Origin of the sequence: Yoonia ponticola (assembly GCF_014199395.1) — a bacterium.
GTDB classification, from domain to species: Bacteria; Pseudomonadota; Alphaproteobacteria; order Rhodobacterales; family Rhodobacteraceae; genus Yoonia; species Yoonia ponticola.
In genome coordinates, this window is record NZ_JACIJM010000005.1 from 168,891 (window position 1) to 226,561 (window position 57,671).

Here is a 57,671-nt window from a genome sequence, read left to right on the forward strand (position 1 = left end):
CGGGTTTGGGGAAGACGACGCTTGCGCAAATTATGGCGCGGGAATTGGGTGTGAATTTCCGGATGACATCTGGTCCGGTGCTGGCCAAGGCTGGTGATTTGGCCGCGATCCTGACCAATCTTGAAGCCCGCGATGTGTTGTTTATTGACGAAATCCACCGTCTTAATCCAGCGGTAGAAGAAGTGCTTTATCCGGCATTGGAAGACTTTGAACTGGACCTTGTGATCGGCGAGGGGCCCGCTGCGCGGACTGTTCGCATTGAACTGCAGCCATTTACGCTGGTCGGTGCGACCACACGTATGGGGCTCTTGACGACGCCGCTGCGGGATCGGTTCGGGATTCCGACGCGGCTTGAATTTTATAATGAAGATGAGCTGCATGAAATCGTGACGCGCGGGGCTCGACTGATGGGCGCACCTGCTGCCGATCTGGGCGCACGCGAAATTGCGAAACGCGCACGCGGAACGCCGCGTATAGCTGGACGATTACTGCGGCGTGTCGTCGATTTTGCAGTGGTCGATGGTGATGGCACCGTTACGCAAGAGATTGCAGATATGGCGCTGACACGGCTCGGCGTGGATGATCTGGGGCTAGATAGTGCGGATCGACGGTATTTGCGGCTGATTGGCGAAAGTTACGGAGGCGGTCCCGTTGGGATTGAAACGCTGTCCGCTGCGTTGAGCGAGAGCCGCGATAGTTTGGAAGATGTGATTGAACCATATTTGCTGCAAAAAGGGCTGATCCAACGGACACCGCGCGGACGGATGTTGGCGCAAGCCGCGTGGCGGCACTTGGGTCTGGATGCGCCCAAAGGTCAGTCGGATATGTTTGGGTGAGGTGATCGATTTTTCTCGAAAAATCGTACAAATTTTCGAGAAAATTTGGGTGCCTCCGGCGGGAGTTGTTAAGGCGAAATGAAGATGGAAGCGGATCAAGTCGCGGAGTTGTTTACGCGCGCAGACAGTACTTATCTCTGTACGCGGTGGGGGCGTCCGATTGTCCCTGTTGTTTTTGGTGTCGATGATGCGACGCTGGCCGTTTTTAAGGGCGCGATTGAGGCTGTCGTTGTCTTGGCTGGGCATAAGATGGACGAGACCGACATGGAGTTGGGCGCCAATCTGATGGTGTTTTTCTGTCGGGATTGGGAAGAGATGTTGGATTTGCCGCATCTGGATAAAATGCTGCCGGATTTAGGGCCGTTGGTAATGAAATTGAAAGCTGCGGATGCTAATCAGTATCGCATGTTCCGGTTTGACGAGGCCGGTGCGATAAAGGCGGCGTTTGTGTTTTTGCGGATGGATGATGCGTTAGCGCAGGTGTCGGCCGATACTTTGGCGCTTTCGCAGGCTGTGCAGACGATTCTTTTGTGGTCTGATACTGCATTTCGCGATGCGTCGCCGCTGGCTGTTGTGAATGAACAGACGGTGTTGCGACCGGATGTCGCCGAGGTGATCCGTGCGGTTTATGATCCGGTGATGCCTGATGTTGCGCGTGATCCATCACATGCGTTGCGGTTGGCGGCGCGATTGGGCCCGACCGGATGACACATCAGTTTCCCGTTAAGGTTTATTATGAAGACACCGACATGGGCGGCGTCGTTTATTATGCCAATTACTTGCGTTTTATTGAGCGTGCTCGCTCTGAGATTGTCGAAGAGTTGGGTGTCGATCAAAACGCGATGAAGGCGGATGGGCTGATTTTCGTCGTGACCCGAGTTGTGGCGGATTATCTTGCGCCAGCGCGGTTGGGTGACGTTTTGTTTGTGAAAACGGATCATCGCGTCACGTCGCCTTTGCGTTGGGTGTTCGATCAGGCAGTTTGGCGAGGGGATCAATGCCTGTTCAAAGCCGAAGTAACAGCGGTTTGCATGACAGTTGCAGGGCGTCCAACGCGGCTACCGGCGGAACTTCGCGCACGATTGGCGTAAAATCGAACAATTTGTGATGAATTGGGTCGTGGATTTTGTAATCGGCTTGCTTTAACACTACCTGCAACAGAGCCCGACAACGGGCCCAAGGGCAGAGCAGGTATATGGAACAAGACTTCACAATGTGGGCGCTGTTTGCGCGCGCGACGATCACCGTAAAACTCGTCATGATGATGCTGATGGCTGCATCTTTGTGGTGTTGGGCCGTGATCGTGGACAAGATCATTCAATATCGCAAGGCAAAGCGCGAGGCCGAGGTTTTTGATCGGGCATTCTGGTCAGGCGAGCCGTTAGACACTTTGTTTGACCAAATTGGTGCGAACCCGCGTGGCCAGAGCGAAAAGATTTTCGCCGCTGGTATGTTGGAATGGCGTCGGTCGCATAAGCAGGACGGTAACCTGATTGCTGGCGCGCAGGCCCGTATTGATCGATCAATGGATGTCGCGATCGCCAAGGAATCTGCGAGGCTTTTGAAGGGCTTGCCTGTTTTGGCGACCACCGGTTCTACCGCGCCGTTTGTGGGGCTTTTCGGGACGGTTTGGGGCATTATGAATGCGTTTATCGAGATTGCTGAAGCCCAAACAACCAACCTTGCGGTTGTCGCACCTGGCATTGCCGAGGCGTTGCTGGCGACTGGGCTTGGCCTGTTGGCCGCGATCCCTGCCGTGATTTTCTACAATAAACTCAGCGCCGATGCCGACCGGATCACTGCCGGTTACGAAGCGTTTGCTGACGAATTCGCCACCATCCTTAGCCGTCAGTTGGATAGCTAATATGGGGGCTGGTGTTATGAAATCAGATGCTGGCGGGGGCCGTAGGCGGCGTCGCCGGTCATCGCGCGGTCAACCGATTGCAGAAATCAACATCACGCCGTTTGTGGACGTGATGTTGGTGTTGCTGATTATCTTTATGGTTGCTGCACCGTTAATGACGGTTGGTATCCCTGTCGAACTGCCTGAAACCAGTGCAAACGCGCTGCCTTCTGACGATGAAGAGCCGTTGACGGTCACAATTACCGCTGATGGTCGCACCTTGATCCAGACCACGGAAACATCTCGTGATGAATTGGTGGTCAAGCTATCCGCGATTGCGGCTGAACGAACATCCGACCGCATATTCTTGCGCGCTGATGGTGCGAATCCGTGGAATACGGTTGCCGAAATCATGGGTGATTTGAACGCTGGCGGCTTTTCCAACATCGGTTTGGTCACGGATATCGCCCAACCGGACGCGAGCGAGTAAGCCAGAATGGCCACACCGGGCACAATTACTTCTGGGGTAGGACACGCGGGGCTCGTGATTTGGCTGGTCGCGGGATGGGGTTTCAACGCGGAGCCGCTGCCGTTTGAGGTGTCCGAAGTTTCGGTCGTCTCGGGCGAGGAATACGAACGGATCGTTGCCGCGTCGACGCCGCAGCCCGGCACGGCTGACCCAAGTGTTCCACCAGTTCCCGAAGTCGATGAGGCTGCACCTGCGCCTGACGTTCCTGCGGAAACGGCTCCGACACAGACACAACCAGAAGTGGTTGAGCCACCTGCGCCTGAGACGCCACCTGCGACACCTGAACAGCCTGCCGAACCTGCGACAGTGACGGATGCGATCCCAGATTTGCCGCCCGCGCCGGAAACGCCTGCGCCCGGTGCGCCTGATTTGGCTGTGTCGCCACGCCCGCAAGAACGGCAAGCGGACCGGATTGCACCGACGCAAGTCGCACCTCCGCCCGAGGATGTGCCTGTGGCTGAGGTCGAAACTGCCAGTGCGGCGCCTGAACAGGAAACGCCCGCAGAAGTTGTGGAAGAACAGGTTGAAGAAGCCGCACCAGAAGAGGCGGCGACTGCGATTGTGCCCGAGGATACGGCGCCTTCGGGGGCAGTAGAAGCGTCCGTGCGTCCGGCTGTCCGCCCTAATCGGCCAACGCCTGCGCCGACGCCTGCACCTGTGACGCCTGCCGAAACATCCACAGCATCAAGCGATAATGTGAATACGAACGCCGTTGATGATGCGGCTGTCGCAGCGGCGGTTGCTGCAGCGGCTGCGGCAACTCAGCCGGATGTTCCCCAAGGGCCGCCGATGTCCGGATCAGAACGCGAAGGATTTCGTGTGGCTGTAAACCGGTGTTGGAACGTTGATCCGGGGTCTGTTGCGGCTCGGGTGACTATGGTTGTTGGGTTCAGCCTTGATCAAAACGGCAAAGTGCAGGGCGACGTGCGCCAAGTTTCTGCGTCTGGTGGTGATGGATCGGCACAAAGTACCGCATTTGAAGCGGCGCGGCGCGCAATTCTGCGCTGTCAGAACCCGAATGGGTATCAGTTGCCTGCTGATAAGTATGGTCAGTGGAAAGATGTTGAAATTACGTTTGATCCATCCGGAATGCGATTAAGGTAAACGGCAAGAAATTGCGCATGGGGGTTGGAAACTTTTCCCCGTGACGCATGTTGTAGTTAATACGAGGGTGCAAGCGCACCTTGCGAAAATGAGGCGAGAGCATGAAACGACTGTTGACCATTTTGCTGGCGGCGGCATTGACCGGCCCCCTTGCGGCCCCTGTTGTGGCACAGGATGGTCCTTTGCGGTTAACCATCACGGACGGGGTTATCGAACCACTGCCGTTTGCGGTGCCGACGTTTGAGGCCGAGAACCCCGAAGCCGCGCAGGTCGCGGCTGACATTTCGCGGCTCGTCGCTGGTGATTTGACGGGCACTGGATTGTTCCGCGAAATTCCAGCCTCTGCGTTTATCGCGCAAGAGGCGTCGTTTTCGCAGCCGGTTTCTTATCCTGACTGGCGTGCGATCAATACGCAGGCGCTCATTAAGGGCTCTGTTGCGGTTAGCGGTCAAAATCTGACAGTGAAATTCCGTCTTTATGATGTGTTCTCTGGTGCGGAATTAGGTGGTGGTTTGCAGTTTGCAGGCACCGTTCCGGGCTGGCGTCGTATGGCGCACAAAGTTGCCGATGCTGCCTATTCGCGGATCACAGGCGAGGGTGGTTATTTCGATAGCCGCGTTGTTTTTGTGTCCGAAGCTGGTCCAAAAGATAACCGTGCGAAACGTCTTGCGATCATGGATTTTGACGGTGCGAACCTGCAATATTTGACGGATAGCAGTGCCATCGTGCTTGCACCGCGTTTTAGTCCGACGGGCGACCGCGTGCTTTATACGTCATATGAATCAGGCTTTCCGCGCATTAACGTGCTGGATGTTGCGAATGTCGGTCGTCGTCAGTTGACAACTGCTGAAGGCGAAATGGCGTTCTCACCCCGGTTTTCTCGTGATGGTACACAAGTGATTTACAGCCTCTCGAATGGCGGTAACACAGATTTATACCGCACTGATTTGGCAAGCGGCGCGCATACGCGGCTGACATCTGCCCCGTCAATCGAGACGGCACCGTCGTTTAGCCCAGATGGGTCACAGATTGTTTTTGAAAGCGACAGGTCAGGCTCGCCGCAACTTTACATCATGTCCGCTGGCGGTGGTGAAGCGCAGCGTATCTCGTTCGGTGAAGGTCGTTACGGGACGCCGGTTTGGTCCCCGCGCGGCGATCAGATCGCATTTACCAAGCAGAACGCAGGTCGTTTTCATATCGGTGTGATGCGTACCGATGGTAGCGAAGAACGTCTGTTAACCGCATCCCCATTGGATGAGGGCCCGACATGGTCGCCGAATGGCCGCGTGATTATGTTCTTCCGCGAGACATTGGGCGCTGGCGGCACCTCGGCGTTGTATTCAGTCGATGCGTCTGGTCGTAATTTGCAAGCGGTCCCCATCCAAGGCGGCGCGTCAGACCCGACTTGGGGTCCATTGCAGCCATAAAGCAAAGCGTGATTCACAGCATGGAAAAGACATGTTAAGATCACGCTAACAAATGAAGAATAATAGGAACGGGCATATGGTATTTTTGAAAAAAGCAGCGTTGGTGGGCCTTATTTTGGCGACTGCCGCGTGTACGAACCCTGATCGCTTTGGCGGCGCGGGTGGTGCTGGTACGGGTGCTGGCGCAAATGGTGCCGGATCAGCCGTGGCCCCAATTGCACCAACCGGTGCGAATGATCCGCGTAGCCCACAGTATTTCAGCCAAACGATCGGCGATCGGGTCCTGTTTGTCGTCGATAGTTCGACGCTTACGCCTGCAGGCCAGCAGACGTTGTCAGGTCAAGCGAACTGGTTGAAAACAAACGCTGATTACCAAGCGATCATCGAAGGTCACGCCGACGAGCAAGGCACGCGGGAATACAACCTTGCCCTTGGAAACCGTCGTGCGAATGCTGTGCGCGAATACCTTGTGTCGCAAGGCGTTCCATCGTCCAGACTGCGCGTGATTTCATACGGTAAAGAACGCCCAATCGAGGTTTGTTCCTCCGCTGAATGCTATTCCCAGAACCGCCGCGCGGTGACGGTTATTGCTGCTGGCGGCCTAAGCTAAGGACGAAATTATGCGGCGTTTTCTAACACTTGCACTGGTTCTGGCCGTCACCCCTATGACGGTGGTGGCCCAGGATACGACGCTGGCAGATATTCGCCAGCAACTGGCCGTGCTTTATAGTGATATCAATGGGTTAAAGACTGAGTTGTCCACGACTGGTGGCCTGACGACCGGTACAGCGGGCAATACGCCGCTGGATCGGTTGAACGCTATCGAATCGGAATTGCAGCGGCTGACGTCCAAAACGGAAGAGCTGGAATTCCGCGTGAACAGGATCACTGTCGATGGCACGAACCGGATTGGCGATCTCGAATTTCGTCTGTGCGAGTTGGAAGATGGCTGTGATATCGGGCAGTTAGGCGACACGCCGTCACTGGGCGGCGTGGATAATGGTGCGAATGTACCGTCCGCGACACCGGCACCTGCGACGGGTACGCCTGCGATGGCGATTGGCGAACAAGCAGACTTTGAGCGGGCGCAGGAGGCGCTCGCATCCGGTGACTTTCGCGGCGCCGCTGACCTCCTTGAGACCTTCGGCACGTCCTATCCGGGCAGCCCAGTAAGCCAGCAAGCGCAGCTTTTGCGCGGTGATGCGTTGAATGGATTGAACGAAACCGCAGCGGCTGCGCGGGCCTATCTGAATTCGTTTTCCGGCAATCCCCAAGGTCAGTTTGCGCCAGAAGCATTGGTGAAATTGGGCGTCGCGTTGGGCGCTGTCGGCCAGATCCAAGACGGGTGCATCACCTTGGCGGAAGTCGAAGTGCGGTTTCCAGGCAACGCGAACGTGCTTCAAGCGCAATCCGCGATGCGCAACTTAGGGTGCCAATGACGCCGACTGCGACATTCGCAGAGGGGCTATCGTTTCTTGATACTCACGAAAATGGCGACCGGATCGGGGTCGCCATTTCTGGTGGTAGCGATAGCACCGCCTTGCTTTTACTGGCGGTTGAGTGGGCAAAAAACGCTGGAAAACAAGTGTTTGCTGCGACCGTCGATCATGGGTTGCGACCAGAAGCGGCGGGCGAGGCCTTGCAAGTTGCAAACCTGTGTGCCCGATTTTCGGTCCCTCATGAGACGCTTGTTTGGGCTGATTGGGACGGGGCGGGGAACCTACAATCGGAAGCGAGACAGGCCCGCTACGCGCTTTTGACTGCATGGGCAGAACGTCGGGATATTAACCATGTTTTGCTCGGTCATACGATGGATGATCAGGCCGAAACGGTGCTGATGAATCTTGCGCGTGGCTCTGGTGTAGATGGTTTAGCGGCCATGTCGCGCAGGAAGAACGGGTTGTTCGCACGGCCGTTGTTGCATGCGCGCAGGGCCGACTTACGTGATTACTTACAAGGAGTTGGCGTTCCTTGGATTGATGACCCTTCCAACGATGATCTGTCATATGATCGGGTGCGAGCGCGTCAAATGATGCCGTATCTGCAGGACTTGGGTCTGACGGCGGAACGCCTCATTGCGACGTCGCACCATATGCAGCGGGCGCGGACCAGTCTTAACCAAGCGGCATCCGATTTCGCACAAAAGCATGTACGGGTTGCAGGGGCTGACCTTGTTTTGGCCCAAGGTGTGTTCGATCTAGATCACGATGACACAACCGGGCGGGTTTTCGCGGCTGGTCTCAAATGGATCAGCGGATCGAATTTTCGACCTCGTTATAAGGCCTTACGCGATGCCGCTGACGCTGTGACTGCAGGACATACGAGGACGCTTCATGGCGTAAAGCTAGTCCCTGAGGACGGCGGTGTGCGGATGATGCGCGAGGCCAGCGCATGTTCTGACGTGATAACGTCGCAAGGCGGTGAAGCGCATTTGATTTGGGATCACCGGTGGTCGATTTTTCCGACAACAGGTGGTGTTTGGCCCGCTCGTTTGCGTGTAAGTGTGTTGGGTGATAATATTAACGAAGTAAAAACGTGGCGAAATACAGGGGGTGAGCGGTCTTCTTTGATGGCAACACCGGCTGTTTTCGACGGGGCAACGTTGCTTTCGGCCCCCGCGGCAGGCTTTTTCAATGGTTTTTCGACGCAATTTGTCGCGGATTTCCATAGATCGCTGCTGACGCATTGAACTTAGGCTGTGAACGTCTATTTTACCTTTAACGCTTAGGTCCGACTCTGTCGGCACCGATTTTTCCGATTTTAAGGAGTGTCGCCTTGGGCAACGCACGTAATCTTGTCTTCTGGGTCGTACTATTCTTGCTGGTGATGGCTTTATTTAGCCTATTTTCCGGTGGGCAGGGTTCGACAGTATCGAATTCAAAGAGCTATTCAGAATTTGTAACATCCGTTGAAGCGGGTTCGATCGCGCAGGTCACGTTGGACGGCGAGCAAATTCGCTATCGTGGCACAAACGGTCAAGACTATGTCGCGATCATGCCGCGCGACGCCGAAGTTACTGACTTGTTGATTTCGAACGACATTCCGGTCGCAGCACGTGCGCAAGAACAGTCAGGTTTGCAATCATTCCTGATCGGGTTGTTGCCATTTGCACTGCTGATTGGTGTCTGGATCTACTTTATGAACCGGATGCAAGGCGGCGGCAAAGGCGGGGCGATGGGCTTTGGCAAATCCAAAGCGAAACTGCTGACCGAAAAACATGGCCGCGTGACGTTTGATGATGTCGCTGGCATTGATGAAGCGAAAGAAGAGCTTGAAGAAATCGTTGAATTCCTGCGCAATCCGCAGAAATTCTCGCGGCTTGGCGGTAAAATTCCGAAAGGCGCGCTGCTTGTTGGCCCTCCGGGTACTGGTAAAACGTTGCTGGCGCGGGCGATTGCGGGCGAGGCTGGCGTGCCGTTCTTCACGATTTCCGGTTCCGACTTTGTCGAGATGTTCGTCGGCGTGGGTGCATCCCGTGTCCGTGACATGTTTGAACAAGGCAAAAAGAACGCACCGTGTATTGTTTTCATTGATGAAATCGATGCCGTTGGCCGTTCGCGTGGTGCCGGTTACGGCGGTGGGAACGACGAGCGTGAACAGACATTGAACCAGTTGCTGGTTGAGATGGACGGTTTTGAAGCGAACGAAGGTATTATTATCGTCGCCGCGACCAACCGTCCTGACGTTCTTGACCCTGCATTGCTGCGCCCGGGTCGTTTTGACCGTCAGGTGCAGGTGCCTAATCCTGACATCAAAGGCCGCGAAAAGATTTTGGGCGTGCATGCGCGTAAAGTCCCACTTGGTCCCGATGTCGATTTGCGGATTATCGCACGTGGTACACCCGGTTTCTCGGGTGCCGATCTTGCGAACCTTGTGAACGAATCTGCGCTGATGGCTGCCCGTATCGGTCGCCGTTTTGTGACAATGATCGATTTCGAATCCGCGAAAGACAAAGTCATGATGGGCGCAGAGCGTCGGTCAATGGTGATGACCGAGGACGAGAAAAAGCTGACTGCTTACCACGAAGCAGGCCATGCGATTGTTGGTTTGAACGTGCCGCAACATGATCCGATTCACAAAGCGACGATCATTCCGCGCGGTCGTGCGTTGGGCTTGGTTCTGTCCTTGCCTGAACGCGATCAACTGTCTGTCAGCTATACGAAATATACGTCGAAAATCGCGATGGCGATGGGCGGTAAGGTTGCGGAAGAGCTGATCTTTGGCGCTGAAAACGTTACGTCTGGTGCCACATCTGACATCCAACAAGTGTCGAAAATCGCCCGTGCGATGGTGACGCAGTTCGGCTTTTCGGACAAAATTGGCCACATCGATTACGCCAACGAACAGCAAAGCCACCTTGGCAACTATGCTGGCGCGACGAGCCATTCTGCCGATACGCAGAAGACAATTGATGAAGAGGTGCGCCGCTTTATCGATGAGGGCTACGAGACTGCCAAACGGATTTTGACCGAAAAGTCAGGCGATCTAGAGCGTCTCGCGCAAGGGTTGTTGGAATATGAGACGTTAACGGGCAACGAAATCGCACGCGTTATTGCCGGTGAGGCGTTGAACCGTGGCAGTGATGCTGATGATACGCCTCCAAGCGACGGTAATTCGGTAACGGCAATTCCAAAGACGAAGCCGAAAAAACCAAAATCTGACGAAGGCGGCATGGCGCCAGAACCTTCAGCTTAAAGAAACTTTAAAACCCCGCCCATGTGGCGGGGTTTTCGTTTGTGCAGGGTTGTGTTTTCGACATTTTCCGAGCTTGATGCCGGAAAAGGAGACTGAAATGCAAGCACTGACACCGACGTCTTTCACAGGTAAAATCACTTGGCTTGGCTCTGTTCCGAACAGGGACACGCCAGAGATTACAACTGTCGCGCTTTCTGAGATGCCGCTGACGTTTGCAGGTGCAGAGGGTGAAGTTCATGCCGGTTTAACGCGTCCGTCTTGTGGTCGCGTGTCCTTACAATACCCGCGCGAGACGAGGATCAGAAATACGCGTCAAATCAGCATTGTTTGTGCGACTGAATTGGCGAAAATCGCTGCGGAATTGAACCTTGATAGCATTGATCCTGCGTGGCTTGGCGCGTCAATCGTGGTTGACGGTATCCCCGACTTTTCGCACGTGCCGCCATCGTCGCGACTGCAATCACAAGACGGCGTGACATTGACCGTCGATATGCAAAATCTGCCCTGCGTTTTACCCGCCAAAACAATCGAACGTGCAAAGCCGGGCCACGGCAAAACGTTCAAGGCAGCTGCCAAGGGCATGCGCGGCGTCACGGCCTGGGTCGAACGCGAAGGGACGCTGCGTCTAGGTGATACGTTAACCTTGCATGTGCCGGATCAGCGGGCCTGGATGGCGCAGCCTGACCTATTTGAGAAATGACGTTTCCGAACTGAAACGCTTTGCGTGTCATTCGATGGGTTTGATGTGACGTCCTTGGTTTTTCCCAAGCATTTGATCTGGTACGTGAAGCTAGGGTAGGACTGCGCAAAACCCGTTAGAATCATCAGATTGAGGTACGACATGACTGCGACTGTAATCGACGGAAAGGCCTTTGCCGCCAAAGTACGCGGCAAAGTAGGCGAGCATGTCGCCCGTCTGAAGGCGGATCACGGCATCACACCGGGATTGGCGGTTGTGTTGGTCGGCGAAGACCCTGCAAGTCAGGTCTACGTGCGGTCAAAAGGCAAAATGACCGTCGAAGTTGGCATGAATTCCTACGAGCATAAATTGGATGTTAATACATCCGAGGCAACATTGCTTAAGGTCATTGAAGAGCTGAACGCTGACCCTGATGTGCATGGCATTTTGGTACAATTACCGTTGCCAGACCATCTGGACAGCGACTTGGTGATTAACGCGATTGATCCGGCAAAGGATGTTGACGGGTTTCATGTGTCTAATGTCGGTCTCTTGGGGACTGGCCAGAAATCTATGGTGCCGTGCACGCCGCTGGGCTGCTTGATGATGTTGCGCGAGCATCACGGGTCGATTTCCGGCATGAACGCGGTGGTGATCGGGCGCTCTAATATCGTGGGCAAGCCGATGGCGCAGTTGCTGTTGAATGATAGCTGCACGGTGACGATTGCGCATAGCCGGACGAAGGATCTGCAAGAAACAGTCAAGCGCGCCGATATCGTGGTTGCTGCCGTAGGTCGCCCCGAAATGGTGACAGGGGACTGGATCAAAGAAGGCGCCACTGTAATTGACGTGGGCATTAACCGGATTGACGCAGGTCTAAAGGACGATGGGTCGCCCAAAACACGCCTTGTCGGCGACGTTGATTATGCAAGCTGCGCTGCTGTCGCTGGCGCGATCACCCCAGTACCGGGTGGTGTCGGCCCAATGACCATCGCGTGTCTGCTCGCGAATACGGTGACGGCATGTAGCCGCGCCAATGGTTTGAAAGAACCTGAAGGGTTAACGGCCTAATTTTGCACTTGATAGCTTCGGTGCCGTAAGTGGTAACGCAATCGCCCGCGGTCCTGTCAAAACAGCAATCGCACGGGCGTCGAATAGGCCGCGCAAATCTGGATGTGTAGCAGAAAGACCGCCGGTGTATGCACCATAAGCAGGCAAAATCAGCCGTGATTTATCGTAGATAAAACACGGCTTTTGTCGCCCTTTGCCCGCAATACCGTGCTTGGGATGGTAGTGACCCGACACCTCGGGCACCGCGGCGGAGGCTATGTGCCGAAACGCAACGCTGCCGATTGAATATTCCGCCACATGTGTTCCACCAAGGTTAACAGGGCCGGGATCGTGATTGCCTTCGATCCAGACCCATTTGCGGCCGGCCTGAAGCCGCGTCAATGTCGCCCGATTGGTATCGTCGAATGCCTCAACACCGTCCAAGTCATCAAAGCTGTCGCCCAGACAAATGACCGTTTTCGGGTCCAACCGAGTGATATCCGCATCAAGTCGGTTTAACGTTTCTAGGTTTTCGTAGGGTGGGATCAGCGTGCCAGTCCGTCGCGCGATCCGGTCGGATTTGCCAAAATGTAGGTCCGATACAACCAATACGTGCGGTTCTGGTAGCCACAATGCGCCTGTTGGTTCGGCGTGCATCGTGTGTTCGTTAAATGTGAAAACATGGGCGTTCATCGTGTTCAAGTGCCGCGTGCAGGTGGTCTTGGCAAGCATTATTGCGGAAGTTGGCTGAGCCCTGCGTTTTCCATCAGCAATGCCGCGGCGTCTTCGAGTAATCGTTCGGCGGCTTTGCCCGCGACAGTCACTTTGCCGCGCTCAAGCAGCATTGGCGCCGCGAGTGGTGACACGCGGTCAAGCGTGACGTGGTCGATCCGGCCCGCCGTGCGGGTCATCATTTCCGAGATGCGCCCGAAATCGACCAACCCGCGCAGTGCTTCTTCGCGCGTGATTTGCAGCATCAAATGGTCGGGGTCATATTTCGAGAGCGTGTCGTACAGAATATCGCTGGAAAACGTGGCTTGGCGGCCAGATTTTCGAGCTTGGGGAAGGTTCCTTTCGATTAACATCGCAATCGTTGCCGCGCCGCGAAACGTTTTCTTCATCACGGCATTGCCTGCGAGCCATGTTTCAAACCCGTCGTTGATCGCGGTCACGTCGAACAGCGTGGTGGGATCAGTGACAGGATCGAGGCCCCAAAACAGCGTTGCATAGTCGGTCGCGACAAAGCCCATCGGGTGTAGGCCCAATTCTTCCATGCGTTGCGTTAACAATAATCCGAGCGTTTGCTGCGCGTTGCGCCCGGCAAAGCTGTAGACGCAGGTGTAGTGCCGTTTGTCGAAATACATGCTTTCGACAAGGACGCGATCTGCTTCGGGTAGCTTGGAAATGTCGCGTTGAAGCTGCAACCAATCGGCTGTGTGATCGGGTAACTGCGGCCAAGACTCCTGCTGGAACATCCGCAGAATGCGGGCTTGTAGCTGGGTCGATGTCGCGAATTTCGTACCCATAAATGTCGCAATTTTGGGTGTTTTGGATGCGTCGCGCGTCACCTGCACTGTTAATTCTTTCAAGCTATCGTAGCGCACGATTTGCCCGCCGATGAGAAACGTGTCCCCCGGCGTTAAGGTCGCTGCAAAGGCCTCTTCGACTTCGCCTAACGCTTTGAAATTGCCTTTGAGTTTGACCTTTAAGGTTTCGGTATCTTGTATCGTCCCGATGTTCATGCGGATGCGTTGGGCCGCGCGCGGGTCGCGTAATTGCCATTGGCCATCTGGGCGTTGTAGGAGCCGTTTCCATTTATCATAGGCCCGCAAGGCGTAACCACCAGTTGCACAGAAATCAAAACAGGCGTCGAAATTTGCACGTGAAAGTTGTGCGAATGCGCCGACGGTTATGACCTCTTGGTAGAGCGCATCGACGTCGAATGGTCCGGCGCAGGCCGTGATCAGAATGTGCTGGCATAGCACGTCGCGTGGGCCGGGGCCTTTGGGTTCGCCGTCAAGATCGTAGGCGCGGACCGCTTCGAGGGCTGCGACACATTCCACAACTTCGAACCGGTTTGCAGGCACGAGCAATGCTTTGGACGGCGCATTATAGCGGTGATTTGCGCGCCCGATCCGCTGCACAAGCCGTTTGACGTTTTTCGGCGCACCGACTTGGATCACCAGATCAACATCGCCCCAGTCGATTCCCAGATCGAGCGATCCTGTGCAGACGATTGCCTTAAGTTCACCCGCGACCATCGCCGCTTCGACCTTTTCACGTTGGCTGCGATCTAACGATCCGTGATGGATGCCGATGGGCAAGGCGTCATCGTTTGCGAGCCATAAATTGTGAAAGAAAATCTCGGCCTGCGCACGGGTATTGTGGAAAATAAGCGTTGTTTTGTGGCGTTTGACCTGTTCCAGCACGGCGGGAATCGCGTATTTTGCGCCACCGCCAGTCCATGGGGGATGTTCGTCTGTAACGAGCATTTGGATATCAGGTGCGGGGCCTGGGTCGGCCTGCAAAATTGGGCATGGATCGGGATGGCAGGCGAGTTCGCGGGCGATCGCTTGCGGATTTTCGACGGTTGCGGACAACCCGACGCGGCGCAGATCAGGCGCGATAGTTTGCAAACGAGACAGCGCCAACATCAATTGGTCGCCCCGTTTGCTATCAGCAAGCGCGTGAATTTCATCGACAATAATGCGCTGCACGCCTTTGAAAATGCGCGGCGCGTCCTCGTAGGAGGTGAGCAATGCGAGGCTTTCCGGTGTGGTCAGCAGGATGTGCGGCGGGTCGGCGCGTTGCCTGCGTTTTTGCGTGTAAGAGGTGTCACCAGTCCGGTCTTCGATCCGTATCGGCAGGTTCATTTCGTCCACGGGCATGCGCAGGTTGCGTTTGATATCAGCGGCAAGTGCCTTGAGTGGGGACACGTAAAGCGTGTGCAGACCGGTATGTTCGCCATCTGCCAGCTCGACCAACGTCGGAAGGAAACCAGCCAGCGTTTTGCCGCCACCAGTGGGGGCAATCAACAACAAGGCGGGTGCGTCTTTACGGTCGAGCATCTCGCGTTGGTGGGGATGAATGGTCCACCCACGGGATGCGAACCAGTCAGTGAACATTTGCGGCAAGATCATTTGCGCGGGGGAAGCGTTATCAGGCCCTTGATCATTCATGCTGATAGAGTGCCGATAATCGCGGGTGGCCGCAATGGGGGCATCGGTTGATGCCTCCGGCGGGAGTTGTTTCGGCGAAATGAAGCGCGGGTCGCGTTAGTGAGCGATGTCTTCTTGCTTGACGAACATGTTTTCCCACGCCCGGTCCACCAGTTTTGGCGTCATTTGGTAAGGGATGCCCTCAAATTCACAAATCGCGATCATTTGGTCGATCAGGAACAGCGGCTGGTAGTTCGCATAGGCGTTGCCGATTTCCGGATAGCGGTTGTTCAGGAGGTGAATCAGGGTTGCTTCGTCTAGCGGCATGCGGCGTTTACGGGCGACCATGGCGAAGATTTTGAGGAAGTCGGCCTGATCGGGACCATCAATTTTGATCTTGTAGAAGATCCGACGCAGCGCCGCTTTATCGAAGATCTTATTGGGGTGGAAGTTGGTTGAGAAAATGACGAGCGTGTCGAAGGGCACTTCGAATTTTTCGCCGGATTGCAGCGAGAGAATATCTTTGTTTTCTTCGAGCGGGACGATCCAACGGTTGATCAGCGCCTGCGGAGGTTCTGCCTGACGGCCAAGGTCGTCCACGATGAAAATGCCGCCGGACGATTTGAGCTGAAGCGGGGCCTGATAGGTCCGCGCGGTAGAATTGTAGACGAGATCAAGCATGGAAAGCGTCAGCTCACCGCCAGTGATCACAGTCGGACGTTCGCATTTGACGTAGCGCGTATCATAGCGACCGGACGTCCGGCGCAGAGAATTCGGGTCGTCGCGATCGTCTTCGGCAGAGGAATGCACGATGGGGTCATAGACGGTGATCACCTGACCGGAATATTCGATGGCACGCGGCACATAGATTTTATCGCCAAGCGCATCACGTATCCCATTGGAGATAGACGATTTTCCGTTGCCCGGAGGGCCATACATCAGGATCGAGCGACCAGCGCCAACCGCAGGGCCGAGGTGGTCAAGCAAGCTGTCGGGCAAAATGAGGTGACCCATCGCAGACGTGAGGCGATCACGGGAGACTTGAATGTTGCGGATGGATTGGCGTTGCATCTGTTCGCGGTATACTTCGAGCGGAACAGGCATCGCGCCGAAATATTCGGATTGCGCAAGCGCATCAAGCGCACGGGCTTTACCCGCGTCGGTCAGTTGGTAGCCCATTTCATTGCTCGCACTCGCGGACATTGTGCCCGTCGCCTCGAGCAGTAGTTGGCTGCGTGCCAGGTCGACCAGTTCCTGAACAACCGGGATCGGAAGACAGACCACAAGGCTGAGTTCGGACACCTTGTTCAGGTTCATGCGGAACATTGTTTTCAACAAAATGTCGCGCATCATCGACATTGGCAATTGCATCCCGGCCAGCCCTTTGGGGGCAGGGGGTGCCATGACGGTTGGGTTTTGAACGTTCATTATGTTGCCTGCTGTCTGACTGCACCGAACACCCCGTTTCGCAGGGTGAATTGATGGTCAATCAACCAAGGTATTATGGCGAAATGATGAACAAAACTTTGTCATGTCAGTGGCATTTTACGCGGTTAACGTGTGAAGAGCACGATCAGCAGGTAAAAGACCAAGGTCATGCCAAGGGGAAATCCCATCGGGAACCGTTTGCCTGATGTCCAGCTTTCCCAATGCGGCACGGCTGTGCGGATCGGTGACTTGCGGGCCAACAGATGTGCAAAATAACCCGCAATCAGGCAGGCCGAAAACAGCGGGATCATTGGGGTGATGAGGTCGGCAGTGGCGATGAATGGACCTGCGGCGGCGATGAATTTTGCGTCGCCTGCGCCCATGACGCCGGCAGCGTTTAGGATGATGCCGATGATCAAAAGGACGGGAAAATGGGTCCAGTGCCAGAGGTATTGCTCAAACGGCAACGCGATGAGGCCCAGCACAGCGTAGCTCGCAATGAGCGCGCCAACTGCGACATTGGGGATTTTCATCCGCGACAGGTCGCTAAAGATGACAAAGCCAGAGATTGGAATAGCAGCGACAAGAAACCATGCCGCCGCCCAAGATGTAAGTCCGTCCACGTCGCGTAACCTTTTAGTTGGTAACGTTATCTTCGAGGGCACGCAGCGCGCGTGTTGCTTCCTCAAAGTGTTGCGGATGGGTGTCGATCGCTTCGCGCAACAGGCCTTTGCCGATCGTGATGTCGTTTTGCTTGATCGCGGTCAGGGCCATCGTATGCAGCAATTGCGCCCGCTCGGTCTGGTTCATCGGGATAACCGGCAGATCGTAGTTGCGCTGTGCGCCGCGGGCCAAAACGATGTTGTTTTTCGCGGTGAACATCTGTGGATCGTGACGCAGGGCATCGGTGAACATACGCTCGGCATCACGGTAAGCGCCGCGTGTGAGTTTTGAGTAACCCCAGTTGTTGTAGACGCCAGCGGGTGTCGTCGTCAGGCCAACGGCAATCTGATAAAAGCTGTCCGCTTTTTCCCATTGTTCGTTGCTGTCTGCGATGATCGCTTCGAGGCGGTAGCGTTTGAAGGTCTCGTGGGTCGGCGGGATCGCGTTCAACGTTGCGGCTGCTTTGTCCCACTGGTTTGTGCGGATGTAGGCATCAGCCAGTTCAACGCGGTCATCGTTATTTGCTTCGGCATGGCTGGTGACGGCCTGCCATGCGGTAACGGCTTCGGTGTTGCGTTTTGCACGGATCAAGGACTGCGACAATCCACGCAGCAAATCGATGCGGCCGGGATCATTGTCATTCGCGCGGCTGAAATAGCTGACGGCTTCGTCCGGATCACTGACCGTCAGAAAAACGTCATTCAGGTTGGTCTCGTCAACCACGTTCAGGTCTTGCAAGGCGCGCTGCACTTCAGCGTCACCGGACCGTTGACATGCAGACAAGGCCACAACTGCGGCGATGCACATCGGAAAAAGAATAGGGTGGCGCATGTTTTTGCGTCCTTTTTACTGCTCTTACCTCAAAGTGCTGACGTCAAGGCAAAGTCCCCTGTTCCTCGTCGCACCAGTTCGAATTCTTGGTTTTCTTGAGATTCAGCATAGAAAGGGTCATTTAATTTAGCGAGCGCCGCGCGCAGGTTCTCGCGAATTTGGTCGGAATTTCCGTTATCCGTGGCAAATGCGCGACGGAATGCCTCGCTAGCCTCGCCTGTTTTGCCTTGTTCCATTAAGATCACGCCCAGATTATTCCATGCAGGCGCGAATTCTGGCGCCTCGATTGTGGCACGGCGCAACCAGCGTTCGGCTTGGCCTAGGCGCCCTAAACGCAGGTTCGCGGACCCCAGTGCTGACAATGTGTCGGGGTTCAAACCTTGTTGCGATGCAGCGCGGGTGTAGGCCTTGAGGGCGAGTTCGAACTGTCCTGCCTGCATCAGGCGGTGCCCGACGATTAGGCCATCGATGTCGGACTCGCCCGCGATCCCTGGTGCAAATGGGTCATCTTGAGAACGATCAAAGCCGCCTGATGAACAAGCGGCTAAGATGTAGAGGGCCATTAAGATAAACGGGGCCCGAATGTAGGTCATATGTGACTGCCTTGCTTAGCCACCCCCCAAGTTTTGGGAAATGCCGTAAAGTGATGGTCCGATCAAAATGAGCAGAAGTGGCGGGACAGTCAACATCATCGTCGCCAAAGTCATCTTTGTGGGTAATTTGTTTGCGGCCTCTTCGGCACGCATCACCCGTTTGTCCCGCATTTCTGACGCATAAACCCGTAACGCGTCGGAAATCGATGTACCAAACTGCTGTGATTGCACCAAGACGGTCACAAAGCTGGTGATGTCTTGAACGCCACAACGTTCCGCCATGTCTTTGAGAACCGCACCTTTGTCTTTACCGGCTTTCATTTCGTTGCTGACGAGTTCGAATTCGCCAGCGAGTTCGGGGAAGCCTGATTTCAATTCACGCGAAACACGAATGATCGACTGGTCGAGAGACTGACCAGCCTCCACGCAAACGAGCATCATATCAAGGCTGTCAGGAAAGCCATGTGTGATTGCCTCGTTTCGCATCGCTTGGCGGCGCGTGACCCAGTATTTAGGCAGCATATAAAATGCACCACCCGGTATCAGAACCCAGATGAGTAGATCCTGCGTCGTGACATCTTGACCACTGGTATTCATCATGGCGTAGATCACACCAATGATCAGGCCAATCACACCCAATGCGAACTGCGCAAAGTGATACATGCGTACAGCGTTTTTGCCTTGATAGCCCGCTTGCATTAATTTTAGTTTAACAGCACTGAATTCTTCAGCATCCTGTGGTTCGAGGAAGTTTGCGTATTTCTCTAGTTTATCACGCCCGCTTGCGGCTCGAAGTTTCTCGGGTTTGCCGGGCAGTTTCTCCGTCGTGCGCGTCGAAGCCTTCAGCCGATCTAACGGATCATCCCGCTTTTTCAGCAGAACCGGCAGTGTGATCAGGATCATCGTGAACCCAAGTCCACCGACCAACATCAGCGGCCCAAATGGCCCTAACATGCTTTCGAGCATCAGTTTCGCGTTATCGATGAATTCCATAATTAACCTCAGACCTTAATATTCACGAGCGACCGCATGACAATCACGTTTGTGATCAGAAATCCGGCAACGACGAGACAAGCCGGGATGAACACTTCAGTTTCCATGACATCATCAAAGTAGTCAGGTTGGATTAAGTTGATCGCGACCAACGCCATTAGCGGGAATGCCGAGAGCAGTTTGCCCGACCATTGGGCTTCGGCTGTGATCGCCTTAACACGGCGGAATAGCCGGAAGCGCGAACGGATCACCAGCCCTAGGCCGTGCAGAATCTCGGCGAGATTACCACCTGATTGCTGCTGAATGGTGACGGCAACGGCCAAGAAGCGCATGTCTTGCATGTCCAGACGTTCAGCCATCGCTTTGAGGGTTTCGCCCATGTCGCGACCATATGCGGCCTCGTCCGAGATCATGCCCATTTCGGTGCCCAACGGATCAGGAATTTCTTTTGCAACGATCTGAATAGCGGACGAGAACGGGTGTCCAACGCGCAAAGACCGGACCATCAGCTCAACCGCTTCGGGCAGTTGTTCTTCGATCATCGACATCCGTTTGTTCGCTTTGCGGGCAATCCACATGTAAACGCCGCCGACGCCCATACCGATAGACACAAAGGTCCGCACGAGCGGCTCAACTTCGGTCCCGAACGTCAGGCCAATAAAGGCCGCGACGCTCGCACCGGCCATCACCATGATCAACTGCATCGGTGTAAAGACGATGTTTGCTTTTTGCGCTTTGGACGCCAAAATCGAATAAAGCGGGATGCTTTGCGATTTCATGTGCTGCGTCATTTCCTTGCGCAGCTGCTCCAACACCTGTTCGCGCTGACCGCCTTTTTCAAGCAAGGCGAGACGACGGTTCACTTTGTTATCCAGTTGCACGGATTTGCCAAAGATCAGCAAATACACACCTTGGACCAGCAACAAAACGGCGATGAAAATAACGACGTAAATAACGGGTTGTGCTGAAATCATTGGATTTACTCCGCAACCATGGGTTCAAAAATAGCTGCGGGCAGGTCGTAGCCCCACAGCTTAAAGCGGTCGGAATACGCGGAACGCACACCGGTCGCGGTAAAGTGGCCGATAATTTTGTTATCGGGAGTCAGGCCGACGCGCTGGAAGCGGAACACTTCCTGCATGGAAATAACGTCGCCTTCCATGCCTGTGATTTCAGTGATGGACGTCATACGACGCGACCCGTCTTGCAGACGCGAGGCTTGCACGATCAAGTTCACCGCTGATGAAATCTGGGATCGCACCGCCTTCAAAGGCATTTCGATACCGGCCATCGCGATCATGTTTTCCAAACGCGAAATACCATCACGCGCGTTGTTGGCGTGAATTGTGGTCATGGACCCGTCGTGGCCCGTGTTCATCGCCTGCAACATGTCGATAACTTCTTCGCCACGCGTCTCACCCACGATGATCCGGTCAGGACGCATCCGCAGTGCGTTTTTCAGACAGTCGCGCGGTGACACTTCGCCTTTGCCTTCCACGTTTGGTGGACGGGATTCCATTCGACCCACGTGGATCTGCTGGAGCTGAAGTTCCGCTGTATCCTCGATTGTCAGGATACGTTCGTTGTTGTCGATGAACGATGACAGGGCGTTCAGCGTCGTTGTTTTACCAGAGCCCGTACCGCCGGAGACGATGATATTCAGGCGGGTCGCAACGGCGGCTTGCAAATAAGCGGCCATTTCTTCGGTAAAGGCACCAAAGCGGACCAGATCGTCGATCCCCAGCTTATCCTTTTTAAACTTACGAATGGACACCAGTGATCCATCCACCGCAACGGGCGGCACCATGGCGTTGAAACGTGATCCGTCTTGCAAGCGCGCATCGACGTAAGGGTTGCTTTCGTCAACACGACGACCCACGGCGGACACGATCTTGTCGATGATCCGCATCAAGTGCTTTTCATCTTTGAAGGTCACGTCCGACAATTCGAGCTTACCGTCGCGTTCCACAAAGACCTGCTGCGGACCGTTCACCAGAATATCGTTCACGGTGTCGTCTTGCAAAAGCGTTTCAAGCGGACCAAGGCCCGTTACCTCAAAGTATAATTCCTGCGACAAAGTCGTCCGCTCTTCGCGGTTCAGAACGATACCCATTTCCTCAAGCGATTCGGAGGCGATGGCGTTGATCTCAGCGCGCAAGTCCGCCTCAGAGGCGGATTCGAGTGCGGCAAGGTTCAGGTTATCAAGCAATGCCTTGTGCAACTCTAGCTTGATCTCGCTAAGACGTACCTTGCGGCGTTTCTCTTTGTCAGCGGCGGCGACATCGACGACTGCTTTTGTCGGCATCACGCGCATTATCGATTTCTTTGCTGCGATGTCGGAAACAGGTTCGGCAACCGCAGCTAAGTTCGACTTTGCGGTCGTTTTGGTAGTTTCACCACCAGCATTAGGTTTTTTATATTTAGAAAACATTAATTTGTTCCTTTGCCTTAGCCTTGAACGGCTTCAGACGCGCCTACTTCGTGGACCGATTTCGCGAGTTTCGCGATTTCCTTACGCAATGCATTTTTTGGCAGACCTGCACCCAATGGCAGACCGTGGTCCGCGTTTTGTGCGACGGGCTTGCCACCGTCGGGCAGTAAAACTTCGATGCTGATGCCAAGGCTGTCAGCCAACCGTTTGATACGGGCTTTGCCGTTCAAATCGGTGAAACCAGGCGCGCGGTTCAGCACAAAACGAATTTTGTCGAATGGCAAATCTTCGGCTTGGAGCGCGCGTTTCATCCGCAGTGTGTTCTGCGCGGACCGCATATCAAGCTCGATCACGCCGAAATAAACATGGGCTGCATCAAGCACAGTCTGGGACCATTCCACCATCGTGGACGGCATGTCGATGACGACATAATCAAAGTGGCTCGCCGCCAAATCGATGATCCGTTGAATGTCTTCGGGGCCGACAAGATCAAGCGGGATCATGTCAAACGGCGCTGTCAGGACGTGCAGTTTGTCTTCGTATGGCGTCAGCGCATGCAAGAAAGATTCACTGTCCATGGATTCTGTGTCGCCGAGCAATTCAACGATGTTCTCGCGGCGGGGCAGGTCCAGATATGTGGATGTCGTGCCGAACTGGAAGTCAAAGTCGAGCAGGCAAACCTTTTGCGCTTCGACTTTTTCCAGCGTGGCCAATTCCCATGCGAGGTTTACCGCCATGGTCGTCGCACCGATGCCGCCGGACATGCCGTGGACGGGCATGATGACGCCATTCTTGCCGCCGCCGCTTTTCTTGCGGGGCGCGTCGCCGTCGGTTGGGGCAACTGACATGGTTTCGGCCGGGGTAAGTACCCGTTCGATCGCACGGGCCAGTTCGTTCTCAGGAAGCGGGTAGGGGACAAATTCGTCGCCACCTTCGCGCAATAAATTGTGCAACGCGGCAGGGCTGACGTCTTCGGTAATCAGAATGACCTTGATGTTTTTGGCTTTGGCGCCTGCGATGATCTCTGTGATCAAGGCGAGCCGATCTTCGTCCTCGTGATCCATTGCAATGGTCAGGAACTTGAGCGACGCAGCATCGGGCTGTGCGAGGAATGGAATGGCGTCATCAAACGACAAATCGCCCCATTGTTCACCAAGGGCTGCTTCCATGTCCTCAATGAGCAGATCAAAAATCTGCACATCACGGCTGACTGTACAGGCGACAATCGGTTGGGGCTCGTGCTGCAAAACTGCGCTGCTCATCATTCAAATCCTCATCATTGCAGGATTTTTTCCGTCAACTTTGGGGCGGTAATATTTCGCCCCTTGGTCAATCGGCCCGCATAAGTGAATGCGGAGAAATCCCTTTGATGTGGTTTTGGCCCTCAAACATGTCGAGATTTTGGCCAAAAGATCGCCTTTGTGCGATATTTGGCAACGATCATGGATATTTTTAAACGTTGTTGACGCGACCCGTTAAGGCCGCGTCAACATTTTGGATCAGATAAAGAGGTGTTATCTAGGTCTAGCCACCCGAAGCAGTCGGTGCTTGTGTCTGGGTGACTGTTGTCGGCGGGACAGCGCTTGCGACGTATTCGCGGAAGATAACAGCCGCGTATTTGCCGTTCAGCTCCATACCATCGCCATCGACGAAACCGGATACCTCGGTAATCGTGCGACGGTTGCGGCGTTCCATGGATTGTGTCGCAACAAGCGGCTGTTCTTCACCGAATGATACGAGAGCTTCCAAACGGGACCGGCTGATGCCTTGTGACGAAAGATATGCCACAACAGCTTGGGCGCGGCGCAAACCAAGTTGACGGTTATACGCATTAGACCCAACCAGATCGGTATGGCCGAACACTTTGAAGCGCACTTCTGGGAATTGTTTGATCCAGTTGGCCTGCTGGGTCAGCGTCGCACGTGCGGCGCCGTCCAGTACGTCAGAGTTGAATGCAAAGTTCACAGTCGATTCTACTTCGGACGCGAACCGGCGTTGCAAGTTGATGGTCAACCCGTTCTGGCCTGTTTGGGCCATATGGTTGGTCATCGTCGCATTGCCGAAATCGCTATTGTCCAGTTCGGAGCCAAGCGGGCGATCAAACGCCCCACCTGATGTTTGGTCACACGCTGCTAGGAAAGCCAGTGCAGCAAGGGCTGACAGATAGATTTTCATTGGATCATTCCCTCTCAATCGTCCAGCACGTAGCCGTAAGACCCGCTAAAGTCTTGGCGCGCAACTTCGCCAGCACCACCAGTTGTTGGTGCATCGCCTGCGGCAACACGGCCAAACAGGAACAATTCACGCTCGGTCGGTGGACGCACACGATCAGTTGGCAAGGCAAGCGCTTCGCCGCGTGTTGGTGTGACCAGATGTGGTGTCACGATGATCACCAGCTCTGTTTGTTTACGTGCATATTCCGCTGACCGGAACAGAGACCCAAGCACAGGCACGTCGCCCAGCCATGGCACCTGACCATTCAAATCGGTAAAGTCATCAGACAACAGCCCTGCAATAGCAAAGCTTTCACCGTCACGCATTTCAACAGTCGTTGATGTTTCGCGACGTGTGAATGCGTCTACAGTTAAGCCATTCACCGAAATCCCGTTTGATGGATCGATGGACGATACCGCAGCAACCAATTCGAGGTTGATGATGTCTTGATCGATAACCCGTGGTATGAAGTTTAGTTCAACACCAAAAGGTTTGTATTCAATCGTAACACCGCCTCCATCACTTGAGCCAGGAACAGGATACTCGCCACCAGCAAGAAACTTTGCTTCTTGGCCGCTGAGGGCCGTCAAGTTTGGTTCTGCCAATGTGCGGACAACGCCGCGGCTTTCCAAGGCTTCCAACAAGATGCCCACTTCAAGGCCACCTGCGTTAAATCCAAAGAGGAATGCCCCATTGCTTTCGTTCGATCCGGGGATTGAACCGCCGAACGTATTTGCGACACCAGAAGAGTTATTCAACGTGCCTGTGCCCGCTGATACACCCAAGTCACCGCCAAGGCCTGTGCCTTGAACCGCAAGTGAGGATGAGAGTGATTTACTGACTGACCGCTGCATTTCTGCAAAGCGGACTTTCAACATAACCTGCTGTGTACCGCCAACAACCATCAGGTTCGAAACCCGCTCTGGTGCATACCGGTTCGCCAATTCAAGGGCGCGGTCCAGACGGGCGATGGATGATACCGTGCCTGAAAGGACAATGCCGTCGTTGGCTGTGCGCACTTCAATGTTTTCGCCCGGTAGGATCTGTTCCAGACGCTCTTTGAATTCTGCGATGTCGGGGGTCACGTGGACCTCGACGTTCGTAATCAGGCGCCCATCGGCCCCTAATAAAGTAAGTGTTGTGCGCCCTGGTTCCTTGCCAAGCACATAAATTGTGCGGTCTGACAGCGACGAGATGTCGGCGATGCCAGGGTTTGCAATTGATAATTCCGTAAACGCAGAATCGCTTTCGACGACAACGGCGCGGTTCATTGGCACTTGCAGTGCGCTTGAAGTCGAGCCGCGTAATACGCGTAAAGTTTCTGCGGCACTTGAGGTTGGCACTGTCGCGAACGACAATGCCAAGCCCGCAAGTGCGGCCTTGATAAAGTTCGAATATGTCATGGTGACCTGCCTCTCCGATCACGCCTCGTTAAATGGGTCTTAGCGCCCGGTGTGGGGTGACGATGCATTGGTTACGCATTTATTGCAAGAATCAATGCGTTGGAGGTCGCTCCTTATGTGGATAACTGGCAACAGATGGTGCCAAACCCCTTGTGTGGACGCGACAAAATGAGCGGCTGCAGTGTCAATAAGACAGCGTCGCCTATGAAAAAAGGCACCGCTGTTGTCAGCGATGCCCCATATTTCTGTCGTCCGGTGCCGCTTAGTTCGTGCAGGGGATCTCAACTTCCACAACCTGAGCACCGCTGCGCTGTTTGATGAAACACTGCTTTGGGGCTTCAACAACAGCCGGCGCTTCGACGACAACTTCGGGTGCTTCTTCGACGCCAAGCAGGGTGCGCTGATCCATTGCGATGGCGGCAAGAGTTTCTGTATCTCCGGCACCAACAAGCGATAATGACAGCTTTCCGGTCGCGCTGGCTTGGGTCAATGCGGCAACGTGGGCTGGGGTGACTTGAACTGTAACGGTCCGCGCGATTGCAGCATCGCTGCGGTTGTTGTCCGCGGTCTGGTCAATCGCGATCAATTCAACTGATGTCAGGATCAACTGAGTAATGTTCTCGTTGTTACCACCTGCCGTGCGCATGTTGCCGGACCAGTAAACGTCAACGCGGTCGCCCGGGCGCAAGAAGCCGGACACACCGGATTGCACGTCGACGCTAATCGCAAAGGCGCGCATTCCAGGGCTTAGCAAGGACGTGATACCCGCGATTTCACCAGGTGACGTGACTTTAACAGCTAAAACGGGTTCGTTGATCTCCATCGGGCGGGTCACAACACGCAGTTCTTCGTCACCTTCAGGGAACAAAGCTTCTTCAGTGCGAAACACACCTTCAGGAAGGTGGGGTTCGGCGTATTGAATGAGTTGAACATCATCAGCCGTAAGTGTTTCGCCGTATTTCATCGGGCGATTAACGGCATAAACTGCGACCGTTGGGGTGGCAGCTGTTGCGCGTTGCAGCAATAGGTCACGCTCGTTTTGCGTCTGACTGACGTAACCGTTCACCATATATACAGCAAAGCCCGCGAGCCCCATGCCGATAATCAGGACTAAACCGAAAACTGAACGCATTTTATTTACCTCAACATTTTTTTATATTCACAAACCGTACCCATATTCGAGCTTACAGCTTATCATTTTTTAGTCGGAAGCTTGATTGCCACTTTCATTCACTACGTCCACGATCTGACTGGTCCGAGCTACCGCACCAGTTTGAATCGGCGCAAATACGATCGCGGCGAGTATCACAACCGCTGCGGTTAGCACAACCCAATCGACGGTGACTGCTCCGTCTTCGTCCCGACTGAAATACTCAAAGAATAATTTCATAGTGAGTCCCTAAGGCATAGAATTTCAATTCTAAGGTGATACATTTATGTGGCGCAAAAATGTCTGCAATGTGAGGTTTCAGTGGCCAAAGTGGCAGTATTGAAATAACTTTAAGGCCGCATTGCTAAAGCAATGCGGCCTTAATTAGCGAAAACAGATAAACTGAATCACGCTACACTAAATTCCGAATTATGGAGTAGTAGCCGTCACAGACAGTGTTCCGGCGGACGCGCCGATGTCAGCAACGATATCGCCAGCTTTGTCGGTAGCTGCTGTGTTTACAGCGTTACCAACAACAAGACCCAGAGCAACGATTGCAGCTGTCAAAACAACCCAGTCTACTGTTACTGCGCCGTCTTCGTCGTTTGTGAAGTTTTTAATAAAGTTAAGCATTTAATTCCCTCCTCAGGGTATCGCTAGATTTTCTATGACCTTGGCGGATCGTCTCGTGCCGGCCTCTTGTTGGCTCGATCCCCGCTTTGGATGTGTTAGTTTTGACGGTTGATTGCGGCAAGAATTTGTCGTGGTTGGTGCAATTTTGCGCCCCAACGCGAAAAGTCGTGTTTTTCGTTTAAGTCACGGTTTTTGCTGCAATTTAAAGTATATCCCTATTGAGTTAACCCTACGATCCGTTGCGTTTTGGCGTCCAATTGAAACTGAATTGACCCATTGTTTTCGTTTTGCTGGTAATTGAGCCGGAAACTGGCATGAATAGTAGTAATAAGAAACGTCGGCAGGACATTGGTAATGTATATTCGAACCGCTTTTGCAGCGGCGCTTGCGCTTATTTGCGCTGCTGGGCCCATCGCGGCTGAAATTAAGCGCCTTCAACCAGACTTTACGTTCCGACGGGTGACCGTGCCAACCGCTGGTGCATCCAACCGTATTAGTGTGCAGGTTGCGCCACGTGCGCCCGTCACGCCTGCGGCCGCTGGAACGCCCGCGTCGGCGCAACCACAGCAACCGCGGACGTCTTCTGGGATGGAATGGTTCTGGTCATCCGTGTCGCCCGCCCGCGCTGATACCGGCCCAGGTCGGCTTGAGATCGCATTAAACCTGATCAACAACCCTCCGGGCGGCAATTCGGTGCCTGCACCGCGATTGCAGACGCTTCAGGACATCGCCCAAACGCACGGCATGACGATTCTACGCGAAACAGTTGGGACTGACGTCTCGCCTGCTCTTGTTCTTGCGCTGATCTCAATCGAAAGCGCTGGGCAGGTTCAGGCGGAAAGCCACGCAGGCGCTGTTGGTTTGATGCAACTGATGCCAGCCACGGCTGCGCGATTCGGTGTCACAGACCGCGTTAACCCTGCTGAGAATATCAAAGCAGGCGTCGCTTACCTCGCTTGGCTCATGAAACACTTCGATAAAGACCCGATTCTCGTGTTGGCGGGTTACAATGCGGGCGAGGGGGCTGTGCGCGACAACAACGGTGTGCCACCTTATCCAGAGACCCGCGCTTATGTGCCAAAGGTTCTCGCCGCATTCAATGTCGCCAAAGGCCTGTGCCAAACGCCGCCGCAGTTGGTGTCTGACGGCTGCGTTTTCGCTATATCCAATCGGTAGGCTGACTTCATTTCGCCAAAACAACTCTCGCCGAAGGCATAAAAGTATAAAGGGCCGGATCATCGCGATGATCCGGCCCTTCTTTGTTTGTGTCGCAGATATTAAACGATTGTAGCTTCGGTTGCCGCGCGCAATTCGTCTTCTGTCACGCCGTCTGCTGTTTCAACGATCCGCAAACCGCCTTCGACAACATCCAGCACGCCAAGATTTGTGATAATCCGGTCCACAACACCTTTGCCGGTCAGTGGCAGCGTGCATTCTTTCAGCAATTTGCTGACGCCGTGCTTGCTGGTGTGATCCATCACGACAACCACGCGACCGACTCCGGCGACCAGATCCATCGCGCCGCCCATCCCCTTGACCAGCTTGCCGGGAATCATCCAGTTCGCAAGGTCGCCTTTTTCATCAACTTCCATCGCACCAAGAATCGCCATGGCGATTTTGCCGCCACGGATCATCCCAAAGGATTGCGCCGAATCGAAATAAGCCGTCTGCGGCAGTTCCGTAATCGTCTGCTTGCCTGCGTTAATCAGATCAGCGTCGATGTTTTCCTCGGTCGGGAAGGGGCCCATGCCCAACATCCCGTTCTCGGATTGAAGCGTCACTTCGACACCTTCAGGAATGTAGTTCGACACCAGCGTCGGAATCCCGATGCCAAGGTTCACATATGTGCCGTCTTCCAGTTCCTGCGCCGCACGCGCGGCCATTTGGTTACGATCCCACATTACGCGCTCCTCACTGTGCGTTGCTCGATCCGCTTTTCGTGATCGCCTTGGATGATCCGGTGGACATAAATGCCCGGCAGGTGAATGTGATCGGGGTCTAGCGACCCTGTCGGCACAATTTCTTCAACTTCAACGACACAGACCTTGCCGCACATCGCAGCAGGTGGGTTAAAGTTGCGGGCCGTTTTGCGGAAAATCAGGTTGCCTGTCTCGTCGGCTTTCCATGCTTTCACGATGGCCAGATCAGCAAAGATGCCTTTTTCCATGATGTAAGTCTCACCATCGAAATCTTTGTGCTCTTTGCCTTCGGCAATCACCGTACCGACACCAGTTTTTGTATAAAAACCTGGAATGCCACAGCCGCCAGAGCGCATACGTTCAGCCAATGTGCCTTGTGGGTTGAATTCCAGCTCTAGCTCGCCGGACAAATATTGACGCATAAATTCAGCGTTTTCACCGACATAGGACGAAATCATCTTTTTGACTTGCTTGGTTTGCAGCAAAATTCCGATGCCGAAATCATCAACGCCTGCGTTGTTCGACGCAAATGTCAGGTCTTTCGTGCCAGCAGTTTTGATTGCGTCCAGCAAAAGCTCTGGAATACCGCACAGTCCAAAACCGCCCGCTGCTATAAACATCCCGTCGTGCAAAAGCCCATCAAGGGCCGCCGCTGCGTTGGGGTAAATCTTCTTCATCCCGTCTCTCCCATATCAGTGCCGCATTGATGAATTGCCCTAGGGCAAGTGTCAATGAAATGCGGCACTGCAGCGTAGGTTAGAGAACGCGGACTTGTGTCCCCATTGGGGTAATTTCAAACAAATCAGCGATTTGTTCGTTGTACAGCCCGATACATCCATCTGACGACGGACGTCCGATTTTGCGCGTATCGTGTGTTCCGTGGATCAAATACGCAGGCCACGACAGATACATCGCATGCGTGCCAAGCGGATTTTCCGGTCCGGGCGGCATGTATTCCCAGCCAAACCGTTCACGTTGTGACGCTGTTGGCGTCCAATCTGGGCCAACGCGCTTGCGCACGATTTCCGTATAACCGCGTTTTGTCAGCTCGTCGGTCAATGGAACAGACGTTGGATAGACGTGATACGTATCGCCTTTCCAAAAATGAAGCGCACGGCTGCCCGTGTCCGCAACGATTGCGGCAACGCCGAGCGTGTCAAAGTGGTCCTGCCAGTTTTGTGCGACAAATTTTGCGGTGTTGCGCGTGGTCGGGGTCGCTGACTGCGAATATGCGGGGGCTGCGAGTAGTGCCGCGGCACCGGTCAGTACCGACCGTCGTGTCAAACTCGATTTAATCATGAAAACTCCTGCTCTTTTTTTAAGAGATACGGATGCCTAGCATATCGGTCAACAAACGCACGATCACAAGGTCGTCAGGGGGCGGAAAAGCACCGCCCCCGTGTATTTCATTGCGTCATTCAGCAGGTTTTGCCTTTGCAGCAGGTTTTTTAGCGGCTGGCTTTTTAGCGGCCGGTTTCTTTGCTGCGGGCTTCTTAGTCGCTGGTTTTTTAGCGGCTGCTTTCTTCTTTGGTGCTGCTTTTTTCTTGATGGTTTTGCCGGACTTCGCGGCCCGTTCATCAAGCAAATCAACAGCATGAGCTAACGTCAGATCGGCAGGTTCAATTGTGTCAGGGATAGTCGCATTGATCTTCTCCCATTTCACATAAGGCCCGTATTTACCGTCATAGATGTTAACCGGACCACCAACCTCTGGGTGTTCGCCCAACTCACGGATTGGCGTCGCAGCCTTGCCACGTTGACCGCGAGACGCGACTTTTTCCGCCAGCAATTGCACGGCGCGGTTCATCCCGACGGTCCAAACCTCGTCGATGCCTTCTAGGTTCGCGTTGGTGCCGCCACGGTGCGACGTGCTTTCCGCGTGCTTCAGATACGGGCCGTACCGTCCGATATTGGCCCAAACCATCACGCCATCTTCGGGGTGCGGCCCGATCTCGCGTGGCAATTCCAACAGTTTCACTGCCTCGGCCAATGCAACCTCTTCAGGGTTCCAATCAGGCGGCACACCTTGGCGCGGCGGTTTCTTGTTTTCTTCAGTCACAGGGCCGCGCTGCACATAAGGGCCAAAGCGCCCTTTGAAAACACGGATTTCGTCGCCCGCATCATCGCCTAACAGTTTGCCATCCGGTGGGATCGCAGAGGCCTCGGCCTCTGGGTTCGGCGGACCAAATGGACGCGTGTAACGGCATTCCGGATAGTTAGAACACCCGATAAAGGCGCCGCCGGACCGTGCGGTCCGCATCGACAAACGACCCACGCCGCAGTTTTTACAGGCACGCGGATCAGAGCCATCTTCCTCAGGCGGGAACAAATGTGGCTCAAGCACTTCGTTAATTTTCTCAAGAACTTCGGTGATCCGCAGGTCCGCTGTTTCAGCAATCGCAGCCGAGAAATCACGCCAGAAATTCGCGAGAACTTTTTTGTAATCACCATTGCCAGCGCTGACTTCATCAAGCTGATTCTCAAGATCGGCGGTAAAATCATAGCCGATGTATTTTTTGAAATAGTTGGACAAGAAGGCTGTAACCAACCGACCTTTATCCTGCGGAATCAGGCGGTTCTTGTCCTTTTCCACGTAGCCGCGATCCTGAATCGTCGTCACAATCGACGCATAGGTCGATGGGCGGCCGATGCCGAGCTCTTCCATGCGTTTCACGAGCGTCGCTTCAGTGTAGCGTGGCGGCGGTTGGGTAAAGTGCTGTTCCGGCGTGACCGTTTCTTTAATGGCTTTTTCACCTTCATGGATTTGCGGCAGACGCTTATCGTCATCGTCCACAACAGCATCGTCGCGGCCTTCTTCGTAGACGGCAATAAAGCCATCAAAAACCATGACTTGGCCGTTCGCACGCAGAACAACCTGTCCGTCGTCGCTGCCAATATCAACGGCAGTCCGCTCGAATTTGGCCGCCGCCATCTGTGACGCAATCGTGCGTTTATAGATCAGATCGTAAAGCTTTCGTTGATCCGAATCGACGATCTTAGCGGCAGCGGCATCCACCATCAGCTCCGTGGGGCGCACACATTCGTGGGCTTCCTGCGCGTTTTTCGCTTTGTTTTTATAGATGCGCGGGCTGGCCGGCACGTACTTTTCGCCGAACTTCTCTTTGATTGCATCGCGGGCAGCGGTCACGGCCTCGGGCGCCATGTCGATGCCGTCGGTCCGCATGTAAGTGATCAGACCGGCCTCGTACAAACGCTGTGCGACGGACATTGTTTGCTTCGCGCCCATGCCGAATTTCCGCGACGCCTCTTGCTGAAGCGTGGACGTCATGAATGGCGGCGATGGGTTGCGTGATCCGGGCTTGGCTTCGACTGATTTGATCACCAAATCGCGCGAATTGATCGCCTGAACCGCCATTTCGGCCTGCGTTGCGTTCTCGATCGAGAACTTATCTAGCTTATCACCCGCTAACGTCGTTAACCGCGCTTCGAATGTTTGGCCGCGTGGCGTTTGCAAGACGGCTTTCACGGACCAATATTCCTGGGCGCGGAAGATTTCGATCTCCATCTCGCGCTCGACAATGATCCGAAGCGTCACCGACTGCACACGGCCTGCGGATTTCGCGCCGGGCAATTTGCGCCATAAGACGGGGGACAGTTTAAATCCAACGAGATAATCCAACGCACGTCGCGCCAAATAAGCGTCGACCAGCGGCACATCGACCTGACGCGGGTTTTTCATCGCTTCGGTCACGGCTGTTTTCGTGATCGCGTTGAACACGACGCGGGACACAGGCGTGTCCTTCTTGATCGCTTTTTTCGCGGTCAAAGCTTCGGTCAAATGCCACGAAATTGCTTCACCTTCGCGGTCGGGGTCGGTCGCGAGGATCAGTTCGTTGTCGTCTTTCAGGGCGTCAACAATCGCTTTGATGTGCTTTTTGCTGTCGTTCGCGATCTCCCATTTCATCGCGAAATCGTCGTCGGGATCAACTGATCCGTCTTTCGGCGGCAGGTCTCGGACGTGACCAAAAGAGGCAAGGACTGTGTAGTCGCTGCCTAAATATTTGTTAATTGTCTTTGCCTTAGCTGGGGATTCGACGACGACGACTGGCATGAAATTCCTGTCAAAAAACGGTTTACGCAAGGTGTGCGCAAAATGTGGGGGCGTATGGATGAATGTCAATGCGTCTGTTTGGACGCAAGCACAATCCCTTTTTTGTAACCATTAACGTATTGAAATGTGATGAATTTATTTGCGGGGAATTCGGCCCGCTAGTTGGCACGTGCCAAAAGACCACCTGCATGACGTGTGATTTTGCCGTCCAATTCGAGGTCCATAAGCGCAGGTGCGATGGCCGTTGGGGGGGCTGCTAAATCGCGGATCAACTGGTCTTCTGCGATGGGTGATGGTCCCAATCGTTCCAATATTCTGGTGTGAAGTGCTGCGGTTTCGCGCAGGCTGCGGGGTGGTTTTGCGGCAGGTGGCGCCAGCGGTAAATCGGGTTGTTTCGGGGCGATGCTGCCGATCGCTTCGATCACGTCTTGCGCGGACCGGACCAGCAGTGCGCCGTCGCGGATCAACATATTACAGCCCGCCGCCCGTGCATCAAACGGATGACCGGGGACTGCGAAAACGTCACGCGCTTGATCTAATGCGTTGCGCGCCGTGATCAGACTGCCGGATTTTGCGGCGGCTTCGACAACGACAACGGCGCTTGCGAGACCCGATATAATGCGGTTGCGCGATGGAAAATGTCTGGCTTGCGCCTGCACCCCGATTGGCATCTCGGACACGCGTAACCCCATTTTGCCGATGTCTTGAGCCAACTTTGTGTTTTCGGTGGGATAGATGGTGTCGACGCCACCGGCTTGCACCGCGATTGTTCCGTTTTGTAGGCTGCTCAGATGCGCTGCTGTGTCGATACCGCGCGCGAGGCCGGATACGACGACAATGCCCGCTGCGGACAGGTCAGCCGCCAGTGCTTTTGCCATGCGGGTTCCCAACGATGACGCGTTCCGCGCGCCGACAAGAGCGACCATAGGGCGGTGCAGTAATTCCCGCCGTCCTAATGTCCAAAGCAAGGGTGGTGCGTCGTGAATTTCGCGCAGGGAAGCGGGATAATCGGGGCTGTCATCGGCGATTAATACCGCACCTGCCGCCCGCGCGGCCCGCAATTCTGCGTCAATAACCCCGATAGGGCAAATCTGGTAGTCGGACACGCCCGCTGCACGCGCAACATCTGGTAACGCCTGTAATGCGGCCTGTGCTGATCCATGCTCACCGATCATACGCCTATAGGTCGCGATTCCAACGCGGCGTGAGCGCAGCAAACGGAGACGGTGAAAAGATTCGTCTTCCGTGGTGGGTGGGAGTGGGGGGTGAGTGGAAGGTGTCACGTCTCCAATGTCCGTTCTCCGTTTGCTACACCCATAGTGTTAGATGGAAATTCTTAACAGGATATGAACAGTTTAAGTCAATCTGACCGCTATTTATGGGGAGGCAGGCGATTTAGTCGGCGCAAAACGGCAAAATTTGTAGCGCCATATATCGCACCAACCAGAAGACCAGCCATCAAGTACTGCTGACCAAACAAACCAAATCCCAATGCGCCACCAACGCCGGTGCCGATTGTGAACCCGATGAACACGAATCCCATTTGCCTGTTAAAAACGAACTGCACGACCGGAACCATGATGGCAAGGGGCAGCCAACTAACGACCACGGATGCGGCAATAACACCTGTGTAAGCACCTACAAATCTGACGGGGTCCGCCGCTGTCATGCTGTAAGGTAGTGAAAAGATCGCAAATGCTATTGCGAAGGCAATAGACGGCAGGCCAATCCAGCATACTGCCGCCGCTTGGACCGCGTCACCCCAGCTAACATCCCGATAAGCCGCCGCTTTTCGCATTACGCAGCAGCGCCACCTACCGTCAGTCCACCGATCATCAGGCTTGGCTGGCCCACACCAACAGGCACCCATTGCCCCGCTTTGCCGCAATTTCCGATGCCCGGATCAAGCGCCATATCGTTGCCAATGCCGCGAATATGCTTGAGCGCGGTTGCACCGTCACCGATCAGCGTGGCGCCTTTCACAGGCGCGCCGATAACACCGTTTTTCACGCGATACGCTTCGGTGCAGCTAAACACGAATTTGCCGTTTGTGATGTCCACTTGACCACCACCAAAGCCAACCGCGTAAATCCCGTCTTTCAGGCCAGCAACCAGCGATTCCGGACTGTCAGGCCCCGACAGCATATATGTGTTGGTCATGCGCGGCATCGGTGCGTGCGCGTAGCTTTCGCGCCGACCGTTGCCCGTGGGGGCCACGCCCATTAACCGTGCGTTCTGGCGATCCTGCATGTAGCCGACCAACACACCGTCCTCGATCAGCGTATTTTTCGCGCTTGGCGTGCCCTCATCATCGACGGTAATCGAGCCGCGCCGATCAGGAATCGTGCCGTCGTCCAATACAGTCACGCCTTTTGACGCGATCTGTTGGCCCATCAGTCCGGCAAAGGCGCTGGACCCTTTACGGTTAAAATCACCCTCTAACCCGTGACCGATCGCTTCGTGCAACAAAATACCAGGCCAACCAGGCCCAAGCACCACGTCCATCACACCAGCGGGCGCAGGTTCAGCGTCAAGGTTCACAAGGGCGATCCGCAACGCTTCGCGCACGGCAGGTTCCCAGTTATCGCGCGAAATCAACCCGATCAGTCCGGCGCGACCACCGCCGCCAGCCATACCGCTTTCGCGTTGGCCGTTTTGCTCGACAATAATACTGACGTTCAAGCGCGACATGGGGCGGGTGTCGGTGACAAGCACGCCGTCGGGACGCAGAATCAGGACTTCTTGATGCGACGCGGCCAGCACGGCAGAGGCCTGCACCACACGTTTATCCAGACTGCGCGCAAATTCATCAATCTCGCGCAGCACATCGATTTTCGCAGGGAAAGTGGCCTGTAACATTGGGTCTTCGTCGGAATACAGCTTTTTATTTGTGCCAATCGGACCATCGGCCATCGTGCCGCCGCCATCACCGACAGCCAAACGGGCGGTGGACACGGCACGCTTCAGCGCATGTTCATCAATCGTGGTGGAATGGGCGTAGCCTGCGGTCTCGCCCTTCACAGCCCGCAGGCCGAATCCTTCGGAGGCATCAAAACTAGCAGTTTTCACACGACCATCGTCAAACGAAAGCACTTCGGACCGCCGCCGTTCTAAAAACAATTCACCGTCATCAGCCCCATGTGTGGCCTCTTGCAGCAACGCAAGCGCCGTGTCGCGGTCGAGATTTGTGTCAAACGGACGGAATGGATCGGCGGACATGCAGGTTTTCCCTTCGGAATGATGGTACAAAGGACAAAAGCGTCCGTTTGCCGCAACAGCGGTTCTTGAGTTGTTCATTCAAATATGGGACTAGAGCGGCAGGTTACAACGGGATTCCGTCGCGAGGTGAAGTGTTTCGCTCAAGATGTAGCCCGAACGATTGCGCAGATGTGCGCCAAGACAGACAGGACATGACATGCGACTGACGACTATCGCGACATCACTTTGGGCCTCTGCGGGCCTGATTCTTGCAGGTGCTACGGCATCCGCCCAAGAGGTCAATCAAGAGCTGGAAATCATCGGCCAGCCGACTTATGGCGCGACCGGCTTTCAGCCAGCATCAACCGAACTTGCCCGCGATTTGCAGTGGCTCGACGGCATGTTGCTGGTGATCATCACTATCATCACTTTGTTCGTGACTGGTCTGATCGCATGGATCGTGATCCGCTTTAACAGAAAGTCGAACCCGACACCGTCGACCTTCACACACAACTCGCCGTTGGAAGTCGCTTGGACGATCATTCCTGTTGTGATCTTGGTCTTTATCGGCGCGTTCTCGTTGCCCGTTCTGTTCAAGCAGCAAGAAATCCCAGAAGCCGACATCAACATCAAAGTAACTGGTTACCAGTGGTACTGGGGCTACGAATACACCGACGATCAAGTGTATTTCGAAAGCTACATGCTGGCTGAAGAAGATCTGGAAGACTACGGTTACACCCAAGACCAGCACTTGCTCGCCACAGACACAGCCGTTGTTGTGCCGGTTGGTGCGACAGTCGTGATGCAAGTCACTGGCGCGGACGTGATCCACTCTTGGACAATCCCAGCATTTGGCGTGAAACAAGACGCGGTGCCAGGACGTTTGGCCCAACTTTGGTTCGCAGCTGAGCAAGAAGGCATCTACTTTGGCCAGTGTTCAGAGCTTTGCGGCAAAGACCACGCCTACATGCCAATAACTGTCAAAGTCGTAAGCCAAGAAAACTACGACGAATGGCTGGTTGCTGCAAAAGAGCAGAACCCAGCATAATAAAACAAAGGTGCGTGGCAATCGCGCACCTTTTCCCCCTCGCTGAATAATCGGACATCCGCATGAGCGACATGAGCCTCAACGAAACAATCCACCCAAAAGACGGGCACGAGCCGTCGATGGGGGATTACTATGCTTTGATGAAGCCGCGCGTCATGTCGCTGGTTGTATTCACCGCATTGGTTGGTTTGTTGGTGTCCCCCGTGCCTGTGCATCCGTTCATCGGCTTTGTCGGCATTTTGTGCATCGCAGTTGGGGCAGGGGCCTCTGGTGCGCTGAACATGTGGTGGGACGCGGATATCGACGCGATCATGAAGCGGACAGCGAAACGTCCGATTCCATCTGGTAAAGTAGCCCCGGGCGAGGCGCTGGGCATCGGCGTCGCATTGTCCTTCTTTTCGGTCGTGCTGCTATGGCTCGCGACCAATGCGCTGGCCGCTGGTCTACTGGCGTTTACCATCTTCTTTTACGCCGTGGTCTATTCCATGTGGCTGAAACGCCTGACGCCGCAGAACATCGTGATCGGTGGGGCGGCTGGTGCATTTCCTCCGATGATCGGCTGGGCGGTAGCGACCGGATCTGTGACCATCGAATCAGTTTTGATGTTCATGCTGATTTTCATGTGGACGCCGCCGCACTTCTGGGCTTTGGCCTTGTTCGTGAAAACCGATTACGGCGATGCAGGCGTGCCAATGTTGACCGAAACCCACGGCCGCGACAGCACCCGCAAACACGTCATCGTTTACACCGCGCTGTTGGTGCCTGTGGCGATTGGCCTTGGGTTCACATCGATTGGCGGGCCTGTCTACCTGACTGTCGCCGTCCTAATGAACGCATGGTTCTTCAAAGGCGCCTACGACATCTGGAAACGCGACGACGCGGCAGCAGACGCTGACAACTACGCCGTCGAAAAATCCGTCTTCAAAGTCTCGCTCTATTATCTTTTCGCGCACTTCGTGGCGCTGCTGATCGAAGCGGCCCTGCGTCTCAATACAGGTACATTCTGATGGCGTTTAAGGTCGAACATGAAATCCACCAGCGGCGCAAAGGCCGCAATATGGGCGTCGGGCTGTTGCTGGCGGGGATGATCGCGATTGTCTTTGGCCTGACCGTTGTCAAAGTGCTGCAACTTGGCGACGTGACCAAATTCGAGAAATTTGACCACGTCGCGCGTCCGCAAATTATTCCGGAAGAAGAGAGCAACTAATGGCACTTTTCCCCAAACTCCAAGGTCCGAACCGGACCGCCGCGCAAGCCGCGAGCGTTGTCGTCCTGATGGGCGGGCTCGCATGGGCATCCGTGCCGTTTTACGACTGGTTCTGCCGCGTCACAGGCTTTGGCGGTGTCACGAATGTAGCCGAAGCAAACCAAAGCGACGTTCTGGATCAAACGATCACGATCCGCTTCGATGGATCGCTTGAACGCGATATGCCGTGGGAATTCAAACCTGCGCAGCGTGAAATGACGTTGAAAATCGGCCAGACCGGCCTCGCGTTTTACGAAGCACATAACCCGCTCGACGTGCCGATTGCAGGGCAGGCGGCTTATAACGTGACGCCCTACGAGGCTGGCGGTTTCTTCGATAAAATCGAATGTTTCTGCTTTACCGAACAGGTTTTACAACCTGGTGAAACAGTGATGATGCCTGTCAGCTTCTTCGTTGATCCGGCTATCGTTGATGATCGTGAAGGCAAATATGTCCACACGATCACGCTTTCTTATACTTTCTACGAGATTGATCTGCCTGAGACGTATGAACAGGCAGCTTTGACAACACCGGCGCAAACCGCCATAGATTTGAACTAGCAAGAACCCCAAGGGACGACCGCCATGGCGCATGAAAAGAATCACGACTACCACATTCTAAACCCCTCAATTTGGCCACTGATGGCTTCTGCAGGCGCGTTCATTATGCTGTTCGGCGGCGCGCTATGGATGCACGATTCCGGGCCATATGCGTTCCTGATCGGCCTCGCGATGGTACTCTACGTGATGTACGCTTGGTGGGCAGACGTGGTGAACGAGGCCCAAACCGGCGATCACACACCGGTTGTCCGCATCGGTCTGCGCTACGGCGTGATCATGTTCATCATGTCCGAAGTGATGTTCTTTGCAGCATGGTTCTGGTCTTTCTTCAAACACGCGATGTACCCGATGGGACCGTTGTCCCCTGCAGTTGACGGCGTGTGGCCACCAGTTGGAATCGAAACATTTGACCCATGGCACCTGCCATTGATCAACACGTTGATTTTGCTGTGTTCCGGTATGGCTGCGACTTGGGCGCACCACGCTTTGGTCCACGAAAACAACCGCGAAGACATGAAGTGGGGCTTGATCCTCGCTGTTGTCCTCGGCGCGGTCTTCACCGTGTTTCAGGTTTACGAATATAGCCACGCGGCATTCGGTTTTGGCGGCAACATCTACGGCGCGAACTTCTTTATGGCGACGGGTTTCCACGGCTTCCACGTTCTGATCGGGACAATCTTCCTTTTGGTCTGCTTGATCCGTCTGCAAAAAGGCCACTTTACCCCTGAAAAGCACCTCGGTTTCGAAGCTGCGGCTTGGTACTGGCACTTTGTTGACGTTGTATGGTTGTTCTTGTTTGCAGCCGTTTACGTCTGGGGCGGCTAACCGCCACATCGAGCTTCACCCCGACCACAATCAAAGATAAGACAAACGCGCGAGGGCAACCTCGCGCGTTTTGCATTAAGGGACAGCCAACTTGCGCAAGATCATTTTCCCCATTCTGCTCGGTATCGTCGGCTGCGCTATTCTGCTCGCTTTGGGCGTGTGGCAATTGCAGCGTTTGCAGTGGAAGACTGCCGTTTTGGCCGAAATCGACACTACAATCTCAGCGCCTGCGGTCGCCATTCCAAACGCGCCAAACCCTGACGCCGATCAATTCAAACCCGTCACCGTGACAGGGCGTCTCGCCGGAAAACCGCTCTACGTGCTTGTCACAATCGAAGGGTTCGGTCCCGGATATCGCTACGTTGATGCGCTGAAAACCGACGATGGCCGCGACGTGATGGTCGACCTTGGGTGGGTGCCGTTGGAACAACTCGGCAATCCGTTTAGCAAATTCCACCGGATCGAAGTCGTCGGCAACCTGCACTGGCCCGACGATCTCGACAAATGGACGCCTGATCCGGACCCCAAAGGCATTTGGTTCACGCGTGATGTGCCGTCAATCGCCGCAGGGCTTGCGAGCGAAGAAGTCCTGATCGTCGCCCGCAATGTGCAGTTGCTCGACCTCGTCACCCCGCTTGAAACATATCCGTTCCAGACCCTTCCGCTTGACTCTGGGGCGATCAAGAACGACCACCTGAATTACGCGATAACATGGTTTATGCTGGCCCTCGTTTGGGTCATGATGACCGGCTACCTGATCTTCCGTATCCGCCAAGAGGACCGCTAGAATGCGCTATATTTCCACACGAGGCACAGCGCCCGTGCTGACATTTGAACAAGCGATGTTAACCGGCCTCGCGCGCGATGGCGGCCTCTACCTGCCCGAAACCATCCCGACGTTAACCAAAGATCAGATCGCCGCAATGGCTGGCCAATCCTACGAAGAGATTGCGTTCACCGTGATGCGCCCGTTCATCGGCGACACCTTCAGCGACGACCAATTCCGTGATTTGATCGCAAAAGCCTACGCTGGTTTCGGCCACGACGCGCGTGCGCCGCTGGTGCAGCTAGCGCCCAACCACTTCTTGCTGGAATTGTTCCACGGCCCAACGCTCGCGTTCAAAGACTTCGCGATGCAGCTTATCGGTCAAATGTTCCAAGCGGCATTGTCCCGTTCCGGCGACCGCGTGACCATCGTGGGCGCGACATCCGGCGACACCGGTTCAGCCGCGATTGAAGCGTTCCGTGGCCTTGATAACGTAGACGTTTTCATCCTGTTCCCACATGGCCGCGTATCCGAAGTACAACGCCGCCAGATGACCACACCTTCCGAATCCAACGTCCATGCACTGGCCGTTGATGGTGATTTCGACGATTGCCAAGCTGCGGTCAAAGATATGTTCAACGACTTTGCCTTCCGCGAAGACGTCAAACTGGCAGGCGTGAATTCGATCAACTGGGGCCGTGTTTTGGCGCAGGTTGTCTACTACTTCAGCTCCGCAGTTTCGCTCGGTGCGCCGCATCGCGAAGTGTCATTTACCGTACCGACAGGCAACTTTGGTGACATATTTGCGGGCTACATCGCACAGCAAATGGGCCTGCCGATCAAAGATTTGATCGTCGCGACCAACCGCAACGACATCCTGCACCGCACGCTTGAAACCGGCAGCTACACCAAAGAAGGCGTCGAGCCGACGATCAGCCCGTCGATGGATATTCAAGTGTCGTCCAACTTTGAACGCGCACTTTTCTACGCTTACGGCCAAGACGGCGCAGCGGTCGCGGGCCAGATGGAAGACCTGAAATCAGGCGGGTTCCAAATCAGCCAAGGTGCTTACCAAATGCTGAAAGACACCTTCAAATCTGGCCGCGTGTCCGAGGACGAAACCAGCGCCACGATCAAAAATTACCTCGCCCAGCACGGCGAACTGCTCTGCCCGCACACGGCGGTCGGCGCCCATGTGGCCGAAATGCACCTTGGCACCACGCCAATGATCACGCTCGCCACAGCACATCCCGCGAAATTCCCCGATGCCGTGAAAGCCGCATCAGGCATCGCGGCCCCTCTTCCACCGCGCATGGCCGACCTGTATGACCGCCCCGAGCGGGTCACGCGCGTCGCCAATGACTTGTCCGCCCTTCAAGCGGTCATCAAAGAACGGATCACACTTTGACTATTGAACTGCACACCCTGTCCAACGGTTTTCGTATCGTCACGGAAAGCATGCCGGGCCTGAAATCCACCTCTATCGGGATTTGGGTCCAAGCGGGTGGCAGACATGAACGGATCGAACAGAACGGAATCGCGCACTTCCTCGAACATATGGCGTTTAAGGGCACGAAAAAACGATCCGCTCTGCAAATTGCCGAGCAAATAGAAGACGTTGGCGGCTATATCAACGCCTACACATCCCGCGAGATGACCGCCTATTACGCGCGTGTCCTTGAGAATGACGTTGCCCTTGGGCTTGATGTCATTGCCGATATTCTGCTCAATCCGGTGTTTGATCCGTCCGAGATCGAAGTGGAGCGCGGTGTGATTTTGCAGGAAATCGGGCAAACGCTTGATACGCCTGACGACATCGTTTTCGATTGGTTGCAAGAGGTGGCCTATCCAGATCAGGCGCTTGGCCGCACGATCCTGGGTCCAACCGAACGCGTTTCGTCCTTCTCGCGCGAAGACCTGACCACCTTTGTTGGTGAACATTACGGTCCGAACCAGATGATCCTCGCTGCCGCAGGTGCTGTCGATCACGACGCGATTGTCCGGCAAGCCGAGGCGCTGTTTGGACACCTGTCCGCAGTGACGCGCCCAACGAACCTGATCCAACCCGCGTCATTCCGCGGTGGTGAACGGCGGGAAATCAAAGACTTAGAGCAGGTCCACTTTGCGCTCGCTCTTGAGGGTCCGAACTACCGTGACCCTGCGATTTATACCGCGCAAATCTACGCGTCGGTGATGGGCGGCGGCATGTCGTCTCGCTTGTTCCAAGAAGCGCGCGAAAAACAAGGTCTGTGCTATTCGATCTTCGCGCAAGCAGGCGCTTACGAAGACACCGGATTAACCACGATCTACGCAGGTACGTCTGCCGAACAAATAGCCCAGCTCGCCAACATCACGATGGACGAAATGAAACGCGCCGCTGACGATATGACCGCAGAAGAGGTCGCACGCGCCCGCGCTCAAATGAAGGCCGGCCTGTTGATGGGTCTCGAAAGCCCGTCAAACCGCGCTGAACGCCTAGCGCGGCTCATGTCCATTTGGGACCGCATCCCGACATTGGAAGAAACAATCGGTTATGTCGATGGGGTCACCACTGGCGACGTCAAAGCCTTCGCCGCGGACCTTGCCGCCAATCCGGGCGCGGCATTGGCCGTTTACGGCCCCGCAGAATCAGCGCCCACCTTGGATGCACTGAAAGCGCGGCTCGCCGCCTAATGCTGGGGGCCAAACGCAAAGTCCGGCTGGAAACAGCACGATTAACACTGCGTCCCCCAACGCATGCGGATTTTCGGCCATGGGCGTCGTTACGCGCCGAAAGTCGCGACTTTCTAACGCCATGGGAACCGACTTGGGCACCAGAACACCTGACGCGCAAGTCATTCACCAACCGCGTTTACTGGGCGCAGCGGTCGATTTCGTCGGGCACTGCAGTGCCGCTCTTTATCATCCGCCGCGAAGATCAGGCGCTGCTTGGCGCGATCACACTCGACCATATCCGTCGCGGTCCCGCCCAAGCTGGCACAACGGGTTATTGGATCGGCGCGAGATACGCACGGCAAGGCTACATGCGCGAAGCCATCGAAGCCTTGGTGCATTACGCCTTTGTCACGCTCGAACTCAGCCGGATTGAGGCCGGATGTTTGCCTGAAAACGCCCCGTCGCGTGCGTTGCTTGAGCAATGTGGTTACAAATACGAAGGCGTGGCGCAATCCTATCTGCAAATTAACGGACGCTGGCGCAATCATGTGCTTTACGCCAATCTTCGCTTTGACAGGCGGGGAAAGACGGACGCAGGTTAAGGTTAAAAGTAAATGTTCAGGTTTGTTGTTGTTGCCGCGTTGGCCTTTATTACGGGCTGTGGTGTTCCTTTCGCCCGTCAAAGTGCCGTAGATCCGTTAATTTTTGATGCACAAGATGTGAAAAACGCGGACAAAATAGCGATTTTCATTCCCGGTGCCTTGGCCTCTGTCGATATCTTCGCGGCGACAAAATCATGGGATGACGCGGGATATGCGCGGGCGCTCTACCGCTTTCCAGGGTTGGACGGACTGCCAAACGATCACCAAATTCACCCGCCAACCGTCGCGCGGCGCATCGCTGAATTCGCGAATCAATACCCCGACAAAGATATTGCGTTGGTCGGCTATTCAACTGGCGGGCCAATCGCGCTTTTGACAGCGCCTTTGGTGCAGGGCGATCGCGATGTGCGGGTCGCTGCAATGTCAACAGCCGTCGAATACGGCGGTGGTTTCCCGACCGTTTTGCGCGGGATTTCGGATATCGTGAAGGCCATGATCGCGACAGGATCGGTTAAGCGACAAATCGTGTGGAAACGCTTTTGGGCCGGGTTGCTTTATGGGCCAGACGCACTGGACGACCCCGCATTCGAAGAGCGTTTGACGCGCGATATCGCCGCGGGCGAAAAGATCATCGTAAAACTCGATCCCGCGGTCGCTCTGGCTCACACGCTAGGTTTGCCGGGTTTTCAGTTGCCCGACGATTTGGACCTATCCGGCATACCTGTCGCCTTTTTTGTTGGCCTAAATGACAGGGTCTTTTCAACGCGGCAAACCTACGATTTTTCACAAAAAATCGGCGACGTGACGATATATGGCTACCCCGAGCAGGGGCATCTGTTGTTTTTCACGCGGCCAGAAGTGTTCGAAGACGTGCGGTCCTTCGTTGAAGGGCGTCCAGTGCTACGTTAATGGCTCATTTGAGCCCGATCGCTATGCGGTGACCCGTTGGCGAATGTCTGTGGTAAAGTATACGGTTATTTGAAATGTTCTATCGAGCTGCGAATTGGCGTTGCTCGGGTTCGGAAAAATCGCGCCGCTGTGTGCGGCATTTGAAAAGGGCCGTGACAGATATGTCCAACCTCACCCCTGCAACCGCTAGCTTTATTGACAACCTGACTTTGTCAGATGGTACGATCAGGGATGCAACTGGCCGATACCTGACTGAACCACGTGGGCGCTGGACGGGACAGGGGATCGTGCTCGCACCCGCCACTACCGCTGAGGTCGCCCATATCGTAAAGTCTTGTAACGACGCCAAGGTGGGCATCGTGCCGTATAGCGGTGGCACTGGTTTGGTTGGCGGGCAGTTGATGCATGACGGTCCGGTGCCTGTTGTGCTGTCCCTCGAACGAATGAATGCAATTCGGGCGAATTATCCATCTGAAAATGTGTTGATTGCCGAGGCTGGCTGCATTCTGGCCGATGTCCAAACGGCTGCCGCTGATGTTAACCGACTTTTCCCACTCTCGCTCGCATCCGAAGGATCGGCGCGGATCGGTGGGCTTTTGTCGACGAACGCAGGTGGCGTGAATGTGTTGCGGTACGGAAACGCGCGGGCGTTATGTCTGGGGTTAGAGGTCGTGCGACCGGACGGTACAATCTGGCACGGCCTGACCCGCTTGCGCAAAGATAACACCGGATACGACCTGCGCGACCTTATGATAGGCGCTGAAGGTACATTGGGAATAATTACAGCTGCAGCGCTGAAAATGGTGCCGCAACCCGCGAATATCGGGGCCGCGTTCATGGCAGTTCGCTCGCCATCAGCAGCACTCGATTTGTTAGCAATGGCGGGTGCGCATTTCGGTGACGGGCTTTCAGCGTTCGAGTTGATCCACCGGCAGGGCGTTGATTTCATGTCTGAAACTGGCGTCGACGTGCGGATGCCTTTCGCTGAACAACCTAACTGGTCGGTCCTGATCGACGTCGGCCTACCCAAGGGCTTATCGCCGGACGAAGCGTTAACCGATCTGTTCGCAAGCGCCTTTGCAGAAGACCTTGTCACAGACGGCGTGATCGCCCAATCGGACGCGCAACGAGACGCGTTGTGGGCAGTGCGCGAGAATATTCCCGAGGGGAACCGACGCATCGGGTCGATCTCATCACACGACATCTCTGTTCCTCTCTCTCACATTCCCGACTTTATTGCGCAAGGAATGCGAGCCTTGGCTGAAATCGGCGATTTTCGTATTAACTGCTTTGGCCACTTGGGCGACGGCAACCTTCATTACAACGTCTTCCCCACCGCGGGAAAATCGCGAGCAGACTATGACCACGTGCGCGAGGCGGTCAAAACCTGCGTCCACGACCTGTGCGATTCCTTTGGTGGGTCCGTTAGCGCAGAGCATGGCATCGGAAGGTTAAAAGTTAGTGACCTTGAGAAATATAGTGATCCGGTAAAGCTCGCGATGATGCGCAGCGTGAAAACGGCGCTTGATCCAGTTGGCATAATGAACCCGGGGGCCGTTTTGCGTTAACGAAATATTCACGCCTTTGGTTTACACAAGAATATCATCGGGCTGGCGTTGCTCGGAAAACTTAACTGACAGAACAAAGGACGCAATTGCGGGCAGCAATAGGCCTAACGTCATCGGTAGAGGTGTCTGTGTTCCGCCCAATGCCACGCAGGACGAGACGGTGAAGGCGATGCCAAACTGCATCGCGCCCAGCACCGCAGAGCCGATTCCAGCTGTGCCGCGCGCTGATGCCATCGCGATGTGCATAGCGTTCGCAGACAGTAACCCGACCGTGCCAATCGCGAACCAAAGCGGCGTAATGAAAATCCACAGGGTTTGCGTTCCTGACAGCACCGTCGCGAGTAGTGAGAATGCGACGTAAAAAGGTAAGCCTGCTTTCAGGATACGGTCCGGCGAAAAGTGGTTCAAAAGCCTTGTATTAATTTGGCCAAATATCAATAGCGCAGTCGCAATTGCTGCGAACATTAACCCGTAGGTCAACGCACTCAGGCCGAAAACGCCTTGGAAAACGCCTTGGAAAACGCCGGATGACCCGGTGATAAAGGCGAACATGCCGCCTTGAACTAGTCCTGCAGTCAACGCCGGTACAACAAATTCACGTCGTTCCAAAAGCGCTACTGCAGTTTTAAAACCGCTGCGAAACGGTGACTTCACTCGATTTTCGCGGGCCAACGTTTCCGGCATGACGATTACGGATAATACGAATGCGATCACTCCGACGATCATCATAACGATGAAAATCGACCGCCATCCGAATGCTTCCAGCAACAGACTGCCGAGCGTTGGCGACACGATGGGCCCAATAGTTAACAACATCACTAAGATTGTCATGACTTTTGCGGCCTGACGCCCCTCGTACAGGTCGTTGACCACAGCGCGGCCGACCACCATGCCACCGCATGCCCCGAGGGCCTGCAGGAACCGTAACGCATTGAATACAATGATGTCTTGCACCAAGATTAACGCCAGAGATGTCACAATAAACAACGTCGTCGCAGCCAACAGCGGCCCTTTGCGCCCCAAGCTATCGATCAGTGGGCCAACAATGAATTGCCCTAGACACAGCCCGAGAAAAAAGATCGAAAGCGACAGATCGGTGGCGCGTTCGCTCGTGTGCAACGCTTCGGCAATATCCCCCAAACCAGCGAGATACATATCTGTCGCCAGCGGCGGAAATAGCGACAATAAACCAAGCACGGCAGTGATTCCGGCGGCCTTGCGCGGCGTAAGAGTGGCGTGTGTCATCAGCAAGACCTCGAAATCAGTACGAATCAATAAGTGTTTGTAGACTGCGGTCTATCAATATAAGTAGACTGCAGTCTAGTATCGATTTGTGACATCGAACTCGAACTGCATGGAAGGCCCGCATGACCGAACAGAAGAAATCAGGCGGACGGCCTCGCGATGCGGAAGCGGCTGGCGCGATTAAATCCGCGACGCTGAAATTGTTGCGCGAGCACGGCTACGCAAAGGTGACGATCGCCGCGATTGCGAACGAGGCGAATGTCGCCAGACAAACGCTCTACAACCGCTGGAACACCAAAGCCGACCTCGTGCTCGACGCGATTTTCGAAGAGACGGGCCACTATGCTGCCGCCCCAACTGATGACCCAAACCTGACCTGCCAATTGCAATTAGAACGGTTTTTGATGCAAATTTTTGCACATCTCAGCGAAAGTGGTGCGCCCATTCGGGCGTTGATTGCTGCGGCGCAAGATGACGATGCGTTCCGCGATGTGTTCAAGACAAAGTTCGTGAAGCCGCGCGAGAAAATGGTAACTGACCTGCTCAAACGCGCACAAAATAAGGGCGAAATTGCGCAGGGCAGGGACATCAGTATGCTCTCTATCTTTGTGCACGGCGCGTTCTGGTATGCGCTGCTTGGTGGTGATCCTGTCGATGACGATCTCGCCAAAAGTATCGTAGGCGAGGTCTTTCACCCTGCTCAAACGTAAACCACGACCATGCTTGGTTAACGCTAGCATGTCGCGGCGTCGACAGCCAAAAACAGCGCACCACCGAGAACATTCACACCTACGTTCCCGACGGCTATCGCCAGCCTTCGACCAAACAATAGCTTTGAGACGACGCAACCCATTAACCATTCCGAAAAGCTGGCTTACGTGGCCAAGGCCGACGACGCGCACAAGGATTACCCCATGTCTGACACTTCCGTGACGCCGCAGCTTACGCGTCCGCTGCTCTTGTTGATGGCGACGGCGATTGCTGCCACCGCCGCTAATCTCTATTACAATCAGCCGCTTCTGCCTGAGATCGGCGAAACCTTTAACGTTAATGATGGGGCGGTTGGCTTGATCCCGTCCGCCACGCAACTGGGCTACGCCGCAGCGATCCTGTTTATTTCACCGCTTGGCGATGTGATGAACCGCCGCAATTTGATCAGCTATCTGTCTGTGCTACTCACGCTATCGTTGATGGCGGTGTTTTTCGCGCCCGATATTGGTGTGTTGGTCGCGGCCTTTTTCGCGGTGGGTTTGGGCGCAAATATTACCCAGCAGTTACTGCCCATCGGGGCGTCCCTCGCGTCGCCCGCCACCAAAGGTGCGACCATGGGTACGCTGATGACGGGCCTTACCATCGGCATTCTACTCTCGCGCACGGCCAGCGGGTCCATCGCCGAATATTTTGGCTGGCGGTCTGTTTTCCTTGTAGCCGCAATTCTAGCCGCGGTTTTTGGTCTTTTGCTGCGGGCGTACCTGCCTGACAATAAGCCCAAGGTCACGCTCAGCTACCCCGCGTTGATCGCGTCGATGTTCGGCTTGCTTAGCAAACACCGTTTGTTGCGGGAAAGTGCGCTGACCGGTGCGTTGTGGTTCGCAGCATTCAACGCGCTTTGGGCGACGCTCGCCATTCATGTGACGGACGCGCCGTTCGATTATACCGTGCAACAGGCCGGATTATTCGGATTGGTTGGCATGTCGGGGATCGTCGGCGCAAAGCTGGCGGGGCGTTACGTTGACCGTTTTGGCCCGACGCGCATCATCACTGTGTCGCTTTGTTCGGTCCTCGCGTCCTTCGTCGTGCTCGCAGTCTGGAGCGATAGCCTCGCGGGTCTTATCATCGGCGTCATCTTATTGGATTTAGGCGTCTTCGGCGCGCAGATCCCCAATCAGGTGCGTGTCTTTGCCATCGACGCAAACGCCCAAAGCCGAATGAATGCGGTCTACATGCTCGCCTATTACATCGGTGCCTCGCTCGGGTCGGCCGTTGGCGTCAAAATCATGAGCGTCGCAGGGTGGCACGGCTTGGCGCTGTTCGGAATGGGCCTCGCGGCGTTGGCGCTGGCGTATCACCTTGCGCGACAACACGGTAACGGCGCTGCGACCTGACCACAGGCAGCAAAAGCGTCGGCGCGTCTCAAACGGAACTTATTAACCTAAAACGCAGCGCCCGCACGCGTCACGGCTATCTTCTCCCCTTGCAAATTCCCCCATCACAGGCCATGGAAAACCACCCCTCTTTGATAGGCCTGACGTTCCATGACTGACCTTAAAAATATCCGCAATTTTTCGATTGTTGCCCATATCGACCACGGTAAATCCACGCTCGCTGATCGGCTCATTCAAGAGACGAACACCGTGGCTGCCCGCGATATGAAAGCCCAGATGCTGGATAGCATGGATATCGAGCGCGAACGCGGCATCACGATCAAAGCGAACACCGTGCGGATCGACTACGTGGCGGATGATGGACAGAACTACGTTCTGAACCTTATCGACACCCCCGGTCACGTCGATTTCGCCTATGAAGTATCGCGGTCCATGCGTGCGGTTGAGGGGTCGCTGCTGGTCGTCGATAGCACCCAAGGCGTTGAAGCACAGACCTTGGCCAACGTTTACCATGCCCTTGATGCGGATCATGAAATTGTACCGATCCTGAACAAGATCGACCTGCCCGCGTCCGAATGTGACAAGGTCGCGACCCAGATCGAGGACGTGATCGGGCTAGACGCGTCCGAGGCTATCCGCGTGTCTGCCAAAACCGGCGTCGGCATTCGCGAAACATTAGAGGCCATCGTCAAAAAACTGCCCGCCCCGAAGGGTGACCCTGATGCGCCGCTTAAGGCGATGCTGGTTGATTCGTGGTACGACAGCTACCTCGGCGTGATCGTTCTGGTCCGTATCATCGACGGCAGCATGAAGAAAAACGACCGCGTCCGCTTTATGTCCAACAACACGCTGCATCAAATTGACCGCATCGGTGTGTTCCGGCCGCAAATGCAGAACGTCGAAACGCTTGGACCCGGCGAAATCGGTTTCATCACCGCGTCGATTAAACAAGTCCGTGACACGCGCGTCGGCGACACCATCACGTCCGAACGCAAAGGCACCGAAACCGCGCTTCCGGGCTTTAAGCCTGCGCAGCCTGTGGTCTTCTGTGGCCTGTTCCCTGTCGATTCCTCGCAGTTCGAAGACCTGCGCGATGCCATCGATAAACTTGCGCTGAATGATGCGTCTTTCTCCTTTGAAATGGAAACGTCAGCCGCGCTCGGCTTTGGTTTCCGCTGTGGTTTCCTAGGTCTGCTGCACCTCGAAGTGATCCGTGACCGGATCGAACGTGAATACGACATCGAACTGATTACCACCGCGCCGTCAGTGGTTTACCACGTCTACATGAAAGACGAGACGGTGGTCGATCTGCACAATCCGGCTGATATGCCAGACGTCACCACAGTCGATCACCTCGAAGAACCGCGGATCAAGGCGACGATCCTCGTGCCCGACGACTACCTCGGGGACGTGCTTAAACTGTGCCAAGACCGGCGTGGCGTGCAAATGGACCTGACCTACGCGGGGTCGCGTGCGATGGTTGTCTATGATCTGCCCCTCAATGAAGTTGTGTTCGACTTCTATGATCGCCTAAAATCGGTAACAAAAGGTTACGCATCCTTCGATTATGTGCTGACCGGCTATCAGACTGATAACCTTGTGAAAATGTCGGTTCTCGTCAACGATGAACCCGTCGATGCGCTGTCCATGATGGTGCACCGCGACCGTGCAGAGGCGCGCGGGCGGGCCATGGTCGAGAAACTCAAAGACCTGATTCCCCGTCACATGTTCAAAATCCCGATCCAAGCGGCCATCGGCGGCAAAGTCATCGCGCGCGAGACCCTATCGGCGCTGCGCAAAGACGTGACGGCCAAGTGCTACGGCGGCGACGCATCGCGTAAGCGCAAGCTGTTGGATAAACAGAAGGCGGGTAAGAAAAAGATGCGCCAATTCGGCAGCGTCAACATCCCGCAGGAAGCGTTTATCTCGGCGTTGAAGATGGATGGGTAATTGGTACTAGACAGCAGTATCGGTAGTGAAACGTTGGACCATTCAGATGTCATTTATCATTATACGACGCTTGAAGGTCTAATTGGGATCGTTCAGTCGAGATCAATTCGGCTTTCGCATATCCGTGCATTAAATGATCCTCGCGAAGATGTAGCGGGCCGTAGGTTGGTTGACGGTTTGTTAGATGGCCTTGGATATCTACCAGGAAGCAAAGAGGCCAAAGCATTAGCTTTGATGAAGCAAGCATACGCAAGTATTGCCTCTGACATTGTTTTCTTTGGAGCATCCTATTCATCGCAACGTGACTCTCTTGCTCAATGGTTGGAGTATGGCGGACGAGGAACTGGAGTTTGCATTGGGTTTCGCAGAAACGCGTTGACTTCGCACGATGGTGATCACGAATTAGTTCAGATCGCATACACTCAGACGGAGTTTTTGACTGCGGTTCAAAAGATCTATTCTGATTTTCATTCTAAGTTGATGAAATATGATGAGAGCGAACTCAGCACGAAGTACACAGAGAATGTTGACAGTATTTCTGATCGGCAAGAAGAAATGTTCGCTGATTGCTTTGGATTTACAAGAGATATTTTGAAGCAAGCGGGATCGTTCAAAGATTCCTCATGGCAGCACGAAAACGAAACGCGGCAGATCGCGTTTACCTATTCATTTGGTAAAGGTGAAAATTCGACCTTAAAAATCCCTGAGTCATTGGAAAAGGCTTGTTCGGGTAAAGTTCAGTATCGAGCAAGTCAAAATACGATAATTCCCTACATTTCTGCGGAATTCCAACCGGATGTTTATGATGGCGACGATGAGGACGTGATTGCTTTGGGAGAGATTTATCGGGCAATTGAGAGCGTCACAATTGGGCATAAGTGTAACGCCAACATCGAAATCGTTAGCGCAATGCTAAATGCTTCAAAATTCCGAAGTTTTATCGTTAAAAAATCGGCATGTGAGTTTGTTTGAGGTTTTAACCCCTAATCCCCACACGCCTCCGCCGCAGCGTCTCTAACTGCGCTAGCAAGTCCGCCTCTTGTGACAGGTACAGCTTGCCCAGCTCGTCCGTCTCGGCCAGCATCAGCTCTTGATCCGCGCCCAAAATCTCGGTCAGCCGCGCCAGCATAAACGTCCGCAGCACTGCGTTCATGCGCTCTTGGTAGACCCCGCGTCCCAGCTTGCGGAAAAACTTGGCCACGTCCGAATCCACCCGTAGCGTGATCCGTATTTTCTCCGGCACAACGTCCAGCGGGATGTCCGCCCATTCGCGGGGCAGGATCGTGCGGACAAGGTCGGGGTGGCGGAAATCCCACAGCGTTTCAGACGCGACCAGCATCATTTCCGAATAGCGTTTCTCGTCGATAGCGGACATTTTCTTGGGCGGCATTGGCGGACCTTTCAGCGTGTGAATGCCTCGTTATGCCGTCAATTCCTTACCGGATTTCAAAGGGTCCGCGCGGTGCACGGGTTGTGCACGCCTTGTGCACGCAAGTCACATGTCCAAATACGCCGAAACCGACGCTTCGAATTCGCGCGGTTTTTCGGCGTGCAACCAATGCCCCGCACCCGGAATTTTGGCGAATTTAGCGGCTGGGAACAGCGCTTTGATTGCAGGCCGATCGTCGGATTTCACGTAGTCAGAGGTCGCGCCAGACAGGAACAGCGTCGGCCCGTCGAACGTCCCTTGAACGCTCGGAAAACCGACGATCTTGGGCATCTCTGCCGCCAAGACGTCGAGGTTTAACTTCCAGCGTTTCTCTTTGATATCAATGGATTGCAGTAGAAAGTCATCGACGCCCGGATCTAACCCAACCAGATGCGCCTTCGCGTCAGCGCGGTTATTGACCGCGTCCATATCGACGCCGCGCATCGCGTCCAACGGCCCCATCTGCGTGTGACTGTAGGCGACGGGCGCGATATCCGCGACGATCAACTTGTTGATTTTATGCGGGTTTTCCAAGGCCAGCACCATGGACGCCTTGCCGCCCATCGAATGTCCCAGCACGTCAACAGGGCCATCAATGACGTCAGCCAGATCACCAGCCATGTCGCTATAAGATTGCGTGTCAAACCAAGGGCTTAACCCATGATTCCGCATGTCCACAACGATGACCTGACGGTCCGCAGACAGTCGTTTCGCGATCACACCCCAATTGCGCGCGGACCCGAATAAACCATGTGCAATCAGCAGGTTAGGTTTGTCGGTTTGTTCGCCATGGATGATCGTGTGTAGCATTCGGTTCTCCTGCGTTGACCTTGAAGGCCCACCATTTATATTGCCACAATGGCCGAAGAAATGCTTCAAAATCAAGTGGATGAAATCCGAGCACTGCTCGCGGCGAAACTACGCGCGCGTGGGCAAACGTTAGACGTCCAACTGCGCAAAGCTGGGCGGCAATTACCACGCCGCTTGCGCCGCGATGCAAAGGTCGTCGTCGATGCGATGACCGTCGCGGAAAATCCGAAATTGGCGCGGATGAACGACGACGCTGCAACGCGTAAAGCCGCGCAAAACTTGATAAATTTCCTCAAAACCATTGATCCAGCGGATCGGCTGAAAGGTCGCATTTTAGGTATATTGGGGACGATCTCTGCCGTGTTGATCGTCACATTTATCGTTGTTGTTTACGTTTTAGTAAAACGTGGTCTGCTATAACGACGCATCGGCCGATTTTCAGCGCCCTCGCGGGGCGTTACCCGTACAACCAGTGTGACCGTCGCGAAGGAGACATAAAGTAGCAAATACCACGCCCCCATTTTCGCAAATCGCACCATTTCAAACGCCGATTGACCGGAATACAGCCACGTCCCCGTCGCAGTTCCAATATTCTCTGCGATCCACAGGAAAAAGCTAGAGAAAAACGCGGCAAGCGGCAGTGGCATCCACAGCCAACGGCGTCTGACTCGAAACCAAATTTGGGTGCGACCATAAAGAATGATAGTAGCCGCAAACAGAAAGTAACGTATGTCGATGATAAAATGGTGGCTGAAAAAGTTGATATAGACGAGCGTCGCCAATCCGTAGTGCAGCCACAAAGGCGGGAAAGGGGCCATTTCCATGTCGAATAGCCGCACCACCCTTGCCATATAGCTGCCGACTGCTGCGTACATAAAACCAGTGTAAAGCGGTACGTCGTAGATGCGAATGATGCTGGGATCAGGGTAGCTCCACGATCCGGCGTGAACTTTGAAAATTTCCATCGCTGTGCCGGTGATGTGGAACAGTAAAATAACGCGGGCTTCGCTGATCGTTTCTATGCCTGTCTTCAGAAACAAAACTTGAAGGGCAATTGCGATAAAGAGAAGCGCATCATAACGGGCCAGCGCCCAGCTTTCCTGCCATATCATTCGCGTCAGGATCATCGCGATGAGAAGGCAAATGCCAAATATACATGCTGAGGCTTGTTTTAGGCCGAAATGGAAGAGCAGTTGGATGATGCCACGAAATGTCGTGAGAGGCGCAATGTCTGTCATGAGAGTGTATCGCACAACGATTGCGGGGTGTTAAGGTGTTCTATGGAAATGCCTTCCCCAACTCAGAGAGATGGGAAAGGCAGAGTTATTAGGATTACAGGTTCGGATAAATTGGGAACTTGTCGCAAAGCGCTTCGACTTCGGCGCGAACCTTAGCTTCGACATCGGCGTTTCCGTCTGGGCCGTTCGCGGCAAGACCGTCGACAACTTCGACAATCCAATCGGCGATCTGACGGAATTCGGCTTCGCCAAAACCACGTGTTGTCCCCGCAGGAGACCCCAGACGAATACCAGAAGTGATCATCGGTTTCTCAGGGTCAAACGGAATGCCGTTTTTGTTGCATGTGATGTGGGCGCGGCCCAAGGCAACTTCAGTTGCGTTACCTTTCACGTCTTTTGGACGCAAATCAACCAACATCAAATGGCTGTCAGTCCCGCCTGAAACGATATCTAAGCCGCCTTTCATCAGTTGATCCGCAAGGGCCTGTGCGTTTTTCACGACCTGCTCTTGGTAGCTTTTGAATTCTGGGCGCAATGCCTCGCCAAAGGCCACGGCTTTACCGGCGATGACATGCATCAACGGGCCGCCTTGGATGCCTGGGAAAATGGCAGAGTTGAATTTTTTCGCGAGTGCTTCGTCGTTGGTCAGGATCATACCGCCACGTGGACCACGCAACGTTTTATGCGTCGTTGTCGTCGCAACATGGGCGTAGGGGAACGGTGATGGATAGATGCCAGCGGCGACAAGGCCAGCGAAATGGGCCATATCGACCAGCAGATACGCACCAACAGAATCCGCAATCTCGCGCATACGTTTGAAATCAATGATCCGTGGAATGGCAGAACCGCCTGCGATGATCATTTTGGGGTTATGTTCGGTCGCCAATGCCTGCACTTCGTCGTAATCCAGTAGGCTATCTTGCTTGCGCACACCGTATTGCACAGCGTTGTAAATCTTACCGGATTGGTTCGGTTTGGCGCCGTGAGTCAGGTGTCCGCCAGCGTCGAGCGACATGCCTAGAATCGTGTCGCCAGGTTGAATTAATGCTTGGTAAACACCTTGGTTGGCTTGCGAGCCAGAGTTCGGCTGCACATTCACAAACTCGCAACCAAATAACTGCTTAGCACGATCAATGGCAAGGTTTTCAGCAACATCAACATGTTGGCAGCCACCGTAGTAGCGACGGCCCGGATAGCCTTCGGCGTATTTGTTGGTTAATACGCTGCCTTGGGCTTCCATAACCGCGGCTGAGACGATGTTTTCTGAAGCGATCAATTCGATCTCTTTGCGCTGGCGCTTGAGTTCGAGCTGCATTGCTGCGTGCAGTTCTGGGTCGCGCGTGGCGATGGTTTCAGTGAAAAAGCCGGTGTCGCGTACAGTGTCGGTCATGGCGGAAAATCCCCTTGAGTGGCAAGTTAGCGTTGTCTTAACGCAGGAACGCCGGTCTCAAAAGCATCAAAACGACCATGAACGTTATGAGCCCGCCATGATCAGTTTCCGATCCGTTGCTTGCGTTTCTTTGTTGATCGGGGGATGTCTTAGAGGAATGTTAAGGAAATCAGTGTTATGCCTCGTCATCAGATAGCGTTTCTGGCCAGTCCGGTGCCCTTGGCACAAGAGGCGTTGGTTGCCTTGTCCAAAGCGCATGGAAACGTGCCGCAAGAGGAAGCTGACGTCATTGTGGCGTTGGGCGGCGATGGTTTCATGCTGCAAACGCTGCATGCTACACAAAAGCTGTCAGCGCCCGTTTATGGCATGAACAGGGGAACTGTCGGGTTCTTGATGAATGAATTTCACGCTGATGATTTGCGTGCGCGGCTGAATGTGGCCGAAGAAGAGGTGATCAATCCATTGGTCATGAACGC

At 54.7% G+C, this 57,671-nt stretch carries 58 protein-coding genes (2 of these 58 cut by a window edge); 31 read left to right on the forward strand and 27 right to left on the reverse strand.

Annotation, left to right across the window (positions count from 1 at the left end):
- The 13 genes from ruvB to folD all read left to right on the forward strand — a co-directional run.
- Positions 1–836, forward strand: the 3' portion of a protein-coding gene (gene ruvB / locus FHS72_RS10230; protein WP_183529125.1) for a Holliday junction branch migration DNA helicase RuvB. The gene continues 184 nt to the left of window position 1, outside the view; only the last 836 of its 1,020 coding nucleotides appear in the window; its start codon lies beyond the left edge, outside the window; the stop codon is at positions 834–836.
- Between the two features lie 84 nt (positions 837–920).
- Positions 921–1,544: a hypothetical protein gene (locus FHS72_RS10235; RefSeq protein ID WP_183528725.1), complete on the forward strand. Its 624-nt coding sequence runs from the start codon at positions 921–923 to the stop codon at positions 1,542–1,544.
- Complete coding sequence (gene ybgC / locus FHS72_RS10240; protein WP_183528727.1) at positions 1,541–1,927, forward strand: tol-pal system-associated acyl-CoA thioesterase; 387 nt, start codon at positions 1,541–1,543, stop codon at positions 1,925–1,927. Before FHS72_RS10235 ends, ybgC begins: the two co-directional genes overlap by 4 nt.
- A 122-nt stretch (positions 1,928–2,049) precedes the next feature.
- A complete protein-coding gene (tolQ, locus tag FHS72_RS10245) occupies positions 2,050–2,700 on the forward strand; it encodes a protein TolQ (protein WP_425511118.1) in 651 nt (216 codons plus the stop codon).
- 1 nt (position 2,701) lies between these two features.
- Positions 2,702–3,169 (forward strand): ExbD/TolR family protein, encoded by a 468-nt coding sequence (locus FHS72_RS10250; protein ID WP_183528731.1) that lies wholly within the window; start codon positions 2,702–2,704, stop codon positions 3,167–3,169.
- A gap of 54 nt (positions 3,170–3,223) precedes the next feature.
- On the forward strand, positions 3,224–4,312 hold the full coding sequence (locus FHS72_RS10255) for an energy transducer TonB (protein ID WP_343042673.1): 1,089 nt from the start codon (positions 3,224–3,226) through the stop codon (positions 4,310–4,312).
- A gap of 101 nt (positions 4,313–4,413) precedes the next feature.
- A complete protein-coding gene (gene tolB / locus FHS72_RS10260; protein WP_183528735.1) occupies positions 4,414–5,739 on the forward strand; it encodes a Tol-Pal system beta propeller repeat protein TolB in 1,326 nt (441 codons plus the stop codon).
- Between the two features lie 76 nt (positions 5,740–5,815).
- Positions 5,816–6,349, forward strand: a complete 534-nt coding sequence (pal, locus tag FHS72_RS10265) for a peptidoglycan-associated lipoprotein Pal (RefSeq protein ID WP_183528737.1) — start codon at positions 5,816–5,818, stop codon at positions 6,347–6,349.
- Positions 6,350–6,359: 10 nt separating this feature from the next.
- Positions 6,360–7,178: a tetratricopeptide repeat protein gene (locus FHS72_RS10270; RefSeq protein WP_183528739.1), complete on the forward strand. Its 819-nt coding sequence runs from the start codon at positions 6,360–6,362 to the stop codon at positions 7,176–7,178.
- Positions 7,175–8,428 carry a tRNA lysidine(34) synthetase TilS gene (gene tilS / locus FHS72_RS10275; protein ID WP_183528741.1) on the forward strand — a complete coding sequence of 418 codons (1,254 nt, stop codon included), beginning with the start codon at positions 7,175–7,177 and terminating at the stop codon, positions 8,426–8,428. The genes FHS72_RS10270 and tilS overlap by 4 nt, the downstream gene beginning before the upstream one ends.
- Positions 8,429–8,514: 86 nt before the next feature.
- Positions 8,515–10,434, forward strand: coding sequence for an ATP-dependent zinc metalloprotease FtsH (ftsH, locus tag FHS72_RS10280; protein ID WP_183528743.1), 1,920 nt, complete (start codon positions 8,515–8,517; stop codon positions 10,432–10,434).
- A 97-nt stretch (positions 10,435–10,531) separates the two neighbouring features.
- Positions 10,532–11,134 carry an MOSC domain-containing protein gene (locus FHS72_RS10285; protein WP_183528745.1) on the forward strand — a complete coding sequence of 201 codons (603 nt, stop codon included), beginning with the start codon at positions 10,532–10,534 and terminating at the stop codon, positions 11,132–11,134.
- Positions 11,135–11,275: 141 nt separating this feature from the next.
- Positions 11,276–12,184, forward strand: coding sequence for a bifunctional methylenetetrahydrofolate dehydrogenase/methenyltetrahydrofolate cyclohydrolase FolD (folD, locus tag FHS72_RS10290; protein ID WP_183528747.1), 909 nt, complete (start codon positions 11,276–11,278; stop codon positions 12,182–12,184).
- On the opposite strand, the gene pdeM is transcribed toward folD, so the two are convergent.
- The 15 genes from pdeM to FHS72_RS10365 form a co-directional block, all read right to left on the reverse strand.
- Positions 12,173–12,895: a ligase-associated DNA damage response endonuclease PdeM gene (gene pdeM / locus FHS72_RS10295; protein WP_343042674.1), complete on the reverse strand. Its 723-nt coding sequence runs from the start codon at positions 12,893–12,895 to the stop codon at positions 12,173–12,175. The two genes, folD and pdeM, sit on opposite strands and share 12 nt — an antisense overlap.
- Complete coding sequence (locus FHS72_RS10300; protein ID WP_425511117.1) at positions 12,895–15,342, reverse strand: ligase-associated DNA damage response DEXH box helicase; 2,448 nt, start codon at positions 15,340–15,342, stop codon at positions 12,895–12,897. Before FHS72_RS10300 ends, pdeM begins: the two co-directional genes overlap by 1 nt.
- A gap of 96 nt (positions 15,343–15,438) precedes the next feature.
- On the reverse strand, positions 15,439–16,749 hold the full coding sequence (locus tag FHS72_RS10305; RefSeq protein ID WP_183528751.1) for an ATPase: 1,311 nt from the start codon (positions 16,747–16,749) through the stop codon (positions 15,439–15,441).
- A gap of 125 nt (positions 16,750–16,874) precedes the next feature.
- The gene (locus tag FHS72_RS10310; RefSeq protein WP_183528753.1) at positions 16,875–17,372 is read right to left on the reverse strand and encodes a prepilin peptidase; all 498 of its coding nucleotides are present in this window, start codon (positions 17,370–17,372) and stop codon (positions 16,875–16,877) included.
- Positions 17,373–17,385: 13 nt separating this feature from the next.
- Positions 17,386–18,243: a tetratricopeptide repeat protein gene (locus tag FHS72_RS10315; protein ID WP_183528755.1), complete on the reverse strand. Its 858-nt coding sequence runs from the start codon at positions 18,241–18,243 to the stop codon at positions 17,386–17,388.
- 29 nt (positions 18,244–18,272) lie between these two features.
- Positions 18,273–18,836 carry a tetratricopeptide repeat protein gene (locus tag FHS72_RS10320; RefSeq protein WP_183528757.1) on the reverse strand — a complete coding sequence of 188 codons (564 nt, stop codon included), beginning with the start codon at positions 18,834–18,836 and terminating at the stop codon, positions 18,273–18,275.
- A 15-nt stretch (positions 18,837–18,851) separates the two neighbouring features.
- Positions 18,852–19,829, reverse strand: coding sequence for a type II secretion system F family protein (locus tag FHS72_RS10325; RefSeq protein WP_183528759.1), 978 nt, complete (start codon positions 19,827–19,829; stop codon positions 18,852–18,854).
- Between the two features lie 8 nt (positions 19,830–19,837).
- The gene (locus tag FHS72_RS10330) at positions 19,838–20,803 is read right to left on the reverse strand and encodes a type II secretion system F family protein (RefSeq protein ID WP_183528761.1); all 966 of its coding nucleotides are present in this window, start codon (positions 20,801–20,803) and stop codon (positions 19,838–19,840) included.
- Positions 20,804–20,808: 5 nt separating this feature from the next.
- Entirely contained in the window at positions 20,809–22,260 is a 1,452-nt protein-coding gene (locus FHS72_RS10335; RefSeq protein WP_183528763.1) for a TadA family conjugal transfer-associated ATPase, read from the reverse strand.
- Positions 22,261–22,277: 17 nt separating this feature from the next.
- On the reverse strand, positions 22,278–23,525 hold the full coding sequence (locus FHS72_RS10340; protein ID WP_183528765.1) for a CpaE/TadZ family protein: 1,248 nt from the start codon (positions 23,523–23,525) through the stop codon (positions 22,278–22,280).
- Between the two features lie 259 nt (positions 23,526–23,784).
- Positions 23,785–24,435: an OmpA family protein gene (locus tag FHS72_RS10345; protein ID WP_183528767.1), complete on the reverse strand. Its 651-nt coding sequence runs from the start codon at positions 24,433–24,435 to the stop codon at positions 23,785–23,787.
- A gap of 14 nt (positions 24,436–24,449) precedes the next feature.
- Positions 24,450–25,877, reverse strand: a complete 1,428-nt coding sequence (locus FHS72_RS10350) for a type II and III secretion system protein family protein (protein ID WP_183528768.1) — start codon at positions 25,875–25,877, stop codon at positions 24,450–24,452.
- A 262-nt stretch (positions 25,878–26,139) separates the two neighbouring features.
- Entirely contained in the window at positions 26,140–27,009 is an 870-nt protein-coding gene (gene cpaB, locus FHS72_RS10355; protein ID WP_183528770.1) for a Flp pilus assembly protein CpaB, read from the reverse strand.
- A gap of 69 nt (positions 27,010–27,078) precedes the next feature.
- Entirely contained in the window at positions 27,079–27,267 is a 189-nt protein-coding gene (locus tag FHS72_RS10360; RefSeq protein ID WP_183528772.1) for a hypothetical protein, read from the reverse strand.
- 189 nt (positions 27,268–27,456) lie between these two features.
- Positions 27,457–27,660 (reverse strand): Flp family type IVb pilin, encoded by a 204-nt coding sequence (locus tag FHS72_RS10365; protein WP_183528774.1) that lies wholly within the window; start codon positions 27,658–27,660, stop codon positions 27,457–27,459.
- Between the two features lie 354 nt (positions 27,661–28,014).
- Here FHS72_RS10365 and FHS72_RS10370 point away from each other — a divergent pair, with 354 nt between their 5' ends.
- Positions 28,015–28,836 (forward strand): lytic transglycosylase domain-containing protein, encoded by an 822-nt coding sequence (locus FHS72_RS10370; RefSeq protein ID WP_183528776.1) that lies wholly within the window; start codon positions 28,015–28,017, stop codon positions 28,834–28,836.
- 101 nt (positions 28,837–28,937) lie between these two features.
- Here FHS72_RS10370 and FHS72_RS10375 read toward each other — a convergent pair whose 3' ends face one another.
- From FHS72_RS10375 to tldD, 7 genes are all read right to left on the reverse strand, one after another.
- On the reverse strand, positions 28,938–29,561 hold the full coding sequence (locus tag FHS72_RS10375; protein ID WP_183528778.1) for a 3-oxoacid CoA-transferase subunit B: 624 nt from the start codon (positions 29,559–29,561) through the stop codon (positions 28,938–28,940).
- Positions 29,561–30,256, reverse strand: a complete 696-nt coding sequence (locus tag FHS72_RS10380) for a CoA transferase subunit A (RefSeq protein WP_183528780.1) — start codon at positions 30,254–30,256, stop codon at positions 29,561–29,563. The genes FHS72_RS10375 and FHS72_RS10380 overlap by 1 nt, the downstream gene beginning before the upstream one ends.
- Positions 30,257–30,335: 79 nt before the next feature.
- The gene (locus FHS72_RS10385; protein ID WP_183528782.1) at positions 30,336–30,878 is read right to left on the reverse strand and encodes a L,D-transpeptidase; all 543 of its coding nucleotides are present in this window, start codon (positions 30,876–30,878) and stop codon (positions 30,336–30,338) included.
- Between the two features lie 115 nt (positions 30,879–30,993).
- On the reverse strand, positions 30,994–33,651 hold the full coding sequence (gene topA / locus FHS72_RS10390) for a type I DNA topoisomerase (protein ID WP_183528784.1): 2,658 nt from the start codon (positions 33,649–33,651) through the stop codon (positions 30,994–30,996).
- 158 nt (positions 33,652–33,809) lie between these two features.
- A complete protein-coding gene (gene dprA, locus FHS72_RS10395) occupies positions 33,810–34,934 on the reverse strand; it encodes a DNA-processing protein DprA (protein WP_343042675.1) in 1,125 nt (374 codons plus the stop codon).
- 89 nt (positions 34,935–35,023) lie between these two features.
- Entirely contained in the window at positions 35,024–35,449 is a 426-nt protein-coding gene (locus tag FHS72_RS10400; RefSeq protein WP_183528788.1) for a hypothetical protein, read from the reverse strand.
- Entirely contained in the window at positions 35,449–36,870 is a 1,422-nt protein-coding gene (gene tldD / locus FHS72_RS10405; RefSeq protein WP_183528790.1) for a metalloprotease TldD, read from the reverse strand. The genes FHS72_RS10400 and tldD overlap by 1 nt, the downstream gene beginning before the upstream one ends.
- A gap of 196 nt (positions 36,871–37,066) precedes the next feature.
- On the opposite strand from tldD, the gene coxB reads away from it, so the two are divergent.
- The 11 genes from coxB (at position 37,067) to FHS72_RS10460 (ending at position 47,028) form a co-directional block, all read left to right on the forward strand.
- Positions 37,067–37,897, forward strand: coding sequence for a cytochrome c oxidase subunit II (coxB, locus tag FHS72_RS10410; protein ID WP_183528792.1), 831 nt, complete (start codon positions 37,067–37,069; stop codon positions 37,895–37,897).
- Between the two features lie 62 nt (positions 37,898–37,959).
- Complete coding sequence (cyoE, locus tag FHS72_RS10415) at positions 37,960–38,904, forward strand: heme o synthase (RefSeq protein WP_183528794.1); 945 nt, start codon at positions 37,960–37,962, stop codon at positions 38,902–38,904.
- The gene (locus FHS72_RS10420; RefSeq protein WP_183528795.1) at positions 38,904–39,104 is read left to right on the forward strand and encodes a hypothetical protein; all 201 of its coding nucleotides are present in this window, start codon (positions 38,904–38,906) and stop codon (positions 39,102–39,104) included. The genes cyoE and FHS72_RS10420 overlap by 1 nt, the downstream gene beginning before the upstream one ends.
- Positions 39,104–39,703: a cytochrome c oxidase assembly protein gene (locus FHS72_RS10425; RefSeq protein ID WP_183528796.1), complete on the forward strand. Its 600-nt coding sequence runs from the start codon at positions 39,104–39,106 to the stop codon at positions 39,701–39,703. The genes FHS72_RS10420 and FHS72_RS10425 overlap by 1 nt, the downstream gene beginning before the upstream one ends.
- Positions 39,704–39,727: 24 nt before the next feature.
- Complete coding sequence (locus FHS72_RS10430) at positions 39,728–40,528, forward strand: cytochrome c oxidase subunit 3 (RefSeq protein WP_183528797.1); 801 nt, start codon at positions 39,728–39,730, stop codon at positions 40,526–40,528.
- A 91-nt stretch (positions 40,529–40,619) separates the two neighbouring features.
- Positions 40,620–41,315 carry an SURF1 family protein gene (locus FHS72_RS10435; RefSeq protein WP_183528798.1) on the forward strand — a complete coding sequence of 232 codons (696 nt, stop codon included), beginning with the start codon at positions 40,620–40,622 and terminating at the stop codon, positions 41,313–41,315.
- Position 41,316: 1 nt separating this feature from the next.
- Positions 41,317–42,702, forward strand: a complete 1,386-nt coding sequence (thrC, locus tag FHS72_RS10440; RefSeq protein WP_183528799.1) for a threonine synthase — start codon at positions 41,317–41,319, stop codon at positions 42,700–42,702.
- On the forward strand, positions 42,699–43,967 hold the full coding sequence (locus FHS72_RS10445; protein WP_183528800.1) for a M16 family metallopeptidase: 1,269 nt from the start codon (positions 42,699–42,701) through the stop codon (positions 43,965–43,967). Before thrC ends, FHS72_RS10445 begins: the two co-directional genes overlap by 4 nt.
- Complete coding sequence (locus FHS72_RS10450) at positions 43,967–44,551, forward strand: GNAT family N-acetyltransferase (protein ID WP_183528801.1); 585 nt, start codon at positions 43,967–43,969, stop codon at positions 44,549–44,551. Before FHS72_RS10445 ends, FHS72_RS10450 begins: the two co-directional genes overlap by 1 nt.
- Before the next feature lie 12 nt (positions 44,552–44,563).
- Entirely contained in the window at positions 44,564–45,460 is an 897-nt protein-coding gene (locus FHS72_RS10455; protein WP_183528803.1) for an alpha/beta fold hydrolase, read from the forward strand.
- Positions 45,461–45,621: 161 nt separating this feature from the next.
- Positions 45,622–47,028 carry an FAD-binding oxidoreductase gene (locus tag FHS72_RS10460; RefSeq protein ID WP_183528805.1) on the forward strand — a complete coding sequence of 469 codons (1,407 nt, stop codon included), beginning with the start codon at positions 45,622–45,624 and terminating at the stop codon, positions 47,026–47,028.
- A 21-nt stretch (positions 47,029–47,049) separates the two neighbouring features.
- Here FHS72_RS10460 and FHS72_RS10465 read toward each other — a convergent pair whose 3' ends face one another.
- Positions 47,050–48,273: a multidrug effflux MFS transporter gene (locus FHS72_RS10465; protein ID WP_183528807.1), complete on the reverse strand. Its 1,224-nt coding sequence runs from the start codon at positions 48,271–48,273 to the stop codon at positions 47,050–47,052.
- A gap of 122 nt (positions 48,274–48,395) precedes the next feature.
- Between FHS72_RS10465 and FHS72_RS10470 the strand changes: the two genes are divergently transcribed.
- From FHS72_RS10470 to FHS72_RS10485, 4 genes are all read left to right on the forward strand, one after another.
- On the forward strand, positions 48,396–48,983 hold the full coding sequence (locus FHS72_RS10470; RefSeq protein ID WP_183528808.1) for a TetR/AcrR family transcriptional regulator: 588 nt from the start codon (positions 48,396–48,398) through the stop codon (positions 48,981–48,983).
- A gap of 204 nt (positions 48,984–49,187) precedes the next feature.
- Positions 49,188–50,378, forward strand: a complete 1,191-nt coding sequence (locus tag FHS72_RS10475) for an MFS transporter (RefSeq protein WP_183528810.1) — start codon at positions 49,188–49,190, stop codon at positions 50,376–50,378.
- 150 nt (positions 50,379–50,528) lie between these two features.
- Positions 50,529–52,328 carry a translation elongation factor 4 gene (gene lepA / locus FHS72_RS10480; RefSeq protein ID WP_183528812.1) on the forward strand — a complete coding sequence of 600 codons (1,800 nt, stop codon included), beginning with the start codon at positions 50,529–50,531 and terminating at the stop codon, positions 52,326–52,328.
- Positions 52,329–53,300, forward strand: a complete 972-nt coding sequence (locus FHS72_RS10485) for a DUF2971 domain-containing protein (RefSeq protein ID WP_183528814.1) — start codon at positions 52,329–52,331, stop codon at positions 53,298–53,300.
- A gap of 4 nt (positions 53,301–53,304) precedes the next feature.
- Here FHS72_RS10485 and FHS72_RS10490 read toward each other — a convergent pair whose 3' ends face one another.
- Positions 53,305–53,718, reverse strand: a complete 414-nt coding sequence (locus FHS72_RS10490) for a BrnA antitoxin family protein (RefSeq protein ID WP_183528816.1) — start codon at positions 53,716–53,718, stop codon at positions 53,305–53,307.
- A 105-nt stretch (positions 53,719–53,823) separates the two neighbouring features.
- Complete coding sequence (locus FHS72_RS10495) at positions 53,824–54,567, reverse strand: alpha/beta fold hydrolase (RefSeq protein ID WP_183528818.1); 744 nt, start codon at positions 54,565–54,567, stop codon at positions 53,824–53,826.
- A 60-nt stretch (positions 54,568–54,627) separates the two neighbouring features.
- Here FHS72_RS10495 and FHS72_RS10500 point away from each other — a divergent pair, with 60 nt between their 5' ends.
- Positions 54,628–54,987: a hypothetical protein gene (locus tag FHS72_RS10500; RefSeq protein ID WP_183528820.1), complete on the forward strand. Its 360-nt coding sequence runs from the start codon at positions 54,628–54,630 to the stop codon at positions 54,985–54,987.
- On the opposite strand, the gene FHS72_RS10505 is transcribed toward FHS72_RS10500, so the two are convergent.
- Positions 54,957–55,805, reverse strand: coding sequence for a DUF817 domain-containing protein (locus FHS72_RS10505; protein WP_183528822.1), 849 nt, complete (start codon positions 55,803–55,805; stop codon positions 54,957–54,959). The genes FHS72_RS10500 and FHS72_RS10505 overlap by 31 nt on opposite strands.
- A 94-nt stretch (positions 55,806–55,899) precedes the next feature.
- On the reverse strand, positions 55,900–57,195 hold the full coding sequence (gene glyA, locus FHS72_RS10510; RefSeq protein ID WP_183528824.1) for a serine hydroxymethyltransferase: 1,296 nt from the start codon (positions 57,193–57,195) through the stop codon (positions 55,900–55,902).
- 177 nt (positions 57,196–57,372) lie between these two features.
- Here glyA and FHS72_RS10515 point away from each other — a divergent pair, with 177 nt between their 5' ends.
- Positions 57,373–57,671, forward strand: partial view of an NAD kinase gene (locus FHS72_RS10515; protein WP_183528826.1) — the start only. It continues 466 nt past the right edge of the window; only the first 299 of its 765 coding nucleotides appear in the window; its start codon is at positions 57,373–57,375; the stop codon falls past the right edge of the window.

Coding starts and splice junctions, on each gene's coding strand:
- FHS72_RS10425 (WP_183528796.1), top strand. CDS start 39,104: ATGGCACTTTTCCCCAAACTCCAAGGTCCGAACCGGACCGCCGCGCAA.
- FHS72_RS10345 (WP_183528767.1), bottom strand. CDS start 24,435: ATGAAAATCTATCTGTCAGCCCTTGCTGCACTGGCTTTCCTAGCAGCG.
- FHS72_RS10460 (WP_183528805.1), top strand. CDS start 45,622: ATGTCCAACCTCACCCCTGCAACCGCTAGCTTTATTGACAACCTGACT.
- FHS72_RS10300 (WP_425511117.1), bottom strand. CDS start 15,342: ATGAATGATCAAGGGCCTGATAACGCTTCCCCCGCGCAAATGATCTTG.
- FHS72_RS10375 (WP_183528778.1), bottom strand. CDS start 29,561: ATGTGGGATCGTAACCAAATGGCCGCGCGTGCGGCGCAGGAACTGGAA.
- FHS72_RS10400 (WP_183528788.1), bottom strand. CDS start 35,449: ATGCGAAAAGCGGCGGCTTATCGGGATGTTAGCTGGGGTGACGCGGTC.
- FHS72_RS10330 (WP_183528761.1), bottom strand. CDS start 20,803: ATGATTTCAGCACAACCCGTTATTTACGTCGTTATTTTCATCGCCGTT.
- tolQ (WP_425511118.1), top strand. CDS start 2,050: ATGTGGGCGCTGTTTGCGCGCGCGACGATCACCGTAAAACTCGTCATG.
- FHS72_RS10270 (WP_183528739.1), top strand. CDS start 6,360: ATGCGGCGTTTTCTAACACTTGCACTGGTTCTGGCCGTCACCCCTATG.
- ybgC (WP_183528727.1), top strand. CDS start 1,541: ATGACACATCAGTTTCCCGTTAAGGTTTATTATGAAGACACCGACATG.
- folD (WP_183528747.1), top strand. CDS start 11,276: ATGACTGCGACTGTAATCGACGGAAAGGCCTTTGCCGCCAAAGTACGC.
- cpaB (WP_183528770.1), bottom strand. CDS start 27,009: ATGCGTTCAGTTTTCGGTTTAGTCCTGATTATCGGCATGGGGCTCGCG.
- tolB (WP_183528735.1), top strand. CDS start 4,414: ATGAAACGACTGTTGACCATTTTGCTGGCGGCGGCATTGACCGGCCCC.
- FHS72_RS10235 (WP_183528725.1), top strand. CDS start 921: ATGGAAGCGGATCAAGTCGCGGAGTTGTTTACGCGCGCAGACAGTACT.
- FHS72_RS10500 (WP_183528820.1), top strand. CDS start 54,628: ATGCTTCAAAATCAAGTGGATGAAATCCGAGCACTGCTCGCGGCGAAA.
- FHS72_RS10505 (WP_183528822.1), bottom strand. CDS start 55,805: ATGACAGACATTGCGCCTCTCACGACATTTCGTGGCATCATCCAACTG.
- FHS72_RS10495 (WP_183528818.1), bottom strand. CDS start 54,567: ATGCTACACACGATCATCCATGGCGAACAAACCGACAAACCTAACCTG.
- topA (WP_183528784.1), bottom strand. CDS start 33,651: ATGCCAGTCGTCGTCGTCGAATCCCCAGCTAAGGCAAAGACAATTAAC.
- tilS (WP_183528741.1), top strand. CDS start 7,175: ATGACGCCGACTGCGACATTCGCAGAGGGGCTATCGTTTCTTGATACT.
- lepA (WP_183528812.1), top strand. CDS start 50,529: ATGACTGACCTTAAAAATATCCGCAATTTTTCGATTGTTGCCCATATC.
- FHS72_RS10455 (WP_183528803.1), top strand. CDS start 44,564: ATGTTCAGGTTTGTTGTTGTTGCCGCGTTGGCCTTTATTACGGGCTGT.
- FHS72_RS10380 (WP_183528780.1), bottom strand. CDS start 30,256: ATGAAGAAGATTTACCCCAACGCAGCGGCGGCCCTTGATGGGCTTTTG.
- thrC (WP_183528799.1), top strand. CDS start 41,317: ATGCGCTATATTTCCACACGAGGCACAGCGCCCGTGCTGACATTTGAA.
- cyoE (WP_183528794.1), top strand. CDS start 37,960: ATGAGCGACATGAGCCTCAACGAAACAATCCACCCAAAAGACGGGCAC.
- FHS72_RS10360 (WP_183528772.1), bottom strand. CDS start 27,267: ATGAAATTATTCTTTGAGTATTTCAGTCGGGACGAAGACGGAGCAGTC.
- FHS72_RS10350 (WP_183528768.1), bottom strand. CDS start 25,877: ATGACATATTCGAACTTTATCAAGGCCGCACTTGCGGGCTTGGCATTG.
- FHS72_RS10465 (WP_183528807.1), bottom strand. CDS start 48,273: ATGACACACGCCACTCTTACGCCGCGCAAGGCCGCCGGAATCACTGCC.
- FHS72_RS10315 (WP_183528755.1), bottom strand. CDS start 18,243: ATGCGCCACCCTATTCTTTTTCCGATGTGCATCGCCGCAGTTGTGGCC.
- FHS72_RS10420 (WP_183528795.1), top strand. CDS start 38,904: ATGGCGTTTAAGGTCGAACATGAAATCCACCAGCGGCGCAAAGGCCGC.
- glyA (WP_183528824.1), bottom strand. CDS start 57,195: ATGACCGACACTGTACGCGACACCGGCTTTTTCACTGAAACCATCGCC.
- pdeM (WP_343042674.1), bottom strand. CDS start 12,895: ATGCTTGCCAAGACCACCTGCACGCGGCACTTGAACACGATGAACGCC.
- FHS72_RS10340 (WP_183528765.1), bottom strand. CDS start 23,525: ATGATGAGCAGCGCAGTTTTGCAGCACGAGCCCCAACCGATTGTCGCC.
- FHS72_RS10430 (WP_183528797.1), top strand. CDS start 39,728: ATGGCGCATGAAAAGAATCACGACTACCACATTCTAAACCCCTCAATT.
- FHS72_RS10470 (WP_183528808.1), top strand. CDS start 48,396: ATGACCGAACAGAAGAAATCAGGCGGACGGCCTCGCGATGCGGAAGCG.
- FHS72_RS10285 (WP_183528745.1), top strand. CDS start 10,532: ATGCAAGCACTGACACCGACGTCTTTCACAGGTAAAATCACTTGGCTT.
- FHS72_RS10475 (WP_183528810.1), top strand. CDS start 49,188: ATGTCTGACACTTCCGTGACGCCGCAGCTTACGCGTCCGCTGCTCTTG.
- FHS72_RS10305 (WP_183528751.1), bottom strand. CDS start 16,749: ATGAACGTTCAAAACCCAACCGTCATGGCACCCCCTGCCCCCAAAGGG.
- FHS72_RS10450 (WP_183528801.1), top strand. CDS start 43,967: ATGCTGGGGGCCAAACGCAAAGTCCGGCTGGAAACAGCACGATTAACA.
- FHS72_RS10325 (WP_183528759.1), bottom strand. CDS start 19,829: ATGGAATTCATCGATAACGCGAAACTGATGCTCGAAAGCATGTTAGGG.
- FHS72_RS10370 (WP_183528776.1), top strand. CDS start 28,015: ATGTATATTCGAACCGCTTTTGCAGCGGCGCTTGCGCTTATTTGCGCT.
- FHS72_RS10335 (WP_183528763.1), bottom strand. CDS start 22,260: ATGTTTTCTAAATATAAAAAACCTAATGCTGGTGGTGAAACTACCAAA.
- FHS72_RS10250 (WP_183528731.1), top strand. CDS start 2,702: ATGGGGGCTGGTGTTATGAAATCAGATGCTGGCGGGGGCCGTAGGCGG.
- FHS72_RS10385 (WP_183528782.1), bottom strand. CDS start 30,878: ATGATTAAATCGAGTTTGACACGACGGTCGGTACTGACCGGTGCCGCG.
- tldD (WP_183528790.1), bottom strand. CDS start 36,870: ATGTCCGCCGATCCATTCCGTCCGTTTGACACAAATCTCGACCGCGAC.
- FHS72_RS10365 (WP_183528774.1), bottom strand. CDS start 27,660: ATGCTTAACTTTATTAAAAACTTCACAAACGACGAAGACGGCGCAGTA.
- FHS72_RS10490 (WP_183528816.1), bottom strand. CDS start 53,718: ATGCCGCCCAAGAAAATGTCCGCTATCGACGAGAAACGCTATTCGGAA.
- FHS72_RS10320 (WP_183528757.1), bottom strand. CDS start 18,836: ATGACCTACATTCGGGCCCCGTTTATCTTAATGGCCCTCTACATCTTA.
- pal (WP_183528737.1), top strand. CDS start 5,816: ATGGTATTTTTGAAAAAAGCAGCGTTGGTGGGCCTTATTTTGGCGACT.
- coxB (WP_183528792.1), top strand. CDS start 37,067: ATGCGACTGACGACTATCGCGACATCACTTTGGGCCTCTGCGGGCCTG.